The following is a 57671-nucleotide window of genomic DNA, read 5'->3' on the forward strand; positions in this document are numbered from 1 at the left end:
CGCCGAACTTGGCTGCCAACACGGTGGTGATCGCAGCTGTCAATGTTGTTTTGCCGTGGTCGACGTGACCAATGGTGCCAACGTTCACGTGCGGTTTTGTCCGCTCAAATTTCTCTTTTGCCATTTCAATTCTCCAAAGAACAAAGCCCGTGTTGTGGTTTTATGTTTGCATCCAATTGCTTGTTCACACCGCACGGGCACAGCGTGGCACTGGATCGCAGACAGGTTAAAAAATCAGTTGGGGACAGAGCAAAACGCTTTGCATTTTGATCAGTCCCGCAAACATTTATACGGTTGAGGACAGAGCAAACTGCTTCGCAGCTTGATCAGTCCAGCAAACCAATTACTTGGCCCTTGAAGCCACAATAGCTTCAGCAACGTTACGTGGTGCTTCAGCGTAGTGCTTGAATTCCATCGTGTACGTAGCGCGGCCTTGTGACATCGATCGCAATGTGGTGGAGTAGCCGAACATTTCAGACAGTGGTACTTCAGCTTTAATGGCTTTGCCACCGCCGACCATGTCGTCCATGCCTTGAACCATGCCGCGGCGTGAGGACAAGTCGCCCATCACGTTACCAGCGTAGTCTTCAGGTGTTTCTACTTCAACCGCCATCATGGGTTCCAAGATGACGGGATTGGCTTTACGGCAACCTTCTTTGAAACCAAAGATCGCGGCCATCTTGAACGCCAACTCATTGGAGTCAACGTCGTGGTATGAACCGAAGTGCAACGTCACCTTCACGTCCACAACGGGGTAGCCCGCCAACACGCCTTGGCCCAAAGCTTCTTGAATACCTTTTTCAACGGCAGGGATGTATTCGCGAGGAACCACACCGCCCTTGATGGCGTCCACAAACTCAAAGCCCTTACCAGCTTCTTGCGGTTCAATTTTCAGAACCACGTGACCGTATTGACCTTTACCGCCTGATTGACGAACGAATTTACCTTCGGCTTCTTCAACAGACTTGCGAATGGTTTCACGGTAAGCCACCTGGGGCTTGCCGACGTTGGCTTCCACGCCAAATTCGCGCTTCATGCGGTCAACAATAATTTCGAGGTGCAACTCGCCCTGACCACCAATGATGGTCTGGCCAGATTCTTCGTCGGTTTGCACGCGGAAAGATGGATCTTCTGCGGCCAAACGTGACAAAGCCATGCCCATCTTTTCTTGGTCAGCTTTGGACTTGGGTTCGACAGCCTGACGAATCACGGAGTCGGGGAACACCATGCGCTCCAAAGTGATGATGGAGTTGGGATCGCACAAAGTTTCGCCAGTGGTGACGTCTTTCAAACCCACGCAAGCAGCGATGTCGCCGGCGCGAATTTCGTCAACCTCTTCACGGTTGTTGGCGTGCATTTGCACGATACGACCGATACGCTCTTTCTTGCCGCGCACAGAGTTGTACACGGTGTCGCCCTTTTTCAGAACGCCAGAGTAAACGCGCACGAAAGTGAGCTGGCCCACGAAGGGATCGGTCATCAATTTGAATGCCAACGCAGAGAATTTCTCTTCGTCGTCGGCTTTGCGTGTGACTTCTTTTTCGTCTTCGTCAAAACCTTTGATGGCTTTCACGTCGAGAGGAGAAGGCATCAATTCCAACACAGCGTCCAACATGCGCTGCACGCCTTTGTTTTTGAAGGCGGTGCCGCACAACATGGGTTGAATTTCGCCATTGATGGTGCGAATGCGCAAACCAGCTGTGATTTCTTCTTCAGTCAAGTCACCTTCTTCGAGGTACTTGTTCATGAACTCTTCAGAGGCCTCAGCAGCAGCTTCGACCATCTTCTCGCGCCACTCTTTGGCCAATTCGACCAAGTTCGCAGGAATTTCTTCAAAGGTGAACTTCATGCCTTGAGAGGCTTCGTCCCAAATGATGGCCTTCATTTTGCGAAGATCGACCACACCGGTGAAGTTTTCTTCAGCGCCGATGGGGATGACGATTGGCACGGGGTTGGCCTTCAAGCGCGTCTTCATTTGGTCGACCACTTTGAAGAAGTTGGCACCGGTACGGTCCATCTTGTTCACGAAGGCCAAACGAGGCACTTTGTACTTGTTAGCTTGACGCCACACAGTTTCAGACTGGGGCTGCACGCCGCCCACAGCACAGTAAACCATGCAAGCACCGTCGAGCACGCGCATGGAACGCTCAACTTCAATGGTGAAGTCAACGTGGCCAGGGGTGTCAATGATGTTGATGCGGTGGTCGGGGAATGAACCGTCCATACCGCGCCAGAAGCAGGTGGTGGCAGCAGAAGTGATCGTGATACCACGCTCTTGCTCTTGTTCCATCCAGTCCATGGTGGCGGCGCCATCATGCACTTCACCAATTTTGTGGTTCACACCGGTGTAATAAAGAATGCGCTCGGTGGTAGTGGTTTTACCCGCGTCAATGTGAGCGGAAATACCGATGTTGCGATAGCGCTCGATGGGAGTATTGCGAGCCATGATCAACCTCTTGGAATTCAGTTAAAACAAAAAATGCAAATGCCCTGCAGGGTCTCTACAGGGCTTTGCGGTCGGTTGGCAGCGCAGCACGAGGCTGCGCGACAACCTCCGGGATTTAGAAGCGGAAGTGTGAGAAGGCCTTGTTGGCTTCAGCCATGCGGTGCACTTCATCACGCTTTTTCATCGCGCCGCCGCGACCTTCATTGGCCTCGAGCAACTCGTTGGCCAAGCGCAAAGCCATGGATTTTTCACCACGCTTACGGGCCGCTTCTTTGATCCAACGCATGGACAAAGCCAAGCGACGGACAGGGCGAACTTCGACGGGCACCTGGTAGTTGGCACCACCCACGCGGCGGGATTTAACTTCCACCATGGGCTTGACGTTGTTGATGGCGATTGAGAAAAGTTCAACAGGGTCTTTGCCTGTTTTCTTTTCCATGTTTTCCAGGGCACCATAAATGATGCGCTCGGCAACCGCTTTTTTGCCGCCTTCCATGATCACATTCATGAATTTGGAAAGTTCGACATTACCGAACTTGGGATCCGGCAAGATTTCACGTTTAGGGACTTCACGACGACGTGGCATATTTCACCTCTTTGCTTCAGTTGATGGCTGGACGTCCGATCCAGACACCCTGCAAATTCATCTTGAATTTGCACTTACTCGACTCCAACATGGAGTCACTTCGTTGAACCGGCTCGTCTAAAAACCAGAACAACACCTTTTTTTGAAAGCTAACTTAAGCTTTCTTCGGGCGCTTAGCGCCATATTTGGAACGCGATTGCTTGCGGTCTTTCACGCCTTGCAAGTCGAGTGAACCGCGCACGATGTGATAACGCACACCAGGCAAGTCTTTCACACGACCGCCACGTACCAAAACCACGGAGTGTTCCTGCAAATTGTGGCCTTCACCACCGATGTAGGAGATCACCTCGAAGCCGTTGGTCAAGCGCACTTTGGCAACTTTACGCAGAGCGGAGTTAGGTTTTTTAGGCGTCGTGGTGTACACACGGGTGCACACACCGCGGCGCTGCGGAGAGTTTTGCATCGCAGGGCTTTTTGACTTGGTCTTTTCGACCTCGCGCCCCTGACGCACCAATTGATTGATGGTTGGCATTTAAAAAACGTCCCTAAACGTTTGGAATGAACAAAAAAATCTTCTCCGCCCCAAATGCGGAAAAGCCTTCTAGTATAACGTTGGAAAAGGGCTTGCGCAAAAATTTCTATCAGGCAAGCATTAGCAGTTAAGTTTGCAAGTACCAACTTTTCTTATTTGATCCACAAACGCAAAGCATCCCAAGCACGGCCCAGCACGCCAGCCTGTTCAACGGTGTCTAAAGCTTGCAAAGGCATATCGACCCAAAGCTGTTCACCACGGTAAATTTGGAGACTTCCGATGGCTTGCCCCCTGATGACGGGTGCCACCAAAGGCTCAGGTCGGACCAATTGGGTTTTGATTTGGGATGCCGTGCCCGTGGGGACCGCCACCACCAGCGCATCAGAGCGCCCCAATTTGACCGTGGCAGCCTTGCCCTTCCAAATGGCCGGTGTGGCAACGGCTTGTCCCGGTTCAAACAACTTGACCGCATCAAAAGCGGTGTAACCCCAGTTCAACAGTTTTTGAGCTTCGTTGGCGCGCGCAATTTCGCTGTTGGCGCCCAGCACAATGGCCATCAAACGACGTGGCCCCAGATTGGGAAACTCTCGCTTGGCTGTGGCCACCAAGCAATAACCTGCCGCATCGGTGTGACCCGTTTTCAGGCCATCGACTGTCGGATCTTTGAAAAGCAACAAGTTGCGATTGCTGTCATTGGCTGCCGGGGTGCCGGGATAGCGGTATTTTTTGATGGCATAAATGGCCATGTACTCAGGAAAGTCACGCATCAGACGCGTGGCCAAGGTACCAAGGTCGCGTGCTGAGGTGATTTGACCCGCTTCCATCTGACCCTCTGGATTTTTGAAGCTGGTGTTTTTCATGCCGAGTACTTTGGCTTGATCGTTCATCATCTGCACAAAGCGCTCTACCGTACCGCCCACCCCTTCAGCCAACGCCACAGTGGCATCGTTGCCCGACTGAACCACCATGCCTTTGATCAAATCTTCAACAGGCACCTTCATTTTGGGATCAATGAACATGCGTGAGCCAGGCATCTTCGATGCGCGCTCACTGACGGGCAGGCTTTGCTTCAGGTCGATCTTTTTCGACTTCAGCGCATCAAACACCAAATAAGCACTCATGAGTTTGGTCAAGGACGCCGGCTCAACGGGCATGTCCAACTCACGCGAAGCCAAAATTTGATTGGCCGTGACGTCGAGCAACAGGTAGGCCCGCGCGGCAACCTCTGGCGGTTCTGGCGCAGATTGGGCTTGGACATGGAGCGAAGGTAACGCCCACAGCAAAACTGTTGCAGCCCAACATACAACGCCGCGACAGACATCGCGACGAGAGGCTTTGAAGAGAGAGCGCATGCTGCCCGTTGTCATTTCAAGCACGCAAGTGGCGACTGACCAAGGATCGAAGCAAAGGCAATTGCCCGTGGAAAAAGTGTTCAACACCAGGAATCACGGTCACAGGCAATGACTGGGGCCGGGCCCAATCCATCACGCTGGCCAAAGGCACGGTGTCGTCGACTTCACCATGAACCACCAAGGTTTTGTCGTGCAGTTCAGGTAGAACTGGGGCCACCTGAAAACGAGAGGCCGCTGTGCCGACCAGCACCAGTTTTTCAAGTTGCCCTGTAGGTGCCAATTGCGCAGCCACATGGCTGGTGACATAGGCCCCAAATGAAAAGCCCGCCAGTGCCAAGCCACTCGACTCAGCGCCTGGATTTTGACTTTGAGTTTGCGCAATGACCGACAACATGTCATCGAGCTCGCCACGGCCTTCGTCATACACGCCCGCACTGGCACCAACACCCCGAAAATTAAAGCGAATGGCGCGCCAGCCATTTTGAACAAACGCTTTGGCCAAGGTTTGGACCACCTTGTTTTGCATCGTGCCGCCAAACAAAGGGTGAGGATGGGCAATGACCGCAACGCCTTTGAATGCGCCCTCCACAGGCTCGTCCTGAAGACCTTCCAACAGGCCGACTGGCCCTTGAAACTGCACGGATTGCGTGGCTGTGTTCATCAGCGTCCCACGTCGGGCGGTGTCACCAAGCGCTGCACAACTTGGCCGTTCTTCAAATGGCTGTCGACAATTTCATCAATGTCCGAATTGTCCACAAAGCTGTACCACGTGCCTTCGGGATAAACCACGGCCACGGGTCCGCCTGCACATCGATCTAAACAGCCCGCCTTGTTGACGCGTACTTTGCCCGCGCCAGCCAAGCCCAAATCCTTGACACGGGATTTGCAATGGTCAAAAGCGGCTTGGGCACCTTGCAAAGCACAACAGGCTTCGCCATTCTTTCTTTCGTTCAAACAGAAAAAAATATGGCGCTCGTAGTAGGGGGGGGTGTTTTCACTCATTCGCTCATTTTAGAGGGGAGAGATGAGGACAGGCGGCGCATCAAATAGACCAATAAAACGAAAGGCCAAAGCCAACCCATCCACTGGATCAAGCCGTGAAAACGGATAAATTGACCTTGCTCCCAGTTTTGCAAAGTCAATGCAAAGTAAGCACTGGCTGACGCATTGTTCAGCATGGTCAGTTGCAATACCAAACCCACCAACGCCAGCACTTGCAATGGTTTTTCACGGACCCACATCAAAGGCAAGGCCAAGAGGGCCGCCAGCGCCAAGCCCAATTGAACCGGTGGATTGACCCACCCCCATGCATGCGCAGGCCCATAAGTCAGGGCAGCAGACAAAGCAGTGAAAGCCAAACCCGCAGCGACCAAGAGGGCCCATGCGATGGCTTTTTGATGCACATATCGAATCAAACTGAATGCCAACATGCAGGGCAACAACTGACCCAAGCTGACACACAAGACTTCATAAACAGGCAGCAGTGGTTGCAACTCCACTTCGCGAACTGGCAACCAATCAAGCCAAGGGGTGTCTTGCAACCACAGGGCCAGCGCATCTTCTGTGCGCTCCAAAATTTGACCCAAGCCTAAAGGGACAGGCGCCGGAAATAACAAGGCCACTGGCCACAAAGCCAGCAGCACCAAGGCGCCTCTGGCGTCTGAATGAAACCAATTGGCGCGAAAACGACTCCATCGGTCCAAAAAGCCAAATCGCTCCAAGGTCCAAGCCAAAGATGCGCCCATCAAGGTGCCCAAAGTGTTGAGCTCCCAATCGACATTGGAGGGCACGCGCGCTGGCAAGAAAAGTTGCAAGGACTCAAGGGCAAGCGACAGCAAGGAACCCGCCATGACGGTGATCGTGACGGCAGGTAAATGTCGGGCACTGCGCCTGAGTGCCAACACACCGATGAACCCCAAAGGTGCATAGCCAAGCACATTGGCCAACACATCAAAGCCGGTCCAGTAGCGAGGCCAAGGGGCCAACAAAAAGGCGGTCCAATCGACCCCTTGCGAGCGCCAGTTTTCGAAAGGGTAAAGACTGGCGTAGACGATCAGTGCGGCGTAAATACCGGCCAAGGGCCAAGCCGCGGTCTTTTGCATAGCCCTTAAAACGGCTTCACAACCACAAAGATCACAACCGCCACCAACATCAAAACGGGCGCTTCATTGAACCAGCGGAACCAAACATGGCTGTGGGTATTTTGGTTCGCCTCAAACTTTTTCAACAGTCCGCCACACATGTGGTGATAGCCCACCACCAAAAGAACCACCGCCAATTTGGCGTGCATCCATGCATTGCCGGGGCCCCATCCAATGCCAATGCCCCACCAAAGCCAAACACCCAGCGCAATGGCGGGCACAGACAACAAGGTGGTGAATCGGAGCAGCTTGCGGGCCATGAGCAAAAGTCGCTCACGCTCAGCCACGGAATCTTCTGGCACCATGGCCAAATTGACAAAGATGCGCGGCAAGTAAAACAAGCCAGCAAACCAGCTGGCCACGAAGACGATGTGAAAGGCTTTTATCCAGAGCATGGGGCAAGTGTAGCGCTGAGGCTTGTTTTTGAACAAGCGCGACGGCTTGATGTGCCTCAAGATTTCTCAGCCGGCGATCTCTCTCAATGCCCTCAAAACAAGAAACTTCAGGCACAATTTTCAAATGACACCGATTCACACGCCTTACCCCTTGAGCCGGCCTCGCCGACTGCGTCGCACAGACTTTTCACGGCGCTTGGTGCGCGAACATCAACTGAGCGTTAATGATTTGATTTACCCCGTGTTTGTGCTCGACGGCCAAAATCAACGCCAGGCCGTCAGCTCCATGCCCGGCGTAGATCGCTTGAGTTTGGACTTGTTGTTGCCTGTCGCCGAAGATTGCGTGAAGTTGGGCATCCCCGTGATGGCCCTTTTCCCCGTCATTGACAGCGCACTCAAAGACCCTCAAGGCAACGAAGCCCTCAACCCCGACGGCTTGGTCCCTACGGTGGTCCGAGCTTTGAAAAAGAACTTCCCCGAATTGGGCGTGATGACCGATGTGGCCCTAGACCCCTTTACCAGCCACGGTCAAGACGGTTGGCTGGACGAAGAGGGCTACATCTTGAACGATCCTACCGTGGGCCAGCTGGTCAAACAAGCCTTGGTGCAAGCCGATGCAGGCGTCGACATGGTGGCGCCGAGTGACATGATGGATGGCCGCATTGGTGCCATTCGACAGGCCCTCGAAGCCAAGGGGCATGTGCACACGCAGATCATGGCCTACAGCGCCAAGTACGCCAGTTCGTTTTACGGCCCTTTCCGCGATGCGGTGGGCTCTGCCGCCAATTTGGGCAAAGGCAACAAAAAAACCTACCAAATGGACCCAGGCAATACCAACGAAGCATTGCGCGAAGTGGCCATCGACATTGCAGAAGGTGCTGACATGGTGATGGTCAAACCCGGCATGCCCTATTTGGATGTGGTGCGCCGTGTCAAAGATGAGTTTGGTGTGCCCACATTTGCGTATCAGGTGTCGGGAGAGTACGCCATGTTGAAAGCAGCGGCACAAAATGGCTGGCTTGACCATGATGGTGTGATGATGGAAAGTTTGTTGGCATTCAAACGTGCTGGCGCCGACGGCATCTTGACTTACTTTGCACGCGATGCTGCGCGTCTACTGAACAAAGCCTAAGCCCTTCACATCTCTCACTCACAAATTTTTATTGCATGCGCGTCTTTACCGTTTCAGGCACCCACGTTCAAGATGCGGTGTCCTTGCCTCGTGCATTGCCTGAAAACAGCTATGTCTGGATTGCTTGCGCCAGAAGCTATTTCTTATCTGAGCAACAACAAGTACAAGAAACTTTGCAGAGCCTCACAGGCCATCATCTGCTTGATTTGCATGTGTCAGATTTGCTCAATGGACAACTGCCATCGCGCTTTGATTTGACCTCTTATTACGATGTGTTGGTGTTCCGACGCTTGGCTGCCAGCAACACCAGTGAGAGAGAAACAATTCAATCACCCACTGGCCTGAAATCCAAAACCAAACTGTCGGGTCCGCCCGCCCTCAGAAGGGTCGACACCAGCCCCATTGGCTTTGCGATTTTTGACAATGTGCTGCTCACCGTCCATCCCGATGATTGCGCCATTCGCGAAGCTTATGCAGCGCGTCTGTTGGCCGCCAGCACCCATGAACAAAACACGGTTGCTGAGCAATTGCCAAGCTCGCTGACATCGGAAACATTGGACGACCGCTCAACAGGCGCTCGCGGCATCCCTGTCAGCCCAGCTGACATGATGCTGCGCATGGTCAGCCAAGTGGTCGATGTGTATTTGGATTTGCGCAGAGACCTGACGCGACAGCTAGACCATTGGCAAGCTGAGCTGATCAACCCAGACACCCGCTTCAACAACTGGTCCGCCCTGTTAGAAGCGCGTCTGTCCTTGCATCACCTTGACGAAATCTGCGAAGACCAACGCAGCGCCATGCAAGATTGGCTCGAGTCATTGAACACGTGGACGCCGCCCACTTCAAATGCTTTGATCAAAGAGCATGAAATACTGAAAGTGCGCAGCCGCGATGTTTTAGAGCACATCGACCGTGTGGTGCATCACGTGCGGCGCTTAGAGCAAAGCATTGAAACAGCGGTACAAATTCATTTCAATGCACAAAGCAATCGCACCAATGAAACCATGCGAACGCTGACCTCCATCACGGCCATTTTCTTGCCCTTGAATTTGATTGCCGCCATCTTCGGAATGAACTTTGAAGTTATTCCCTTGTTGCACGACAGCGCCGGGTTTTGGTGGACGATTGGCAGCATGCTCCTGATCGCGGCCACATTGGCTTGGCTGTTTTGGCGCAAGCGTTATTTGGCGCGATCAGGTCGCTAAGTACCGATTAGATTCGATCAGCCTAAGTGCTGTTTGAAAAAAGCCAAGGTTCTTTCTTGGGCCAATGCCGCTGATTCGGCATGCCATGCGCCGCGGTGATTGCAATTAAAACCATGGTGCGCGGCATAGGTAAAGACTTGCGCCTGTGGATGCGCCGTTTTGAAAGCCGCCACCGACGCCATTGAAATCCACTTGTCTTCTTCTGCAAAGTGCGCCATCACCGGCACTTTGGATTGACGTGCAGATTCAGCTTCTGTGGTCATGCCACCCCCGTAATAAGGGGCAGCAGCCGACAAGCCGTTGAGCAAGCACGCAGCGCGCCAAGTCAACAAGCCGCCCCAGCAATAACCCACCACGCCGACTTTGCCACCACACATTTTGTGCGCGTGGTCAATGCTGGCTTGAATGTCTTGCAATGCGCCAGGTGCAGGCAAGGCTTCAATGGCGGTTTTGAGGGCCATGCCTGCGCCCATGTCGGCCTCTGCATAGCCCAACTCGACATTGGCTTGTGCACGGTGGAACATGGCAGGTGCGATGGCCAAGTAAGCTTCTTTGGCATAGGCATCGGCCACTTCACGAATGTGGGTGTTCACACCAAAAATTTCTTGAAGCACAACGACAGCCGCCTTGGCCGGTGTGGCGGGCTCGGCCACATACGCTGGAAATTGTGTGCCGTCTGCGGCCCTTAATTGAATGAAAGTTCCCATCAAGTTCTCCTTTAAGTGTGGCTGCTTGCAAGTGCGCGCTCAACAAAGTCAAGTCGATCTTGTCCCCAGAAAATTTCACCGTCAAGCACATACGAAGGTGCACCAAACACACCGGCATCAATGGCCATTTGCGTGTAAGACTCGTATCGCATTTGCGCAGCTTGACTGTAGGACTGCTCTAAACAACTGGCTGGTAAGTTTTGTTCTTTCAGCAACTCAGCCAAGGTCTTCTCATCGGCAATGTTGCGCTGCTGCGCCCACACCGCAGACAAAATAGCACCACTGATGGCCATGGCAGCCTTCGGACCTGCAGCCATGTCGACCGCAATGATGAGCTTGGCCGCGTCGTCGCCGCCGACTGGAAAATAAGTTGGCTTGACATGCAAGGGGGCGCCCAGCCATTTGCTAAAGCGTGCCAATTCAGTCAAGCGGTAGGCCTGCCTTTGGGGCGCGCGTTGACCCAAGGGCAAACCCCCTGAGATGGGAAACACTTTGCCACCCAAATCAATGGGCATGACGCGCACACTGGCGCCTGCACCATCCAAAATTTGCTGAAAGCGCTGATGCCCCAAGTAAGCCCAAGGGCTTTGGGGAGCGAAATAATAGTCGACTGTGTGACTCACAAAAGGCTCCTGGTTAAGGTAATCTGCACGTTGAGTGCCGAAGCACCAGACAGTGTTTTACCCGTTTACCCATTATTCTGCAGGAGACATGCAATGCGCAAAGTAGTTTTGGTCACAGGCGGGAGCCGCGGCATTGGTGCTGCAACCTGCGTTTTGGCAGCTCAAAAGGGCTGGGATGTTGCCGTCAATTACACCTCCAACGCCAAAGCCGCAGACGATGTGGTGCGGCAAGTCAAGGCAGCAGGCGGGCGGGCGATCGCCGTCCAAGCCGATGTGGCCGACGAAGGCCAAGTCTTGGCCATGTTCCAAAAAGTGCGCGCAGAGTTGGGGCCACTTCAAGGCTTGGTCAACAACGCCGGAGTGGTCGATGTGTCTGCAAGGCTTGATGAAATGAGCATGGCGCGCTGGCGACGCATGTTTGACATCAACGTCTTGGGCTCCATGCTGTGCGCACGCGAAGCCATTTTGCAAATGAGCACCAAGCACGGTGGTCAGGGCGGCAGCATCGTGAACTTGTCCAGTGCGGCAGCCAGACTTGGCTCGCCGGGTCAGTATTTGGATTACGCAGCAGCCAAAGGTGCCATCGACAGTTTCACTTTGGGCTTGGCCAAAGAAATTGCGGGCGAAGGCATTCGGGTGAATGCCATTCGACCTGGCCTGATTGACACCGAAATTCACGCTTCTGGCGGATTGCCCAATCGCGTTAAAGACCTGGAACATTTGGTACCTGCCAAGCGCGGCGGCTCTGCCATGGAAGTGGCGCAGGCCATCGTATGGCTGCTGTCTGATGAGGCCAGCTACACCACCATGAGCTTGATCGATGTGTCTGGTGGTCGATGATGGCTGGTGCACCTGCCGACAAAATTCAATATTACTGGGAAGACATGCAACCCGGAAGTGTGCGCGATCTGGGCACCATCACACCCACGCGCGAAGAGATCATTGCCTTTGCAACGCAATTTGACCCCCAGCCATTTCACTTGGACGATGACGCTGCCAAGGCCTCCGTGTTTGGCGGTTTGTGTGCCAGCGGATGGCACACCTGCTCTATGGCCATGCGTTTGATGGTGACGCAGTTTTTACAAAAGTCTGCCAGCTTGGGCTCCCCTGGCCTTGAAAACGTCCAGTGGAAGAAGCCGGTTTTTCCCAACGATACCTTGCACCTCCAACACACCATCCTAGAAACTCGCCCCATGCGCTCCAAACCAGATGTGGGATTGGTCCGCACCGCGTGGGACATGCACAACCAGCACGGCGAGAGTGTGTTGCACATGGAAGGCTGGGGCATGTTCAGGCGCAGACATCCAGCACAAGACGCCGCCACAAACGATTAACATTCACTTTCTTTTCAACCCAAGAATTCAGCCATGTCCGTCACATCTATTGCCCATTACATTTCTGGCCAAAAAACGGCTGGCACTTCCTCTCGCGCACAAGACGTTTTCAATCCGGCCACTGGCGATGTGACAGGCCGAGTCAGTTTGGCCAATGTGAAAGACGTTGATCAGGCGGTGGCTTCTGCACAAGCAGCCTTTCCCGCATGGGCCGACACGCCTCCACTGCGCCGTGCACGTGTGATGTTCAAATTCTTAGAGTTGTTGAACCAACACCGCGACACGCTGGCGCACATGATCACGGCCGAGCACGGCAAGGTGTTCACCGATGCACAAGGCGAAGTGACGCGCGGCATCGACATTGTGGAGTTTGCTTGTGGCATTCCGCAATTGCTCAAGGGCGACTTCACCGACCAAGTTTCAACCGGCATCGACAACTGGACGATGCGCCAGCCTTTGGGCGTGGTGGCGGGCGTCACGCCCTTTAACTTTCCCGTCATGGTACCCATGTGGATGTTCCCCGTGGCCATTGCCTGCGGCAACACCTTTGTTTTGAAGCCCAGCCCACTTGACCCCAGCCCCAGTTTGTTCATGGCTGAATTGCTCAAACAAGCTGGCTTGCCCGATGGTGTGTTCAATGTGGTGCAAGGCGACAAAGAAGCGGTTGACGCGCTGGTCGAACACCCCGATGTCAAAGCTGTGAGCTTTGTGGGCTCAACGCCCATCGCCAACAGCTTGTATGAAAACGGCGCGCGCCACGGCAAACGCGTGCAAGCTTTGGGTGGCGCTAAAAACCACATGGTGGTGATGCCGGATGCCGACATTGAACAAGCCGTAGACGCATTGATTGGTGCTGCTTACGGTTCTGCTGGCGAGCGCTGCATGGCCATCAGCGTGGCTGTGTTGGTGGGCGATGTGGCTGAAAAACTGATGCCCTTGTTACTCGAGAAAACACGCGCACTCAAGGTTTTGAACGGCACCAATTTGGCAGCCGAGATGGGCCCCATCGTGACCGCTGCCGCCAAGCAACGCATCACGGCTTACATCGATGCGGGCGTGGCCGAAGGCGCCAAGCTCTTGGTCGACGGCCGCCAATTTGATGGCGCCAAAGCAGGTGCAGGTTGCGACAATGGCTTCTGGTTGGGCGGCACCTTGTTTGACAACGTCACCACCGACATGAAAATTTACAAAGAAGAAATTTTTGGTCCTGTGTTGTCTTGCGTGCGCGTCAAAGATTTTGGTGAAGCGGTGCAAATCATCAATGACCATGAGTTTGGCAACGGGGTGAGTTGTTTCACGCGCGATGGCAATGTGGCGCGAGAGTTTTCTCGTCGCATTCAAGTGGGCATGGTGGGCATCAACGTGCCGATTCCTGTGCCCATGGCTTGGCACGGTTTTGGTGGTTGGAAGCGCAGTTTGTTTGGCGACATGCACGCGTATGGCGAAGAAGGCGTGCGTTTTTACACCAAGCAAAAATCGATCATGCAGCGCTGGCCCGAGAGCATTGGCAAAGGCGCCGAATTTGTCATGCCCACTGCCAAGTAATTTATGAACGACAGCACCTTTGACTACATCATCGTTGGCGCAGGAACGGCCGGTTGCCTGTTGGCTAATCGCTTGTCCGCAGACGCCAGCAAACGGGTGCTGTTGATTGAAGCCGGCAAGCGTGACGATTACCACTGGATCCACATTCCTGTGGGCTATCTGTATTGCATTGGCAACCCTCGCACGGATTGGCTGTATCAAACCGAAGCGGCCGATGGCTTGAATGGTCGCAGCTTGCGTTACCCTCGCGGCAAAGTGTTGGGGGGCTGTAGCAGCATCAACGGCATGATCTACATGCGCGGCCAATCACGCGACTACGATCAGTGGGCGCAACTCACCGGCAGCGATGATTGGCGTTGGGATCGGTGCTTGCCTTATTTCAAAGCGCACGAAGACCATTACAAAGGCGCAAGCCCACTGCATGGCGCCAAAGGCGTCAAGCCAGAATTATTTGACAGTGCTGGCGCATCTGACGCCAAGTCTCAAGACTATTTCAAAGTGCTCAAAGCCCGACAAGCCGGTGGCGAATGGCGCATTGAAAAACAACGTCTCAGTTGGGGCGTGCTTGATGCCTTTTCACAAGCCGCACAACAAGCGGGCATTCCGGCCACAGAAGATTTCAACCAAGGCAACAACGAAGGCATTGGTTATTTTGAAGTGAACCAACGAAGTGGCTGGCGTTGGAACACAGCCCAAGCTTTTTTGCGTCCTACCTGTTTTGCACGTCCCAACTTTGAGTTGTGGACGCAAGCGCAAGTGGCGGGCCTTGTTCTCGAAACCGATGCCGATGGTGCCAAGCGCTGCACCGGTGTCAAGGTTTGGGATGGCCATCAACTGGTCACCGCCACCGCCACACGCGAAGTGGCCTTGAGTGCTGGCAGCATTGGTTCTGCGCAAATTTTGCAGTTGTCCGGCATTGGCAATCCCGATCTTCTCAAGCCTGTAGGCGTTGAAGTACAGCACGATTTGCCAGGTGTTGGCGCCAACCTGCAAGACCATTTGCAAATACGCTCGGTCTACAAAGTGAAGCATGCCAAGACACTCAACACCTTGGCCAACAACTGGTGGGGCAAAGCCAAAATTGGTTTGGAATATGCCATGTCACGCAGTGGTCCGATGAGCATGGCGCCCAGTCAATTGGGGGCTTTCACCAAAAGCGATCCCTCACAAGCCTGGGCCAACATTCAATACCATGTGCAGCCCCTCAGCTTGGATGCATTTGGTGAGCCGCTGCACAACTTTCCGGCCATCACGGCCAGTGTGTGCAACTTGAATCCCACCAGCCGCGGCAGCGTCACTTTGAAGAGCCCTGACTTCAAAGACGCACCGGCCATTGCACCCAATTACCTGAGCACCGATGCAGACCGCAAAGTAGCGGCCGACAGTCTGCGCGTCACGCGCCGCATCATGTCGCAAGCGGCCATGGCACGGTACGAGCCCGAAGAGTTCAAGCCTGGGGTGCAATACCAAACAGATGAAGAGCTGGCCAAACTGGCAGGCGACATTGCCAGCACCATTTTTCATCCGGTCGGTACAACGCGCATGGGCCGCGATGATGACGCGATGGCAGTGGTCAACAGTCAACTTCAAGTCCGCGGCATCCGCGGTTTGCGTGTGGTCGATGCGGGCGTCATGCCCACCATCACCAGCGGCAACACCAACAGCCCCACCTTGATGATTGCGGAAAAGGCGGCGCATTGGATGGCTTTGGACGCCACGGGAAATCCCTGATGGGAATGGCCTGTGAAGCAAGCTACATTTCATGCACTCGATGAACTGCAGTTTGGGTTCGTTTTGAGGGCAGAGGAGACACCCAAACTACTCGAACATGAACATCCAAAACGAGATGTAACTTTTGATAGGCGCCGCGAAAGCGGCGCTTTTTTTTCATGGAATTGCTGATCGTCTCTCTCGCGTCCTTGTTTGCCGGCATGGTCGATTCGATCGTTGGCGGGGGTGGCCTGATTTTGGTCCCCGCACTCTTCGCCACATTTCCATCTGCTCCCCCAGCCACCTTGGTCGGCACCAACAAAAGCGCCGCCATTTGGGGCACTGCATTTGCCACGTACCAGTTCAGCAAAAAAGTAGACATGCGATGGGGCGCCCTGATGCCTGCTGCCAGTGCAGGCTTGCTCGGCTCATTGTTAGGCGCATGGACGGTCACAGAAGTTGACCCCAGTTTTTTGCGCAAAGCCTTGCCCTTTATTTTGTTGGCCTTGCTGGCCTACACGCTGGCCAAGAAAGACATGGGGCAACGACACGAGCCTCGCTTCAAAGGTCGGCAAGAAGCCATTGCGGCCATGGTCATGGGGCTGTTGATTGGCTTTTACGATGGCTTTTTTGGCCCTGGCACTGGCAGTTTCTTTGTCTTCGCGTACGTGCGCTTGTTGGGATACGACTTTCTCAACGCTTCAGCTTCTGCCAAGTTGATGAACACCGCCACCAATTTTGCAGCGCTGGTGTTGTTCACATTGCAAGGCCATGTGTGGTGGCATCTGGCACTCCCCATGGCTTTGGCGAATGTGGTCGGCAGTTTGCTGGGCACGCGCTTGGCCTTGAAACACGGTGCGGGCTTTGTGCGCTTTGTATTTTTGGCCGTGGTGGCGGCCCTGATTGTGAAAACGACTTACGACGGATTTTTCCGCTGAGGTGCAAACTGGGTGTAGGCCACCCCCATCAAGGCAATGGCAGCCCCGACCAACTTGATCACGGTGTATTGCTCTCCCGTGAGGGCCCAAGCAAACAAACCCGCAACAGGCGGCATGAGGTACATCAAGGGGGCGGTTTTGGCAACGCCTCTCACTTGGTTCACCCAGCCCCACACCAACCAACCGCCAAACGCTGAAATCAAAATGGACCACGCCATGGCCGCCCAGCCTTGCAGGCCCAAACTGTCCCAAGGCGCTTCAAGGCCAGCAGGAATAGACAAGAGCATGACGGGCAAACCACCCCACAAGGTGGCGTAACCCATCGTGAGCACGCTGCCATGTTGCTCGAGCAGGGGCTTGGCTTGAACTGTGTAATAAGAGAACAGTACCGCGGCCACAAACAACATCACATCGCCGCCACTTGCGCGCCAGTCACCTTTGAGCAATTTGTCAGACAAGAAAAGAAGCACGCCTGCGAATGCAACCATCACACCGATCGCTTGGGTGCGCTGCAACTTTTCATGGCCTTTCCAGCGCAAGATCAACAGGGTAAAGATGGGACCACATGCCAAGATCACAGAGCTTGAAAATGGCGTCGACAAATGAATGCCGTAACACACGATGCCCACATGCAAGCTGTGTCCCACAAAACCCAAACGGGCCAAGGCCATCACATCTTCGCGCGGCAACGGCGGCAGAAATTGACCCAGCGTGACACGCATCAAGATGAGCGCACACACAGGCATGATGAGATAGCGCGCCAGCAAAAACCCACTGGGCGTGAGCGTGTTCAAGAGATACTTTTGCACACTGAAGTTGGCACCCCAGATCAAAATCAAAACAAGAGCGGCGCTCAGCGCCAATCGCTGTGGTGCCGAATGTTTCAATCCTTGACCACCACTGGCACGCGTGCTGCCAAAGCACACATCAATTCGTATCCTACGGTGCCAGCTGCTTGCGCAACTTCGTCAATGGCAACGCCGGTTGTGGGACTTACTTGAGATGTGCTTTTTTGAGGCAGACCCCACAAGGTGACTTCGCTGCCCACATCGGCATGCGGCAAATCAGTGAGGTCCACCGTGAGCATGTCCATGCTGACACGGCCCAGCGTACGCGTACGATGACCGTCCACGCAAACGGGGGTACCCGTTGGGGCAATGCGCGGATAGCCGTCGGCATAACCACACGCCACCACGCCCATTCGCATGGGACGATCGGCCATGAATGCCGAGCCGTAACCCACCGTGTCGCCCGCTTGCAAATGTTGCACAGCAATGATGTTGGCATTCAAACTCATGACGGGTTTCAAACCCCAGTCTTGGGCTGAGTGCAAAGGGAAATCGGGCGAACTGCCATACAGAGCAATACCAGGTCGGATCCAGTCTGCGCGCACAGCCAAATCTTTGGCGTGGCGCAAGCTTGCTGCGCTATTGCACAAGCTTCGTTCGCCAGACAAATCATGGGTGTATTGGTGAAAGATGGACATGGCCGCAGCAATGCCTTTTTCACCGTCGGCGTCACTGAAGTGTGTCATCAGTGAAATTTCATCCACTTGCGGCAATGCATTCAATCGCGTCCAAGCAGCCCGGAAGGCCTGAGGGGCAAATCCCAAACGGTTCATGCCACTGTTCATTTTGAGAAAGACCCGATGCGGCTGATGGGTTTTGTGCACCGCCAGCATGTCGATTTGCGCTTCGCAGTGCACAACGTGCCACAGGTTCAATCGAGAACACAACTCCAAATCACGCGTCTCAAACACCCCTTCTAGCAACAGAACAGGTCCACGCCAACCCAGTTGGCGAACGCGTTCGGCCTCAGCCAAATCCAGCAAGGCAATGCCGTCAGCCGCCCGCAAACCCTCGAAAACACGCTCGATGCCATGGCCATAGGCGTTGGCCTTGACCACGCCCCAGACCAGCGCATCGGGGGCCGCGGCTTTGATTTGCGACAGGTTGTGGCGCAAAGCTTGAATGTCGATGGTGGCCTGAATCGGTCTTGGCATGGCGGATCGTTACAAAAACGGCGATCAATCTCGCGGGTTGAAGCCTAGATTGTGGCACTACAGAGCGTGATATAACTGAAACTTACGCCAACACACGCTAGCGAGTGTTGCTTTGATACTTTTTCTCATTTTCGAATTCGGCCTTTTGCCTGATCGATTCACTGCATGATTTCATGAAGCGCGGTTTTTACACCATCATGGCGGCCCAGTTTTTCAGTTCGTTGGCCGACAACGCGCTTTTCGTCGCGGCGGTAGAACTGATTCGCACCAGCGGTGGCGCGGAGTGGCAGCGTGCGGCCTTGGTGCCCATGTTTGCTTTGTTTTATGTGGTGCTTGCGCCCTTTGTCGGCGCCTTTGCAGACTCACGGCCCAAAGGCGAGGTGATGTTCATCAGCAATGCCATCAAAGTGGTGGGCTGTTTGTTGATGTTGTTTGGCACGCACCCCTTGTTGTCTTACGCCATTGTGGGATTGGGCGCCGCAGCCTATTCACCCGCCAAATATGGCATCTTGACCGAATTGTTGCCCGCCTCTCAATTGGTCAAGGCCAATGGTTGGATTGAAGGTCTCACCATCGCCTCCATCATTTTGGGCGTGTTGGTCGGCGGCCAATTGGTGGGCACGCATGTCTCTGAGTATTTGTTGAGCTTTGATTTGCCGCTCGTCGATACAGGCATTGACACAGCGCCAGAGGCTGCCATTTTGCTGTTGATCACGTTCTATGCTTTGGCCGCTTGGTTCAACACCCGCATTCCCGATACAGGCGTCGCCATGCGCGCCATGCCCAAAAACTTATTGGCCTTGCTGCCCGACTTCTGGGATTGCAACACTCGCCTGTGGAAAGACCGCTTAGGCCAAATCTCCTTGGCAACAACCACATTGTTTTGGGGCGTCTCTGGCAACTTGCGCTACATCGTCTTGGCATGGAGCGCAGCGGCCTTGGGCTACAGCACCACACAGGCTTCTAGCTTGGTCGGCGTGGTGGCCATTGGCACTGCGGTTGGCGCCGTGGTGGCCTCTGTGCGAATGAAGCTGCATCAGGCCACGCGCGTCATGCCACTTGGCATTGCCATGGGCGTGTTGGTGATGGGCATGAATTTCATCGACAACGTGTGGGTGGCTGCGCCCTTTCTCATTTTGTTAGGCGCCTTGGGCGGTTTCTTGGTGGTGCCCATGAACGCATTGCTGCAACACCGAGGTCACAACTTGATGGGTGCAGGTCGTTCGATTGCGGTCCAAAATTTCAACGAGCAAGCATGCATCTTGTTGTTGGGTGGCTTCTACAGTTTCTCGACGGGCATGGGCTTGTCAGCCTTTGGCGCCATCACCGCCTTTGGCTTTGTGGTGGCCAGCATCATGTGGGTCATCAAGCGCTGGCATGAGCACAACCTGCGCGAGCACAGTGCGGTGTTGAATCACTTGATCGACGTTGCCAAAAACGACAACCTTCACGGCTAACAAGCCATTCTGAATTTTTTGAAGCAGGTGCAACCCATGAAATCAATCTATGACTTCGACGCCATTCAAATGAATGGTCAACCCTTGGCGCTGGCTTCACTGCGCGGCCAAGTGATGTTGATCGTGAACACCGCCAGTGCCTGTGGCTTCACACCCCAGTTTGGGGGTTTAGAAAAAATTCACCAAGCCTACAAAGACCAAGGCTTGGCCGTGTTGGGATTTCCCTGCAATCAGTTTGGCAGCCAAGATCCTGGCAGCAACGAGTCGATTGCCAGCTTCTGCCAACTGAACTACGGCGTGAGTTTTCCCATGATGGAAAAGATCAAGGTGAATGGTCCCGAAGCGCACCCCCTTTACCAATGGTTGTGCGCAGAAGCACCCGGTTTGTTGGGCAGCAAGGCCATCAAGTGGAATTTCACCAAGTTCTTGATTGGCCGCGATGGCCGCGTGCTCAAACGCTATGCGCCGATGGACAAGCCAGAGAACATTCGAAAAGACATTGAAGTGGCTCTGAGCGCTGCTTAAGCACTCAGCGTCAAGGCCTCGTCCACCAACTCCACCCAGTGCCGAACGGGCACGTCTGCGCCACTTTGTAAATGGGTGATGCAACCAATGTTGGCGCTCAAAATGGCCTTGGGTTGCAACTTGTTCAGATGACCCAATTTGCGATCACGCAAGGCATACGCGGTATCGGCTTGCAAGACAGAGTAAGTACCGGCTGAGCCGCAGCACAAGTTGGACTCTAGCTCGGTGACTCGCAACTGAAAACCCAATTGACCTAACTGCGCTTCAACGCCGCCCTTCAATTGCTGCCCGTGCTGCAATGTGCACGGTGGGTGATAGGCCAGGGGTCCTGCTGCGGCCACCACCTCGGGTTTCAAACGCTTTTGAAGTTCAGGCAAACACAAAGGCAACAACTCACTCAGATCCCGTGTGAGTTCTGAAATGCGTTTGGCTTTGTCTGCATACTGCGCATCGTGTTGCAACAAGTGGCCATATTCTTTGACCGTGACACCGCAACCCGAAGCATTCATGACAATGGCTTCTACGCCTTGAGTGACCCATGGCCACCATGCGTCAATGTTGCGCCGCATGTGGTCCAAGCCACCCACCTGATCGTTCAAGTGAAATTTAACGGCACCACAACAACCCGCCTCAGGCGGCACCACCACTTCAATGCCACATGCATTGAGCACACGTGCTGTGGCGGTGTTGATGTTGGGCTTCATGGCAGGCTGGACGCAGCCCGCCAACATCAGTACTTTTCGTGCATGGGTTTGGGTGGGCCAAGCACCAGCGTCCTGAGGCGCGGGCACCTTGGCTTGAAGCGTTGCGGGCAACAAAGCCCTCACGCTTTGTCCCAGCTTCATGGCGGGCGCAAACAGAGCGGACGTCAGGCCTTCTTTCAAAAGCCAACGGACTGCGCGTTCTTGAACGGGCCGCTGAACTTTGGCATCGACCACCTTGCGACCCAGGTCCACCAAATGGCCGTACTGCACGCCACTGGGGCACGTGCTTTCGCAATTGCGGCAGGTGAGGCACCGGTCTAAATGCATTTGCGTTTTGCGCGTGGGCTCGGCACCTTCAAAGACTTGCTTCATCAGATAGATACGGCCACGCGGTCCATCCAGTTCATCGCCCATCAACTGATAAGTGGGGCACGTGGCCGTGCAAAAACCACAGTGCACACACGAGCGAAGAATGGCCTCGGCTTCTTGACCGAGCAGGGTGTTTTGAAACTCAGGTGCGAGTTGGGTTTGCATGTTGAGCCTCAGAAATGCGCGTTCAATCTGCGAGGGCCAAACAGGCCGGCAGGGTCAAATTCTTGTTTCAGTGCGTGCTGAATGCGTTGATGTACCGCATCCAGCGGCGTGAAGACGGGCACCGACACTGGCAGGGCCGCACTGGCTTGCTGCGGTCTTCTGAACAAGGTGGCCTGACCCCCCACCGCTGCGGCGGCTTTGCGAAGGGCTTCAGCTTCTGACAGCGGCGCCCAGACCCAGCGCTGAGCGCCATGCCATTCAATGAAGGGCGCGCTTGTACTTGCTGGCAAATTCAAAACGGGCGCCGTTTGAGGCACCGACAAACGCCACAAGGCCGCATCGGGCGATGCTGCGGCTTGCGTAAAAAAGGGCAAGCGTTGGTCTGCACAGGCGATCCAATCTTGGGTTGCACTCTCGGATGCTTGCACCAACAATTCACTGTTCAAGGCCGCAAGGTCCTGCGACATGCGAACTTTGGCGGCCTCAACGGCTGCGTGTGCGCCGCGAAGACGCACGAACAACATCTCGGGCTGGCCTGGCATGCTGTTGTCTTGGACCCAACAACTGGCATTCAAAGGCAAAGGTTGACCACCCCAGCGATGCAACAATGCCAGCGCTTGAGCTTGTGGCAACCGGCACATGAGGTGAGCCTCTGCGGGTGCGACGGGCAATACTTTCAAAGAGACTTCGGTGATCAAACCCAAGGTGCCCCAGCTACCCGCCAGCAATCGGCTAACGTCATAACCCGCCACATTCTTCATGACCTGGCCACCAAAAGTCAGGTGCTCGCCGCGGCCGTTGATGAATTTCAAACCGAGCACAAAGTCGCGAACTGCGCCCACACTGGCGCGCGCTGGACCACTCAAACCCGATGCCACCATGCCACCCACGGTGGCTTGGCTGTGGGTGCGGTCGGCTGCAAACACCGGAGGTTCAAACGCCAAGCACTGGCCTTGCGCTGCCAGTGTTTTTTCCAAATCACACAATAGCGTGCCAGCGCCGACAGTGATGACTAACTCACTGGGCTCATATTGCACAATGCCCGACAGACCGCGTGTTTCCAGCAACTCGCCTTCCAAGGCCTCGCCATAAAAATCGTGGCTCCCCGAACCGTGGATCCGAAAGCTTTTGCGTAGTGCAGACCCCGTCGATGCAGCGGCGCGCACGGTGTCCAACAAGGCAGCCAGATCTGGGTAAGCGCTTGGACTTGAGCGAATGGTTGGACTGTCGTTCATGTCGCCATGTTAAACGGACACGCTCTGTTTCTGGCCACTTTTGCAGAACGCAAGCGTCAAAAATAGGTCAATTCAGTTGTTGAAAAAACTCACAAGCAAACCAGGTGTGTCGACCCGCATGGCAAAAACACAACCCGATTGGGGCAAGGCTTGAAGCTCTGCCGTACTTCGGCCATGGGCCGATGTGGTGATGAACAGGGTGCGCAAATCTTCTCCGCCAAAACATGGCATGGTGGGGCACTGAACAGGCGTTTCAATGTAAGCGACACACCGACCATCGGGCGCAATTTTGGCCAAGCGATGACCCTCGTACATGGCGGCATAGTAAAACCCCTCCGCATCCACAGCGGCGCCATCGGGTCGGCCTGCGTAAGACTGCGCCACATCCGATCCATAAATCCAGTCTTTGGGCTTGGCTGGAAATTGTGCAAAGACACGTTCATGGGTCATTTGCTGTGATGTCACATCAAAGTCCCAAGCGCGAATGCAATGTGCGCCCGTGTCGGACCAGTACATGGTTTTGCCGTTGGGTGACCATGCCAAGCCGTTGGCCACTGTGGCCTGATCGGCTTTGGACTGCAGTGCGTGGTTGGCTTGTAAGGCATACAAAACACCGGCGGCTTGATCGCGCGGCTCGTACATCGTGCCACTCCAAAAATTGCCGGCAGGATCGCACTTGCCATCGTTGAATCGCAGTTTGCTTGTGTCGTAGGGTGCAGCGGCCAACAATTCCAACGCACCTCCCCATTCACGTGCGCGGTAAATACCGCTTCGCAACGCCATGACCCAGCCGCCTTTGCTTGCAGGCGCAAAACAACCTGGCTCTTCTTGCAAAGGCCAATCTTCAACTGCATGGCTTTGCGACAAATCAGATGAAACCTTCATGCGCCGCAATCGGCGTCCCGGAATATCGACCCAATACAAACATTTTTCTTGAGGATGCCAAAAGGGCGACTCGCCCAAGACATCGGCTTGGGTTGTCATGCAGTGCCATGCGGGTCGCACAAAAGGAATTTCAGCAGTCATCGATACGCTCAGTTTGAAACATTGCTGGCATTGTCAATTAATTTGGGTATGTAACCCTTGGTAACAAAAACAACAGGCGAAAAAAAGCCCGCCGAAGCGGGCTGTGAGGATGGAGACTAACTTCTCGGAAAGTCTTTGGGAAATCTTGACAGATTAACCGTGATAAGCAGTTTCGCCGTGTGAGCTGATGTCCAAACCTTCGCGCTCTGCTTCTTCAGAAACACGCAGTCCAACAGTCAGGTCAACCAACTTGAAAGCCACAAAGGAAACCACACCAGACCAGACAACTGTCACGAGCACGGCTTTGGCTTGTGTCCAAACTTGTGCAGCGATGGAGTAATCAGCAGCTGTGATGCCAGTGGCTGTGACCCAGTCGGCCACGAAGCCAGGGCCGCCCAAGGCTGGTGAATTGAACACACCGGTGAGCAACGCGCCGACGATACCGCCCACGCCGTGAACACCGAAGACGTCCAAGGAGTCATCTGCGCCCAACATTTTCTTCAGGCCATTGACGCCCCATAAACATGCGAAGCCAGCAATGATGCCAATCACCAAGGCGCCGCCGATACCGACGTTGCCAGCCGCTGGCGTGATGGCCACCAAACCAGCCACTGCACCGGATGCAGCACCCAACATAGAGGCTTTGCCACGCATCAGCGCTTCACCGACACACCATGCCAACACGGCAGCGGCTGTGGCCAACAAAGTGTTCACGAAAGCAAGGGCTGCAAAACCGTTGGCTTCGAGGGCAGAGCCCGCGTTGAAACCGAACCAGCCCACCCACAACAAGGAGGCACCAACCATGGTCAATGTCAAAGAGTGAGGTGCCATGGCTTCGCGGCCATAACCAATGCGCTTGCCAACCATGAAGGCACCAACCAAACCAGCCACCGCAGCATTGATGTGAACCACGGTACCGCCAGCGAAGTCGAGGGCACCCCATTGCCAGATCATGCCGGCTTTGCTGTTCATTTCGTCCACAACTTCTTTCGCTGTGTAAGCGTCAGGACCCATCCAGAACCAGACCATGTGTGCGACGGGCAAGTAGCTGAAAGTGAACCACAAAGTCATGAAGAGCAAGACTGCGGAGAACTTCATGCGCTCTGCAAATGCACCCACGATCAAGGCACAAGTGATGCCAGCGAAAGTGGCTTGGAAACCCGCGAAGGTAATTTCAGGAATGGCGACGCCTTTGCTGAAAGTCGCAGCGTTGGCAAAGGTACCCGTTGCGTTGTCCCAGATGCCGTTCATGAACAAGCGATCCAGACCACCAATGTAAGCATTGCCTTCAGTGAACGCCAAGCTGTAGCCGTAGATGAACCACAACACAGTGATCAAGGAGAAAGTGACCATGACTTGCATCAGCACTGACAACATGTTCTTGCTGCGGACCAAGCCGCCATAGAACAAAGCCAAGCCTGGCACGACCATCAAGATCACTAAGATGGTGGAAACCATCATCCAAGCTGTATCGCCTTTGTTAGGAACAATGGCAGGTGCTGCTTCAGCGGCTGCGGGTGCTGCGGCAGGCGCAGTGGCAGGAGCTGTTGCTTCAGCTTTGGCTTCAGGCTTGGCTTCCGCTTTGGCTTCTACTTTTGCTTCCGCTGCTGGGGCAGTTTGTGCAAATGCCGCACCGCCAAAACACAGCGTCAATCCCAATGCGAGGGAGGCTAGTAATTTTTTCATTCTGTTCTCTCTTTCTGGGCCATCAAAGGGCTTCAGCCCCAGTTTCACCGGTGCGAATGCGAATGACTTGTTCCAAGTCGTACACAAACACTTTGCCGTCACCAATCTTGCCGGTGCGAGCACCCGATTCAATGGCTTCGATCACGCGCTCGACCAACTCGTTAGAGACGGCGGCTTCAATCTTGACCTTGGGCAAGAAATCAACCACGTACTCAGCACCGCGGTACAGCTCGGTGTGGCCCTTTTGGCGACCAAAGCCTTTGACTTCGGTCACAGTAATGCCTTGTACACCAATACCAGACAGGGCTTCACGCACCTCGTCCAGCTTGAAGGGTTTAATGATGGCGGTCACCAGTTTCATGATGGCTCCTTGTAATTCAGAAAATTAGAACGTGTACTTGAGGCCAACAACCAAGCCGGCTTTGCCCAATTGCTTGCCAGCGGGGCTGACGTAAGAACCGGTTTTGGCGTTGGTGCCAATGACAGCAGCAGAAGCGGCCAAACCATTGCCCAAGTCTTTGCCCAATGTCAGGGCTGCGTCTGTGTACGAGTAAATGCTGTTACCAGCGCCTTTGACACTTTGGTAGCCGAGGTGAGGTGTGAATGTGTAGCCATCACCCAAATCAAAATTGGCGGTCAGGTCCACATAAGAGCTGCCTTTGCTGTTGGCAAAGCCAAACAAATTGCCTGTGCTTTGTGAATACTTCAATGTGGTGGGGCCCATGGTGACGGCGCCATACAACTCATTGGTGTTGGCGCTCACAGCCAAGCCATTGCCAGAATATTCATAGTGCAAGAAGCCCACGTCGTAAGCAACTTCGCCCACGGAGAACTTGTAACCACCGTAGTAGTCAACTTCTGCATTGGATTTACCACCAGAGTCTTTGATCCACTTGATGCTAGAAGCCCAAACGCCTACATAAACGCCGCTCTTGTCTGCGTAGTCTGCACCGCCTTGCAATGCGGGGTCCATACGGCTTTGTGAAATGCCGCGGTAACGGTATTCGTTCACGCCGCCTACATTGAATGACAAAGAAGACTCGGGTTCTGCGGGGGCGGCTTGGGCAAATGCACTGCCAGCAGCGGCCAAAGACATGGCCAACATCAAGGGGGTAACGATCTTTTTCATTGGGAGCTCCTGTTAAATAAGAATGAGAATGGTGGGTTCAAGCATTTAGCATGCCAAAGCGTAAAAGGCCTGCCTGCTGAACCCGCTCGCCCCTCTGACGGGGGTGCATTTTGTAGAGACCGGTGTTCCAATGGGCTTTGCACCGCCCTAGGTCCGGCTGATTCCAGCCTTACACACCTCGCACCGGTTTGGTGCAAGGAGTGTTTATGCGTCTTTCTTTGGTGCAAAGTAGGGCCTTGGTGGGCCTTCTATCCCCTGCCGTCACCGTCGAGGTGCATTTGGCCAATGGATTGCCCAGCTTCACATTGGTGGGTTTGGCCGATGTCGAAGTCAAAGAGGCCAGGGAACGGGTACGGTCCGCCTTGTTGAATTCAGGCTTTGAATTCCCCAACAACCAGCGAATCACGGTCAATTTAGCGCCCGCCGACTTGCCCAAAGATTCAGGTCGCTTTGATTTGCCCATCGCACTGGGGATCTTGGCGGCCAGTGGGCAAATTGACGGTAGCCGACTGCATCGCTATGAGTTTGCTGGCGAGTTGTCCTTGTCCGGCGCGCTGAGGCCCGTGCGTGGGGCATTGGTCATGGGTTTGGCACTCTACAAGCTGGCAAATGCGCCCCACTTGGTGTTGCCCCCTGGCAGTGCCGAGGAGGCTGCTTTGGTGCCTGGCGCCACGGTTTACCGGGCCAAACATTTGCGAGAAGTGGCTCAGCCGTTTTTGCCAGTAGGTCAAACATCCGATGACGCCACCAGCACTTGGGAGCGCCTGCCAGAGCCCGTGCACCCGCCTCAGGCAGTCTTCACGCCGGCCTTGGACTTGGCCGATGTCAAAGGCCAAACAGGTGCCAAGCGCGCATTGGAAATTGCAACAGCGGGTGGACACAGTTTGCTCATGGTGGGTCCTCCAGGTTCAGGCAAGTCGATGTTGGCGCATCGCTTCGCCGGCTTGTTGCCCGATTTGAGCGTGGATGAGGCTTTGGAAACAGCATCGGTGGCCAGTTTGGCTGGGCGCTTTCAAATTGCAAATTGGCTGAAACGCCCCACACGCCATCCCCATCACTCGGCCAGTGCCGTGGCATTGGTCGGTGGTGGCTCACCGCCCCGCCCCGGCGAAATTTCCTTGGCGCACCATGGCGTTTTGTTTTTGGATGAGCTGCCTGAATTTCCAAGGTCCGCATTGGAGGCTTTGCGCGAACCCTTAGAGTCGGGCAGCGTCACCATTTCACGCGCAGCACATTCGGCTGAGTTTCCTGCACGTTTTCAGTTGATTGCCGCCATGAACCCTTGCCCCTGCGGCTATGCAGGCCAGGTTCGAACGCCAGGTCAGGAAGGCCCCATTTGCCGATGTACCCCCGATCAAGTGCACCGCTACAGCAACAAAATCAGCGGACCCTTGCTTGACCGAATTGATCTGCACATCGAGGTTCCCAGCCAAAGTGCTGCACAGTTGATCCATGCAACGGTGGGAGAAAGCACCGCCACCATCAAGACGCGTTGTGATCGGGTGAGGCGCAGATCACTTCAGCGGCAAGGCTGTACCAATCAAGCGCTCAGCGGGGCGGCGCTCGACCTTCATGGCAAATTAGGCCCAGAGGCTGCGGCCTACCTGACCCAAGTGGCCACACATTTTTCGTGGAGTGGCCGAAGCACCCACCGCGTTCTGAAAATTGCCAGAACGATTGCCGACTTGGCAGAGCGTCAAGACATTTTGTCTGTGCACATCGCTGAGGCTGTTCAATATCGCAGGCCGTTCGCAGCGCACCGATAATGCAGTCATGCGCAGAATCAGGCCGTACTGGGATCTCACAAGAATCTCTCATCACGCTCCCGAATTAGCGCCCTTTGCAGTTTGGCTGTCTTGGGCTCAATTGATCACTTGGGGCAGCGTGTTTTACACCTTCTCATTGATCATGGGACCGGTGGAGCGCGAGCTGGGCCTCAGCCGCGCAGATGCTTCACTGGGTTTCAGTTTGGCCTTGTTGGCAGATGGTCTGATGGCTTATGCCATAGGGCGCTGGATCGACCGCGGTCACGAACGCCGGGTGATGACTTGGGGGTCTGCTTGGGTGGGATTGTGTTTGTTGGCACACAGCTTCATTGACAGCCTTGTGGGCTTTTATGCGGTGTGGTTAGGCCTGGGCTTGGGCATGTCCGCCACCTTGTACGCGCCCGTGTTTGCCGTGGTCACGCGACGGTTTCCAAATGACTTTCGGCGCGCCATCATCATCATGACTTTCTTGGGCGGATTGGCCAGCACGGTGTTCATACCGCTGTCGTCTTGGTTGATTCAAAGCTTGGGCTGGCGGCATGCCTTGTGGGTCTTGGCATTGATGCAGTGGCTGATCTGCATGCCCTTGCATGCATGGTTGCTGAAAGGTGCAGCGCCTCAAAAGGCGCTTGTACATGCAATCACAAGTCCAGACGCCAATGCAGATTCAAATGCGCGCCTCGCCACACCAACAGTTTCCATCAAAGTGCATTTAAAGCGCGCGCCCTTTTGGTTGCTGGCGGGCTTCATGCTGATGACCGCCATTGTCAGCTCTGCATTGCCTGCACACATGGTGAGTTTGTTGGAAGAAGCGCACCTGTCACCAGCGTGGGTCATTGCCATTCCAGCTTCCATTGGCGCCATTCAAGTGCTGGGGCGTTTCTTGTTGTTTTTGTTTGAAAAACATTTGGATGTTCATGCTGCCAACCGATGGATTCCATGCCTGGTACCTCTGGGCTTGGTGTTTTTGGTTATGGGTGGATTGGCTCCCTGGGCGGCTTTGCTGTTCGTCACGTTTTATGGCCTCGGCAATGGTCTGAACACCATCGTCAAAGGCACTGCCATGGCGCAATATGTCAGTCGCGACCATGTGGGACAACTCAATGGCGTGTTGGGTGTGCCATTGGCCATGGGGCGCGCTGTAGCCCCTTGGGCTTTGGGTTTGATGTGGACACCCGAGGTGGGCTATGCGCACGGCCTGCGTTGGATGTTGCTGGCCGGCGTTTTGGGCGTAGCGTGTTTGTGGTGGGCGCAAAAGTGCGCGCACCAAGCACACATGAAGGCGCTCACAGATTAGGCGCCAACAATCTCTGAATGTCTGCCACTTTCAAGTTCTGACGTTTGGCCAAATCTTGGACCTGGTCTTCACTCACTTTGCCCACGTTGAAGTATTGACTGTCGGGGTGGCTGAGGTAAAAACCGGACACGCTGGCGGCAGGCGTCATGGCCAAGCTCTCTGTGAGGCCCATGCCAATCTCTTCGCATTGCAAGAGTTCAAACATTTGCTTTTTGACGGAGTGGTCTGGGCACGCAGGATAGCCTGGTGCAGGTCGGATGCCTTGGTATTTTTCAGCAATCAAATCGTCAAGCGATGCGTCTTCTGTGGCGGCGTAGCCCCACAAATCTTTGCGCACGCGCTCGTGCAGGCACTCTGCAAAGGCTTCGGCAAAACGATCGGCCAAAGCCTTGAGCATGATGGCGCTGTAGTCGTCATGTGCCGCTTCAAAAGCTTGTTCGCGTTTTTCAACACCAATGCCCGCAGTGACTGCAAAAACGCCAACGTAGTCTTGTAGTTTGGTAGGTTGACCTTTTGCGTCAAGCAAAGGCGCCACAAAATCTGCCAAACAACGGCTGGGCTTGCCCGTTTGCTTTTCTGTTTGTTGACGCAGGCCATGCCAGGTGAGCACAGGCGTTTGACGCGACTCATCGGCATACAAAGCAATGTCGTCGTGGTTCACGCTGTTGGCAGGATACAAGCCCATCACACCGTGCGCGGTGAGCCAACGGCCTTCAATGATTTTGTGCAGCATCTTCTGCGCATCATTGAACACCTTTTGTGCTTCCACGCCCACCACTTCGTCTTTCAAAATGGCGGGGTACGGGCCGGCCAAATCCCAAGTTTGGAAGAAGGGGCCCCAGTCGATGTAACGCGCCAACTCAGCCAGGTCAAAATTCTTGAACACACGGCGACCAATGAACTTGGGCGTAGGTGACTTGAACGCGTTCCAGTCGATGTTGGTTTTGTTGCTACGCGCTTTGGCCAATGGCCACATCGGCGTTTGCTTTTTGTTGGCGTGCAGCTCACGCACTTTGGCGTAGTCGGCATTGAGTTCGTCAATGTACGCAGCCGCTTGGTCAGACAACAAACCTTGCGCCACGCTCACGCTGCGCGAGGCATCGGGCACATAGACCACCGGGCCTTCATAATGCGGTGCAATTTTGACGGCCGTGTGCACGCGGCTGGTGGTGGCGCCACCAATCAGCAAAGGCATTTTGCGCAAACGGAAATGCGCGTCCTTTTGCATCTCGCTGGCCACGTACTGCATCTCTTCCAAGCTGGGGGTGATGAGACCGGACAAGCCAATGATGTCAGCATTTTCTTCTTTGGCCTTGGCCAAAATTTCATGACAAGGCACCATCACGCCCATGTTGACCACGTCAAAGTTGTTGCACTGAAGCACCACGGTCACGATGTTCTTGCCAATGTCGTGCACGTCGCCTTTGACGGTGGCAATCACAATCTTGCCTTTGGACTTCACGTCTTGACCGGCAGCTTCTTGCTGGCGTTTTTCTTCTTCGATGTAGGGCACTAGGTGCGCAACGGCTTGCTTCATGACCCGCGCAGACTTGACCACTTGCGGCAAGAACATCTTGCCTTGACCAAACAAATCGCCCACCACGTTCATGCCATCCATGAGCGGGCCTTCAATCACATGCAGCGGTCGGCCGTTCTTGGCCAAAATTTCTTGATAGGCTTCTTCGGTGTCTTCGGTGATGAAGTCGGTAATGCCGTGCACCAAGGCATGTGACAGGCGTGCCGATACAGACACGGGCGCATCGGGTGTGCCGCGCCAAGCTAGCTTTTGTGAATCATCTTTGGCGGCACCTTTGGCATTTTCTGCCACTTCCACCAAACGCTCACCCGCGTCGGGACGGCGATTCAACACCACGTCTTCCACACGCTCACGCAAGTCAGGTTCTAGCTCGTCGTACACGCCCACCATGCCGGCATTGACAATGCCCATGTCCATGCCCGCTTGAATGGCGTGGTACAAAAACACCGTGTGAATGGCTTCGCGCACAGGGTCGTTGCCGCGGAAGCTGAACGACACATTGGACACACCGCCCGACACTTTGGCGCCTGGCAAATTTTGTTTGATCCAGCGCGTGGCTTCAATAAAGTCAACGGCGTAGTTGTTGTGCTCTTCAATGCCGGTGGCAATGGCAAAAATGTTCGGATCAAAAATAATGTCTTCGGGTGGAAAGTCCACCTCATCGACCAGCACGCGGTAGGCGCGTTCGCAAATTTCTATTTTGCGTTGGTAGGTGTCAGCCTGGCCTTTTTCATCAAACGCCATCACCACCGCTGCAGCGCCATAGCGCTTGATCAACTGTGCTTGCTGCTTGAAGGCATCTAGGCCTTCTTTCATGCTGATGGAGTTGACGATGCCTTTGCCTTGAATGCAGCGCAGACCCGCTTCAATCACACTCCATTTGGAGGAGTCGATCATGATGGGCACGCGGGCAATGTCGGGCTCGGAGGCAATGAGGTTCAAGAAACGAACCATGGCCGCTTGGCTGTCCAACATGGCTTCGTCCATGTTGATGTCAATGATTTGTGCGCCGTTTTCCACCTGCTGACGGGCCACGGCCAAGGCTTGCTCGTACTCGCCATTCAAAATCATGCGGGCGAAGGCTTTGGAGCCTGTGACATTGGTGCGCTCACCAATGTTCACGAAAAGAGTACCCGTGCCGATTTGAACCGGCTCTAAGCCAGACAGTTTTAACGGGGGAACAGCAACTGAAGACACAACTCACCTCTTGGATCGCAGGTGAGCGTGGTTTGCAATAAGAATGGGGTATGCCCCAGATTGAACTCCAAGCCTGACTCGCAACCTTGATGGGCGGCGAGCTGCAACGCTCCTTGGAGATGGCTTATTTTAACTGGCTAAACGGGACGATCAGGCCGCCTCTTTGTAAAACGCCGCCGTGTGCAAGCCTCTGGGTGCCAATGGACCCACGGCCTTTTGAATGGCATCGATGTGATCTGGCGTGGTGCCGCAACAGCCGCCCACAATGTTGACCAAACCTTCCGCGGCAAACTCATGCAGCAAACGGCTGGTGACTTCTGGCGTTTCATCAAAGCCGGTCTCACTCATGGGGTTGGGCAAGCCCGCGTTGGGGTAGCAACTGATGAAGGTGTCCTCTGCCACTTTGGCCAACTCTTGGACATACGGGCGCATCAAGGTCGCGCCCAATGCGCAATTCAAACCAATGGCCAAGGGGCGCGCATGGCGCACACTGTGCCAAAAGGCGGTGACGGTTTGACCACTCAAAATGCGACCCGAGGCGTCGGTCACGGTGCCGCTGATGATGAGGGGCAAGCGTTCGCCACTGGCTTCAAAATATTCCTCAATGGCAAACAAGGCAGCTTTGGCATTCAAGGTGTCAAAGATGGTTTCCACCAACAACACATCCACGCCGCCTTCTACCAAGGCCTGGGTTTGCTCGTAATAGGCTTTGCGCAAAGTTTCAAAGTCCACGTTGCGTGCGCCAGGATCGTTCACATCAGGACTGATGCTGGCTGTTTTGGGAGTGGGGCCCAAAGCGCCAACGGCAAAGCGTGGTTTCTCTGGTGTTGAAAACTTGTCGCATGCTGCACGGGCCAAGGCCGCAGAGGCCCGGTTCATTTCGATGGCCAAGTCGGCCATGTTGTAGTCTTCTTGCGCAATGGTGGTTGCACCAAACGTATTGGTTTCGATCATGTCTGCGCCAGCGGTCAGATAGCCTTCGTGAATGTCACGGATCACATCTGGGCGCGTGAGGCTCAGCAGCTCGTTGTTGCCCTTTACGTCTTTGGCAAAGTCTTTGAAGCGCTCACCGCGGTAATCGGCCTCGCTCAATTTGAAGCGCTGAATCATGGTGCCCATGGCGCCGTCCAAAATGGCAATGCGTTTTTCCAGAATTTCTGGCAGGGCTTTCGCGCGGGTGTAATTCAAGGCTTTCATCCCCCTATTGTAGAAAAACAAACTGACTCATGAGAATTCGTCACAGTCAGGCCCACCCCCAATTGAAGCTTGTTGCCAATCTCTCTATATTGAGTACATGAAAAAACGTCAATTTTTGGCCTTGAGTGGCAGCGCCCTGCTCTCTGGTTTAACACCCTCCGCCGCCTTCTCCCAAGCCAAATTTCCCGAACGCCCTATTAAGGTCATTGTGCCTTTCGCCCCGGGTGGCGATGGCGACATCATTGGCCGCTTGTGGGTCAAATTTGCCATTGCGCATACCGGTGCCAATTTCATTGTCGACAACAAAGCGGGCGCTGGCGGGGCCATTGGCGCAGCAGAAGCCTCCCGAGCCAAGGCCGATGGTTACACCCTCTTGCTGGGCACTTCTTCCACTCAAATCATCAATCCTCTGGCTTCTGGCACGGCCACCTACGACGCGATCAAAGACTTCAATTTGGTTGGCATGGTCAGCATCAATCCCACCTGCATCGTGGTCAACCCCAGCGTGCCGGCCAACAATCTCAAAGAGTTGGTGAATTTGATCAAGGCCAGCCCCGGCAAGTACGCCTATGGCTCAGCCGGCCCAGGCACCATCACCAACCTCACAGGTGAACTGTTCAAACTGCAAGGCGGCAAGCTCAATGTGCAGCATGTCCCCTACAAAGGCGGCGGTCCCGCCATGCAAGATTTGGTGGCAGGCCATGTCCCCATGATCACGCCCATCATGTCGTCTGCAGTACTGGCGCAGCACCGTGCAGGTCGCGCACGCATTTTGAGCGTCAACAGCGATGCACGCCTTAAAGCGGCACCTGAAATTCCAACATCGGTTGAGGCGGGTATTCCAGACATGCGCGTGCAAGTTTTCAATGCGGTGTTCACACCCGCCGGCGTGCCGCGCGAGGTGATGGACTTTTTGCGCGCCACGCACAACAAGGTGCGCAACGACCCCGCTTTTTTGCTGGACCTTGAAAAAGCCGGCGCTGACCCCTTCACTTTGGCAGACCCCGAAAAATTCATTGCCGACGAAGTGGTCCGTTGGACCAATGTGATCAAAGCCACGCAGTTCAAGACCACCTGAACCGCAATTCTTAACGCCGCGAATCTTGCATTGACTTAAGAATGCAAGGCGGCGTCAACCGTCTACAAAATCCAGGCAATCACATGGTGGACAATACCCGCTGTGACAAGCTCTGTTTTATCCACGCCCTCTAGCAACATCCTGCGCATTCTCAGTGAGGTGTTTGGCTACGAGTCGTTCAGAGGCCCCCAGCAAGACATCATCTCGCATGTCACCGGCGGACACGATGCCTTGGTTCTCATGCCAACTGGCGGCGGCAAAAGTTTGTGTTACCAAATTCCCGCCATTGCCAGGCAGCAAGCTGGCTTGGGCATCGCCATTGTGGTGTCGCCGCTCATTGCGCTCATGCACGATCAAGTGGGCGCATTGCATGAGGCGGGTGTCAGTGCCGCATTTTTAAACTCCACGCTCAGCCCAGACGAAACCAGTGCCATCGAACAACGCTTGCGCAAAGGCGACATCACGCTTTTGTATGCTGCCCCAGAGCGCATCAACACACCCCGCTTTTTGGCACAACTCGATTCGCTGTATGCCCAAGGCCTTCTCAGCTTGTTTGCCATTGACGAAGCGCATTGCGTCAGCCAATGGGGCCATGATTTCCGCCCCGAGTACCGCAGCCTCACTGTTTTGCATGAACGTTTTCCAGGCGTACCGCGTGTTGCCTTAACGGCCACTGCCGACGCCCTTACACGTGCCGACATCATTGAACGACTGCAACTTGAAGAAGCCCAACTCTTCATCAGCAGCTTCGATCGCCCCAACATTCGCTACACCATCGTCGAGAAAAAAGATGCGTCTACCCAACTGCTGCGATTCATCGAGCGCGAGCACGAAGGTGAGGCTGGCATTGTGTATTGCCAGTCACGCAAACGGGTTGAAGAAGTGGCCGAGATGTTGGCCCAAACCGGCATCGATGCCCTGCCGTATCACGCCGGCCTAGACGCGGCCCTGAGGCAAAAACACCAAGACCGTTTTTTGCGCGACGAAGGTGTTGTCATGGTGGCCACCATTGCATTTGGCATGGGCATCGACAAACCGGATGTTCGATTTGTGGCGCATCTGGACATGCCCAAAAACATCGAAGGCTATTATCAAGAAACAGGCCGTGCAGGGCGCGACGGTTTGCGTGCAGATGCCTGGATGGCTTATGGTTTGCAAGATGTGGTGAACCAACGCCGCATGATCGATGAAAGTCCCGCCGAAGAAAACTTCAAGCAAGTCATGCGCGGCAAATTGGATGCCTTGTTGGCATTGGCCGAAGCCACCGATTGCAGACGTGTTCGCTTGCTGTCTTATTTTGATGAAGTCAGCCAGCCCTGTGGCAATTGCGACAACTGTTTGAACCCACCCGCCGTTTGGGATGGCACCGATGCAGCCCGCAAATTGCTCTCCACCGTTTTCCGCGCTCAACAACACAGTGGTTTTTCTTTTGGTGCCGGCCACATCATGGACATCTTGCGGGGCAAGGCCACCGAAAAGGTCACGCAATACGGGCATACACAACTCAGCACCTTCGGTATCGGCGCTAACTTTAGCGAAATTCAATTGCGCGGCGTTTTACGCCAACTGATTGCCATGGGTGCTTTGAATGTGCAAGGACAGGTCTTCAACACCCTGCAACTCACCGAAGGCTCACGTGCGGTTCTGAAAGGGGAGGTCAGTGTGCAGTTGCGTGAGTCTTTAAGCCAAAAACCCGAAAAGCGCAGCCGTAAACCGCAGGCCCCTGGCCCCGCTGCCGCCAACCTCAGTCAAGACGCCTTGGTACGCTACATCAACCTCAAAGCATGGCGGGCCGAAGTGGCCAAAGAACACAACTTGCCTGCCTATGTCATTTTTCACGATGCCACTTTGGCCGCCATTGCTGCAGCTTCACCCCAAAACCCCGAAGACCTGCATGGCATCAGCGGCCTGGGCGCTAAAAAGCTGGAAGCCTACGGGCAAGACGTCTTGAGAATCTGCAAAGGCTGAGGCTGACATAGCGCCGGCCAACTTTATGCAAGTTTTGCATATATTTTGAGCTGATTCGGCAATTAGTCATTCCCAATTCAGGTCAGCCTCCCTAAAATTCAAGTCTGGTTACAAGAAGGGTACATTGCCGTTGGAAATTGACCAGCCAAGCGTGCCTTTTGGCGCGCTTTGGTCGTTTTTTGCAAGTGTCGTTTGCCATCGCCCAGGAAACTGTGCAGAAGAGGACATTTGCAAAAAACGATTTTTAAACTTTGGAGCTTTTCCCATGAACTCACCCGTGATGCAGGGCTTGAACCTGAATACACCCACGTACGTTAAAAACCCCAAGCTGATTGCTTGGGTGGCTGAAATGGCTGCCTTGTGCAAGCCCGCCAATGTTTACTGGTGTGACGGCTCCGAAGAAGAATACGACCGCCTGTGCCAACAGTTGGTTGACAGTGGCACCTTCAAAAAGCTCAATCCTGCCAAGCGTCCTGGCAGCTTCTTGGCTTGCTCAGACCCCTCGGATGTGGCCCGTGTTGAAGACCGCACTTACATCTGCTCTGAAAAGAAAGAGAACGCCGGCCCCACCAACAACTGGATGGCCCCCGCCGAGATGCGCAAAACCTTGAACCCTTTGTTCGATGGTTGCATGCAAGGCCGAACCATGTACGTTGTGCCATTCTCTATGGGCCCCTTGGGTTCTCACATTGCACACGTTGGCATTGAGTTGACCGACAGCGCCTATGTGGCCGTGAATCAAAAGCTCATGACGCGCATGGGCAAAGCGGTGTTCGACGTCATTGGCACCGATGGTGAGTTCGTGCCTTGCTTGCACACCGTGGGCGCACCTTTGGTCAATGGCGCCAAAGACACCACGTCTTGGCCTTGCAACCCCACCGTCAAGTACATCGTTCACTACCCTGAAACACGCGAGATTTGGTCTTACGGTTCCGGCTACGGCGGCAATGCTTTGTTGGGCAAAAAATGCTTGGCTTTGCGCATCGCGTCCAGCATGGGCCGCGAACAAGGTTGGTTGGCCGAGCACATGCTCATTTTGGGCGTGACCAATCCTCAAGGCAAAAAGTACCACGTGGCTGCGGCTTTCCCCAGTGCGTGTGGCAAAACCAATTTCTCGATGTTGGTGCCGCCCGAAGGTTTCAATGGCTGGAAAGTCACCACCATTGGCGACGACATCGCTTGGATCAAACCTCAAGCCAACGGCAAGATGATGGCCATTAACCCCGAAGCAGGTTACTTTGGCGTGGCACCAGGCACCAACCACCACACCAACCCCAACTGCATGGCCAGCTTGGACAAGAACGTGATCTTCACCAATGTGGCTTTGACCGATGACGGCGACGTCTGGTGGGAAGGCATGGACAAAGACACCGGCAAATTGCCAGACCATTTGATCGACTGGCAAGGCAAAGACTGGACCCCCCAGATTGCCAAAGACACGGGCGCCAAAGCGGCGCACCCCAATGCGCGTTTCACAGTGGCTGCCACCAACAACCCCGCACTCGACCCCGCATGGGACGATGCGGCTGGCGTGTCGATCGACGCCTTCATCTTTGGCGGTCGCCGCTCCACCACCGTGCCTTTGGTCACAGAAGCACGCAATTGGACCGAAGGCGTTTACATGGCCGCTACCATGGGCTCTGAAACCACTGCCGCTGCATTTGGTGCACAAGGCGTGGTTCGCCGCGATCCTTTTGCCATGTTGCCCTTCTGCGGTTACAACATGAGCGACTATTTCCAACACTGGTTGGACGTGGGCGCCAAGATTGAAGCGGGCGGTCACAAGTTGCCCAGCATTTACTGCGTCAACTGGTTCCGCAAAGACGAAGCCGGCAAGTTTGTGTGGCCCGGTTACGGCGACAACATGCGCGTTTTGAAGTGGATGATCGACCGCTTAGAAGGTCAGGCCCAAGGTCAAGAAACCATGTTTGGCATCACGCCAACTTATGGCGAACTGAACTGGACCGGCTTGAATTTCACAGCCGACCAATTCAAAACCGTCACCAGCATTGACAAAGCCGCGTGGCAACAAGAGTTGCAATTGCACACGACCCACTTTGAGCAGTTGGCTTACAACATGCCCAAGGCTTTGCTCGACACCAAAGCAGCGTTGGAACAGCGCTTAGCGGCGGTCTGACAAACGCTGCCTCGCGCCTCAAACTGGCGCAAGCTTTGTTGTGGTTCACACCGGCCATGTGGTCGGTGAACTACGTGGTCGCCAGAACTGCGCCAGGCATCATCAGCCCCCACGTGCTCGCACTGGGCCGATGGTTCTTGGCGGGGCTCATCTTGGCCGCCATCTCGCGCAGCGAGCTTTGGCGGGAGCGCCATCACGCCACCAAAGTTTGGCCTCAATATTTGGCACTGGGTACATTGGGCATGCTCATTTGTGGTGCTTGGGTTTATTGGGCGGCTGAAACCACCACGGCCATCAACATTGCCTTGATCTATGCCGCATCTCCTGTCTTGATCACCCTTGGCGCTGTGGTGGGCCTCAAAGAAAGCTTCTCTTGGCGTCAAGGTTTCGGTGTGGTGCTGGCCTTGTTGGGCGTCTTGCATGTGGTCGTCAAAGGCCAGTGGACGGCCCTGTCGCAAGTGGTCTGGGTACTGGGCGATGGCCTGATTGTGATGGCCATGGTGTCGTGGGCTGCTTATGCTTTGCTGCTGAAAAAATGGGCAAGCCCCTTGAGCTCCACAGCACGATTGGCTGCCACTTGCATGGGGGGCAGCTTGGTTCTGTTGCCCTTTGCTTTGACGGAATGGGTGACCACAGCTCATGCCGATTGGAGTTGGACGGCCAGCCTACTTGTCATCACCGCAGCGCTTTTTCCAGGAGTGGGTGCTTACTGGGCTTATGGTTTTTGTCAAAAAACATTGGGCGCCAGTCGCGTCGCGGCCAGCCTGTACATGGGCCCTTTGTATGGCAGTTTGGTCGCTTGGCTGTTCTTGGGTGAGACCTTGGGTTGGCACCATGCCATGGGGGCTGCCATGATCTTGCCTGGCATCTACTTGGCTTCGCAAAAATCGGTGACGCAGTGATGCGTCCTGAGCAGGCGAAAAAAACCTCCCGAAGGAGGCATGGATCATTGACGTCCAGCCAGGCTGAACGCCAACACAGGATCAGATGTAGTACTGGCGTTGGTTCAACAAACGGGCCACTCGGCGTTGTGTGCTGTTCTCGCCCAACAGAGTTTCCTCATCGCTGCGCGACGTGGCAATTTGCAACTCCGACATCAAGCGAGCATCCGTTTGTGCAATGGCCCACAGACGCTCATCAGAGCGACGTTGTGCAGCGCTGGCCGCCCAACGGTCCAAGCCAGTTTTCAACTGAATGGCCACTGACTTGGAAACGCCAGCGAACAAACCCACTGCCGCAAACACCACAGCCCACAGTGCAACCCATGCGGCCAACAAGTGACCTTCGGCCCATGTGTCAATCATCTGATCGGCCACCACAACGAATGCCGCCAGAACAGCAGCCAACAGCATGATGGCCAAAGTGCGTGTGGGGCTGAAGGTGTCGCTCAAGCGCTTGAAGTTGTTGACAACTTTTTCAGCACGGTCAACACCGGGGTGGGTCAGGGGGTACTCTAAGTGAACAAAATTGTGGTTCATGACGTTTCCTCTTTGCGAGATTGAATGCTTTGCAGATCTGGGGTTGATGCAAAAACGCATCATTTGCCCGGTCAATGCTTGAATCATAGGGTTTACTCTGATATTGTTCAACTTTATATTCATGATGCTTATCATTCACAACGGAAATGATTGAAGCCATACAAACCAACTTCCGCACCCTGGATCTGAACCTGCTTCGGGTTTTTGACGAGGTGATGGCGGAGCGCAGCTTGACCAAAGCGGCGCGCAACCTGTCCATCACGCAACCCGCGGTCAGCAATGCCTTGCGCCGCTTGCGTGAAACCCTGGGCGATGATTTGGTTCGCCGTGATGGCCAAGGCATTACGCCAACGCCTTTTGCCTTGACTTTGTGGCCTAGCGTGCGAGAGGCACTGGACCAACTCCAATCTGCCTTGGTGCCACAACAGTTTGTGCCTAGCCAAGCGCGCAACTCGTTTGTGTTGGCCATGGCCGATGCCACCGCGGCTGAATTGATGGGCGGCCTTGCACAAGAGCTTGAACATCACGCGCCCAACATTTCGGTGCGCGTTTTGCCGCTCACCACGCGCGACCCCAGGGGCTTGTTAGAAAACGGTGTAGTGGACTTGGCCTTGGGTTATTTTCCAGCTGTCTTGGCCGACTTGACGGCCCGTGCACAAATCGGTGAAGCCACCGCCTTTGAACATCACCGCTTGTACGACGGCGAATATGTGTGTGTGATGCGCAAAGACCATCCACTGGCGAAGAAAGAAATCACGCTGGAAGATTTTTGCAATGCGCGCCATTTGCTGGTGAGCTTTTCGGGTCGGCCGTATGGCTTCATTGACGAAGCTTTGGCATCGATTGGCAAACAACGGCGTGTGGTGATGACCGTGAATCAGTTTTTCACCGCTGGACGCGTGGTGGTGAACTCCGATTCGCTAACCGTGTTGCCGCGTCACTTTGTGCCCACCACAGGCATTTCAAAAGAGTTTTATTTGTGCAATTTGCCATTCAAGGTTCCGACTTTGCACGTGGACGCTTTGTGGCATCGCCGCAAACATGCACAGAGTGAACATATGTGGTTGCGCGATGTGCTGATCAACATTGCGCACGATGTCTTCAAAGATCAGGGCAGATGATGAACATTCAATTGCTGTCAGACCTTCATCTGGAAACTCACCCACATTTTGTGCCCGAATTTGCACCGGGTGCCGACGTCTTGATTTTGGCCGGTGACATTGGTTCCTATCAAGAAGGCTCCATGCTGGTCACTCAAGGTGACCAAGATTTTGGTCTGGCTCGGTTTTCACCTCGCGCAGATTTGGCCGCATGGCCAGTACCCGTTTTCTTTGTGCCTGGCAATCACGAATACGATGGCATGCCCTTTGAAGAAGCTCACGCACGATTGCAAGAAACCTGTGAGCGTTTGCAAATCACTTGGCTGCATCGGCGTGTGAAGGTGATGAACGGTGTGCGATTGATCGGCTGCACTTTGTGGAGTGATTTTGAAGCCTTGGTGCCCCTGCAAGGGCTCCTCACGCAACAACTCAAAGCCCGCGAAAAAGCAGAGCGTGCCGCCGATTTCTATTTGCGCAAAACGGGCACCACACTCGACGGGAAACCTTTTTTATCGGATGCAGTCAGAGCACAAGCGCAGGCCGATCAAGCGTGGCTAACCCAAGCATTGTCAGAACCCTTTGAAGGCGTGACAGTGGTCGTGACACACTTCGCACCCAGCTTGAAAAGTGCCGACCCTCGTTACGGTTTAACGCCCGGTACCGCAGGCTTTTGCAACGCGCTGGACCACTTGTTGCCCAAAGCCAATCTGTGGTTGCATGGTCATTTGCATTGCGCACATGACTATGTGCACGCGGGTTGCCGAGTGGTGGCCAACCCTTTGGGCTATGCACGCAAGAATGAACAACTGGCATTTGAAGCGCGCAAAATTTGGCGCGTTGATGCTTGATACTGTGGGTGATTTTGGATGACTTGGGCTTAATTGGCCCGTGCACTCAAGCCAGCAAAACAAGTGGTCATGATGATGTCAATGATTTCCTCGTCGGTGTGAAGCTCACTCATCTTCAAAAACTCCACCACCGGATCACAGGCCCTGGCATACAGTGTGTAAAGCACGGCCAAAGGTGGTAATGCCTGATTGATGAAGCCTTCTTTTTGCGCTTGCAAAATCCATGCACCCAACAAATCGCTGACCTTCATCAAGCCATCCATGTAAGGCTTGCTGCCCATCAAACTGGCGCGCAACGTGGAGTTTTGGCTAGGCAAGCTTGGCATTTCACCGGCCAATTTCAACTGCAAAACCCAACGCGCCGTCGCCATGAGTTTGTTCATGGACACACAGCTTGTAGGTCCCTGTTCTTCGGTTTGGTTCAAGTCCAACAAAAATGCCTCGGCCTTCTGCATCGCTTGAACCATGGCCGCGCAAGCCAATTCTTCTTTGCTATTGAAGTGTTTGTAAAGGCTGGCCTTGGCAATGCCCACTTCGGCAGCGACCTCGTCCACAGTCATGGCATCAAAGCCTTTTTCCGACAACAAGCGGTTGACGGAGGCCGTGATGGCTTGCTCACGTGCTTCGAGCATCTGGGCTTTGAATGACTTTTTAAGTGGCGCGTCTGCGGTGTTCATGCGGGCATTTTAGCGAGGGAAACTCAAAATTGAACTGAACAGTCATAAAATATCCAGAGCGTATACATTTTCAATACTGCCAAGGAACAAGACCCTCATGGACCGTCGTCAACTGCTCCAGACCACCCTCTACAGCACGCTGCTGTCTGGCCTTGGCGCATGCGCCAGCAACAACAAAGCTTTGGTGGAGACATCTGGAACGACACCTGCTTGGCCAACGCACATCCAAAAAATTGCATTTGGTTCGTGCATCAACCAAAACAAAGAGCAGCCCATTTGGCAAGCTGTTCTGGCCAATCGTCCCGATCTGTTCATTTTTGGAGGCGACACCGTCTATGCAGACAGCCAGCCATGGCAGTTGGCCAATCTCGAGCAGGCTTATGCCACCCAAGCGGCGCAGCCTGGTTTTGCGCAACTCCGCAAAACCATTCCACATATGGCCATCTGGGATGACAACGACATGGGTCTGAACGATGGCGGCGCAGAGTTTCAACACAAAGAAGCATCCAAAAAAGCCTTCCTTGACTTTTGGCGCTTGCCCGCCAACGACCCACGCCGTTCACGAGAAGGTCTCTACCATGCCATGAGCTTTGGTAACGCAGGACAGCGCGTTCAGGTCATCTTGCTGGACACGCGCTCATTTCGATCTGCACTTCGCAGAACAGACCAACGCGATGCGCCTGGCAAAGAACGCTATGTGCCCGATGCGGACCCTGCCAAAACCATGCTGGGAGAGGTCCAGTGGCAATGGTTGGCGGCGCAACTGCAAACGCCTGCAGACATTCGCCTCATTGTCTCTGGCGTACAGGTGGTGGTGGAAGGTCATGGCTGGGAAGGTTGGCACAATTTGCCCTTAGAGCAAGAAAAACTGCGCCAAGTGATTCGGCGCACAGGTGCCAAAGGCGTGGTTTTGTTGTCAGGCGATCGCCACATTGGCGCTGTCTATAAAAGCCCGTCGGCCAACTTGTACCCCCTTTACGAGTTCACTTCCAGCGGCATGACGCATGCATGGCAGACCGCAAAGGAGGCCGGCCCCAATCGCTTGGGCGAATTGGTGACACAAAACCATTTTGCAATGATCGAATTGGACTGGCAACAAAGGCAAATTCAATGGGGCTTTAAAAACACCCAAGATCAATGGCTTCAACAAGGCCGCATTGCCTTGGCTGAGCTTGAATAAAAACAAACCCGTCCACAAAGCCCGATAATCTCGGTTTTGATTTTTCACAACGCACGACAGGATCGTGACATTTCGCGGAGTACACCCATGCAAACCCCACCCATGATTCAAAGCGGCGCCGTTGCATACGGCTTGGCCACCATCGCCAAAGACGGCACTGTTTTAGACACTTGGTATCCAGCACCTCAGTTGGCTGAAGGCGTCAAAGAAAACGGCAGCCACGTGTTGAGTGAGGCTGATGTGCGCACGCAGTTGGGCGAGTCCTTCATCAAAGCACTGGGCACTTGCGAGTTGCGCGGCGTGAACGTGGTCGCTGTTAAAACCAGCATTGCCACATTGGCCGAGCCACCCAAAGACACACACGATGTGTTTTTGCGTTTGCATTTGCTCAGCCACCGCTTGGTCAAGCCACACCAAGCCAATGTCACCGGCATCTTTGGTCTGTTGGCCAATGTGGCCTGGACCTCCATGGGCCCTTGCCCACTGGACCAGTTGCAAGACGCACGTTTGCGCGCTCGCGCAGCCCGCGTGGTGTTTGACGTCAAGGCTGTGGACAAGTTCCCCTACATGACCGACTACGTGGTGCCCTCCGGTGTTCGCATCGCCAACGTGGACCGCGTGCGCTTGGGTGCGCATTTGGCCTCTGGCACGACCGTCATGCACGAAGGTTTCTGCAACTTCAACGCAGGCACATTGGGCGCTTCCATGGTGGAAGGTCGCATCAGTGCAGGCGTGTTGGTGGACGATCAAAGTGACGTGGGCGGCGGCGCCTCCATCATGGGCACCTTGTCGGGTGGCGGCAAAGAAGTGATCTCTGTTGGCAAGCGTTGCTTGCTGGGCGCCAACTCTGGCATTGGCATTTCATTGGGCGACGATTGCGTGGTGGAAGCGGGTTGCTATGTGACCGGCGGCACACGTGTGAAGATGCCCGATGGCAGCGTGGTCAAAGCGCGTGAGTTGTCGGGTCGCAACGGCATCTTGTTCCGCCGCGATTCACAAACAGGTGCGGTGCAAGTAATTCCCCGCACTGAGAGCTGGGGCAGCTTGAACGCCGACTTGCACAAAAACTGAATTTGCCCTTCATGCGCAGTTCAATGTCGCTCAAAGCCAGTGTGTTCTCACACTGGCTTTTTTCATGCCGTCTTTGCCAAATGTTGTTTGGCCAATGTCACATACCAATCTAAGCATGCGGGATTGGCCATGGCATCTTTGTTCACCACTTTTTCCAAGGGCTGACCCAACATCAGCTTCTTGATGGGCAGCTCTTGTTTTTTACCCGAGAGGGTGCGCGGAATTTCTGCCACTTGAAAAATTTCATTGGGCACAAAGCGCGGACTCAAAGCCGTTTTGATCGCGTTGTTCAAACTGTTTTTCATGTCTTGCGTCAATTGCAAACCGGGACGCAACACCACAAACAAAGGCATGTAGCTTTCGCGGCCTAAATATTCCAAATCAACCACCATGCTGTCGATCACTTCAGGCAATGCTTCGACGGCACTGTAGAGTTCGCTGGTGCCCATGCGCAAACCATGGCGATTGATGGTGGCATCGCTGCGACCAAAAATCACACAGCCTTCGCCGCCGTTCTGACCTTGATCGGCTGCGCCAATGCGCAACCAATCGCCGTGGCGCCAGACACCACCATACTCAACCGGCGCATCACCACCGCCAGGTTTGCGCCCATGGCCTGCAGGATACATTTCGAAATAACTGGCCAGGTAGCGCGCGTTGTTGGGATCGTTCCACAAATACAAAGGCATGGAAGGAATGGGTTGCGCGCACACCAACTCGCCCACCTCACCGTGCACGGGATCGCCCGCTTCGTTCCACGCTTCAACTGCGCAACCGAGCAAACGGCATTGCATCACGCCCGCCTCTTGCGGCAGTTCGCGGTTGCCACCAATGAACGCACCGCAAAAATCGGTGCCGCCCGAAATGTTGCACCACCAGATATCGCCATCTGTTTCGCGATGCAAATGAGGCGCTTGGGCATGCTGCGCTTGGATGCGTTTGAATTGTTGTGTGCCCCAGTTTTGCGTATCAGCAGACAAAGGGGAACCGGTGGTACCCAAAGCTCTGATGCGGGACAGGTCACCGCATTGCGTCAGATCTAAATTTGCCTTTTGGCAATTGGCAAAAAATGCTGCGCCTGCGCCAAAGTAGGTCACTTTGTTCTCTGCAGCAAATCGCCACAAGGTACTCCAATCGGGATTGTCTTTGCTCCCACCAGGATTGCCATCGTAAATGACACAGGTGGTGCCATTCAACAAGCCACCCACCTGCGCATTCCACATCACCCAACCCGTTGAGCTGTACCAATGAAAGCGCTCACCCCAGCTGTTGGGGTGATAGCTACAACCGACATCGTTGTGCAAAATTTTGAGTGCCAAGGCCACGATCACGGTGCCGCCATGACCATGCACAATGGGCTTGGGCAATCCGGTGGTGCCACTGGAATAAACAATCCACAAGGGATGGTCAAACGGCAAGGCCATCGGTTCAAAGGCATCGACATCGGCGCCGTGCTTGGTCGTTGTTTGAAAAAAGCGCGTGGCTGCAGCCACTTCATTGCTCGCTAAATCGGCCACGCCTAAATTGTCGTGCACGATCACATGTTGCACGGAGGGCAATGCATCTTTGAGCTCTTGCACCACGGCCATGCGGTCGTAGTCTTTGGCGCCATACGTGACGCCATCGCAAGCAATCAGCACTTTGGGTTCGATCTGTTTGAACCGGTCCAAGACCGCCAATGTACCCATGTCTGGCGCGCAAATGCTCCACACAGCACCCACACTGACGGTGGCCAAAAATGCAACGATGGCTTCTGGAATATTGGGCAAGTACGCTGCCACGCGATCGCCAGGCTGCACCCCATGCGCCTTCAAATGAAGGGCCATCGAGGCCACTTGACGCCGGAGTTCAGGCCAAGAAATTTCTTGATGTTGTCCCTTTTCGTTTTGCGCAATCAAGGCCGGAAAACCTGCCGCATGCGCAGCGTCCACGTGCCTCAATACTTGACTGGCGTAATTGACGTGAGCGCCAGGAAACCACACTGCACCGGGCATGGCATTCTTGGCCAAGACAGCGGTATGCGGTGTGGGGGATTGCATGGCAAAGTAATCCCAAATGCTTTGCCAAAATGCATCGAGGTCGGTGATGGACCAGCGCCACAAATCTGGGTACTGATCAAAAACGATGCCGCGGTTTTGTTGGAGCCAGTTTTGGTACAGGCGAATTTGCGGGACCAACGGAAACGGTGCTTGGGGCGCCACTTTGGGCAAGTCGGCGGCCGAAGCCAAATAAGGCGTGGACTGGATGCTAGCGTTCATGTTGCAAGCCTATCTTGCGTCTGGCTTGCTGTCACCCTGAAAAGCCCGAATGTTTGCGCGTAGGTGACAGCAACTTTTGTGACTGCGCTTATTTTTTCATGCGCTCGCTTTGCCAATACACGTCGCTGCCACCATCCATTCGGTTCAAGACCCGCGACAGAACAAACATCAAATCCGACAGCCTGTTGAGGTATTGGCGCGGCGCGTCGTTCAAAGCCTCTTCATTGCCCAAGGCCACGGTGGCGCGCTCTGCACGTCTGGCGACCGTTCTGCAAATGTGTGCCTGAGAAGCGGCTCGGTTCCCCGCCGGCAAAATAAATTCTTCAAGCTTGGGCAACTGGGCGTTGTATTTTTCAAGTGCCTCGTCCAAGACCACCACCGCTTCTGCTTTCAGTAACTCAAATCCAGGGATGGACAACTCGCCACCCAAATTGAACAACTGATGCTGCACCTCGACCAACAGGGTACGGACATCATCGGGCATGGTCTCGCACAAGAGCAGTCCAATGTGGGAGTTCAATTCATCGACATCGCCCATGGCATGCACGCGCAAGCTGTTTTTGGACACACGCTGGTTATTGCCCAAGCCTGTGGTGCCTTCATCGCCGGTTCGTGTGGCGATTTGTGTCAGTCGATTACCCATGGTGTTTCCCCTGTGCTCTGCGCACTGCAAAAAAGCTTGTCTCAGCGTAAACTCTGATTTTGACCGAGTTTGCCAACATTGGGCTGACCAAGGTCAACGGGCTTTTCCCGCCCCCTCACAAGCGATGACTGCCCCCTTCTTTTTGGAGCCTCACTATGAATGCACCCACTCCTGCCGCCCACTTGGCACCCGACGTGCAAGCCCGCCCAGTGCCTCAAGCATTTATCGACGCACTCAAGGCGCGGTTCGGCGACAACTGCTCCACGGCACTCGTCATTCGTGAGCAACATGGTCGCGACGAATCGGCTTTTGCCCCCGTGCCACCGCCTTCTGCCGTGATCTTTGCCGAATGCACCCAAGATGTGGCCGATGCCGTGAAGTTGGCCAGTCAATACCAAGTGCCCGTCATTCCGTTTGGTGTCGGTTCGTCTTTGGAGGGTCATTTATTGGCCGTTCAAGGCGGGATCAGCATTGACCTGACGCGCATGAACAAAGTGCTGAGCATCAATGCCGAAGATTTAACCGTCACAGTTCAGCCTGGCGTTACGCGCAAGCAATTGAACGAAGAAATCAAATCGACCGGTTTGTTTTTCCCCATCGATCCAGGAGCAGATGCCACCATCGGCGGCATGAGCGCAACCCGCGCCAGTGGCACCAATGCCGTTCGCTATGGCACCATGCGTGAGAATGTTTTGGCATTGGAAGTCGTTACCGCTTCGGGTGAAATCATCCGAACCGGCACCCGTGCCAAAAAATCCAGTGCAGGCTACGACTTGACGCGCTTGTTTGTCGGCAGCGAAGGCACCCTGGGCGTGATGACCGAGGTCACGGTCCGCTTGTATCCCTTACCTGAAGCAATCTCCGCGGCCATTTGCTCTTTCCCCAGCATTGAGTCGGCTGTGAAAACCGTGATTCAAACCATTCAATTGGGCGTGCCCATCGCACGGGTGGAGTTGATCGACCACAACACTGTGCGCATGGTCAATGCCTACGCCAAGTTGGGCTTGCGCGAAGAGGCTTTGCTGTTGATGGAGTTTCATGGCTCACCAGCCGGTGTTAAAGAACAAGCCGAAACTGTGCAAGAAATTGCCAGCGAGCATGGCGGCAATGCATTTGAATGGGCCACAACCCCAGAAGAGCGAACGCGTCTTTGGACGGCTCGACACAACGCTTACTTTGCAGCGCTGCAAAGCAAGCCGGGTTGCCGGGCCATTAGTACGGACACTTGTGTGCCCATCAGCCGATTGGCCGACTGCTTGCTGGACTCGGTGGCCGAAACCGATGCCAGCGGCATTCCATACTTCTTGGTCGGTCACGTTGGCGATGGCAATTTCCACTTTGGCTATTTGATCGATCCTGAAAATCCTCAAGAACGTGAAATCGCCGAAACCTTGAATCACAAGTTGGTCAACCGCGCACTCAGCCTGGGTGGCACCTGCACGGGTGAGCATGGCATTGGCTTGCACAAAATGGACTTCTTGGTGACCGAAGCCGGTGAAGGCGCGGTCAACATGATGCGCACTTTGAAGCAAGCACTGGACCCGCACAACATCATGAACCCCGGAAAAATCTTCCGATGAAAAAAGGGCCTCTGTTGTGAAACGAGGCCCTTCTTTTTGGATGCGACTGTTTAATCGCGCAGCCGCTCAATCAGTCCATTGAGTTCGTCCAATGAACCAAACTGGATGGACAACTCGCCCATCTCTTCAAAACGCCCGTGGCGTTTCACACGCTTCTTGATGCGCACTTCGACCTCGGCCATGAGCAAGTCTGACAACTCTTCTTCCACACGTTTGATGTCGCGGGATTTTTCTTTTTTCGGTTTTTGTTGAACCAGAGAAAACTCGGCGCTGAGTTTTTTGACCAGGCTTTCGGCTTCGCGCACCGACATTTTTTTAGCACTGATTTGATTGGCCGCTGTGATTTGAGCCGCCTTGTCCAAGCCCAACAATGCGCGCGCGTGGCCCATGTCAATGTCACCAGCCATCAGCATGGTTTGGACAGGGTCGGCCAAATTCAACAAACGCAACAAGTTACTGGCAGCACTGCGCGAGCGGCCGACAGCTTGCGCTGCCGTTTCGTGAGTGAGTCCAAACTCTTTGATCAAGCGTTGCAAACCCATGGCCTCCTCCAAGGGGTTGAGGTCTTCACGCTGAATGTTTTCAATCAAGGCCATCGCCGCTGCAGCCTCATTGGGCACATCGCGCACCAGCACCGGCACCTCGTTCAGACCTGCCAAACGTGAGGCGCGAAAGCGACGCTCGCCCGCAATGATTTCAAACTTGCCAGCGTTGGGACCTTCGCTTAACTTGCGGACCAAGATGGGCTGCATGATGCCCTGCGCCTTGATGGACTCGGCCAGTTCGTAAAGTGCGCCTTCGTCCATGCGCGTTCGCGGCTGGTAAATACCGGGCACCATCTCACTCAAAGGCAAGGTCGATGGGAGTCGATTGGCCGCCGCTTCGACGGCTTGAGGTGAACTGGGTTCGTCTTGAACTTTGGGACCCAAGAGGGCTTCAAGACCGCGTCCGAGGCCTTTCGGTTTTTTAGTGACCATGTTCTTTTTCTTTCATCAAACTGTTCAGCATTGCGCGGCCTTCTGGCCAGTCGCCTAAATTGGAATCGGCATTGACATGCCCTTTGTTCCCAAGGTTCAGGAAGTCAGAACCCCAGGCCTTGGCAAAAGCTTGCGCACGTTCAAGCGTGCAAAAAGGATCGTTTTGACTGCCCACCAACAAACTCTTGAAAGGCAATCGATTCATGACGATGGGCTGCCAAGTGGAAAAGACGTCTTTGAAATTCGAGGCCTCGACATCACCTGGCGCCACCAACAGCGCCGCTTTGACCTTGTGTGTCTGTGCAGAAACGGCGGCCCACGCAGCGACTTGAATGCAGCCCAAACTGTGGGCCGCCAAAAAAACGGGCCCCTCTAAATCTGACAAGACATCGTCCAATCTTGACAACCAGTCGCCTCGCAAGGGCCTCATCCAATCGTGCTGCTCAACCACCACATCGCCGTACTGGGCGACCCACCTCATTTGCCAATGTAAGGGCCCACTTCCTTGCCATCCAGGCAAAATAAGGACTGTAGACTGTGACATTTATAGTATTGCTTGCTTCAAAGCGTTGGAATGCGGATCACCAGTTCTTTGGCAAACTCTACAAATGCTTGGCTTCCCTTGGCCGATGGGTCAAACACTACGCCAGGCAAGCCATAACTGGGCGCTTCGGCCAAGCGCACATTGCGCGGAATCACGGTGTTGAAAACCTTGTCGCCAAAGTGTGACTTGAGTTGCTCGCTGACCTGTTGTTGCAAGGTAATGCGAGGGTCAAACATCACGCGAAGCAAGCCGATGATTTTCAGGTCGGGATTCAAATTGGCGTGAACTTGTTTGATGGTGTTGACCAAATCGGTCAAACCTTCGAGGGCAAAGTATTCACATTGCATGGGCACGATCACGCCATGGGCTGCACACAAACCATTCAAGGTGAGCATCGAGAGAGAGGGCGGGCAGTCGATCAAGACAAAGTCAAAGTCTGCATCGGCCGCATCCAGCGCCAACTTCAAACGCTGATCACGTCGCTCCAGATCGACCAACTCCACTTCGGCGCCGGCCAATTCACGGTTGGCACCCAAGACATGGTAGCCACATTTTTCAGAAAAAATAGCCGCCTCTTTGATGCTGGCAGACTCCAGCAAAACATCGTAAACGCTGAGTTCAAGTTGGCGTTTGTCGACACCCGAACCCATGGTGGCATTGCCTTGTGGATCGAGATCTACCAACAAAACCCGCTGGCCCACCTTGGCCAAACCTGCCGCCAAATTGACTGCGGACGTTGTTTTGCCCACGCCACCTTTTTGGTTTGCAACACAGAAAATTTTTGCCATGACTTACTCTTTTAATTTTCGGTTGATGCGTTCATTTACCAAGGGCTAACTTGAGGCCGAAGCCAATCAAAAACAGGCCCGCTACTTTTTGCAAAAGCCCCGACATTTTGGGGTTGGCGCGAATTCGTTCTGCCATGGTGTGTGTAATGTAAACAACACCCAAACAATACAGTGCACCCAAGACAGCAATGGTTGCCGCCATGAATGAAAAAGTAATCATTCCTTGATGCTTCTCTGGGTCGATGAACTGAGGAAAAAAGGCGAAATAGAACATGATCGCCTTGGGATTGAGCAAGGTGATGAACATGGTTTCTTTGAAGTATTTGCCGGGCGTGATTTTGATGGAGGGACCTTCCCCCGCTTTGGCGAAAACCATGCGCGCACCCAACCATGACAAGTAGGCAGCCCCCACCCATTGCATGGCCATGAACAAATGCGGGTAGGTTTGCAACAAAGCGGCCACGCCTGCGACCGTCATCCACAACAAAATCTGATCGCCCAGAATCAAGCCCAACACAGAGGCCACGCCACCCCGCACACCACCTTGGCTGGTTGAGGTGATCAAAGCCAAATTGCCAGGTCCTGGCAAAAACAAAAGAAGGACAAAGGCGGCCACAAAGGCGCCGTAATCTGAGATTCCAAACATGCAAGGCTTTCTTATTTGGCCCAAGTGTAATGGGCGATCACCAGATCTGTCCGCTCAAGCCAAGGAACTTGGTGCTTTTTTCATCCAAATCATGCAGCGCTCGGCATCCAAACCGGGCACTTGAAGCTGTTCCACGTGAAACACCTTGGCAAAAATCGGCAAAGCGTCCATTTCCTCTGTGGGCAATCTGCCTTTCATGGCCATCCAAACACCTGCGTCCTTCAAAGCAGCGGCGGACCAAGTCACGAAGTCAGGCAAGGAAGCGAAGGCTCTTGAACACACGACGTCAAAATGCTCGGTCAATGTTTCGACGCGCGCATGGACGCCTTTGAGGTTTGGCAACTTCAAACTGGCCGCAACCTGCTGAACAAAAGCAGCTTTCTTGGAAACCGCATCAACACAGGTCACGCGCACATTTGAGCAGCAAATGGCAATGACCACACCTGGCAAGCCACCACCCGAACCGACGTCGAGCAAAGTGCTGTCTGCACCCCGAGTGGACGGGTCATTTTGAAGGTGACGATGCAAGGGGCCAATGGCCGACAAGCTGTCCAGCAAGTGGTGCGTTAGCATTTCATTGGGGTCGCGCAAGGCCGTCAAGTTATAGACCTTGTTCCACTTTTGAATCAAGGCCATGTAATTCATCAACTGTTGCAGCTGCGACTCACTCAAGGACAAGCCCAGGGTCTCAACCCCAGACGCCAACTTTGACGCCAAGTCATTCTGCAAAGCGTCACCCATCACGAAACAGCGCCCTCAGCATCCTCAACACCCTCCACCGCCTCAGGCTTCACGGCCATGAACTCTTTAAAGCCGCCCTTTTTCAGGTGAATCAACAACAACGAAATGGTCGCGGGCGTGATGCCGGAGATGCGAGAGGCCATGCCCAATGTTTCGGGGCGATGCTTTGCCAATTTTTGGCGCGCCTCAATGGACAAAGAAGAAACCTGCAAATAGTCCAGCTTGGCTGGCAGCTTCAAGTTTTCGAAATAGGCCGAACGCTCTACTTCCACCTTTTGCCGATCAATGTAGCCCGAGTATTTGGCCGTGATCTCGACTTGCTCAATCACCGCCGCCGCCAAGTCACCCAATGTTTCACGTGAAACCTCTTGAGCCTCAAAGCGCCCACCGTCCAAGCTCATCAGCTGCGAATACGAAACGTTGGGGCGGCGCAGCAAGTCCAACAAGTTGTGCTCATGCTCGATGGCCTTGCCCAACACCCGCTCTGACTCAGAGGTTGGCAGGTTTCTGGGATTGACCCAAGTAGACTTCAGTCGCTCTGTTTCACGTGAAACAGCTTCACGCTTGGCGCAGTAGGAAGCCCAGCGCGCGTCATCCACCAAGCCCATTTGGCGACCCACTTCGGTCAGCCGCATGTCGGCATTGTCTTCTCGCAATTGCAAGCGGAACTCTGCCCTGCTGGTGAACATGCGGTAAGGCTCGGTCACGCCCTTGGTAATGAGGTCGTCGACCAATACACCCAAATACGCTTGATCTCGTGTGGGCAACCAAGCGCCCCCCATGTCATTGGCCTGTCCAGACATGCTGCGGCACTGAAGTGCGGCATTGATGCCTGCAAACAAACCTTGCGCTGCTGCCTCTTCATAACCGGTGGTGCCGTTGATTTGACCTGCAAAAAACAAGCCGCCAATCTGGCGAGTTTCAAAGCTGCTCTTCAAAGAGCGTGGGTCAAAGTAGTCGTACTCAATGGCATAACCGGGGCGAAGAATGTGAGCGTTTTCTAAACCCTTCATTGATCGCACCAATGCATACTGGATGTCAAAGGGCAAACTGGTGGAAATGCCGTTGGGATAAAACTCGTGCGTGGTCAAGCCTTCAGGCTCTAAAAAGATCTGGTGACTGTCTTTGTCGGCAAAGCGATTGATCTTGTCTTCCACGCTGGGGCAATAACGTGGACCCACACCTTCAATTTTTCCGGTGAACATGGGGCTGCGGTCAAAGCCCGAGCGAATGATGTCGTGGGTGCGTTCGTTGGTGTGCGTGACCCAGCAAGGCATTTGTGCGGGGTGCATGTCTGCCCTGCCCATGAAGCTGAAAACAGGAACGCCTGCTTCAGGATTCAATCCGCCCGGCATGCCGTCCCCTGGTTGCTCTTGGCATTGACTGAAGTCGATGGTGCGGCCATCCAAGCGAGGCGGCGTACCCGTTTTCAAGCGCCCTTGTGGCAACTTGAGTTCTTTCAAACGCGCAGACAGGCTGACCGCTGGCGGATCACCCGCACGGCCGGCCGCATAGTTTTCTAAGCCGACATGAATCTTGCCATCCAAGAATGTACCGGCAGTTAAAACCACAGTTTTTGAACGAAAGCGAACGCCCACTTGCGTTACAGCCCCCACCACACGGTCTTCCGTGCCATTGGACTCCACCATCAAGTCATCGACGGCTTGCTGAAACAACCACAAGTTTTCTTGGTTTTCCAGCCGATGGCGTATGGCTGCCTTGTACAAAATGCGATCGGCTTGAGCGCGCGTGGCGCGAACTGCTGGGCCTTTAGAGCTGTTCAAAATACGAAACTGAATGCCACCTTCATCGGTGGCCAAGGCCATGGCGCCACCCAAGGCGTCAACTTCTTTGACCAAGTGGCCTTTGCCAATACCGCCAATGGACGGGTTGCAGCTCATCTGACCCAAGGTCTCGATGTTGTGCGACAGCAGGAGTGTTTTGCAACCCATGCGCGCAGACGCCAAGGCAGCCTCGGTTCCCGCGTGGCCACCGCCAACGACGATCACATCAAATTCTTGTGGATAAAGCATCAAATCACCCGTTCATGGCCATGTTGGCCGGCGCTGCCCGCGCCGTGGGAGGCCAGTGGCCAAGGGGGTTGATTTTATCTGTAACGGGTGTTCCATGCGCGACTGCTGTGCAATCACGGCTCAGGCTAAGCTTGGCCCCAATATGGAGACCTTATGACACAGCACAACAACAACCGCTTCCACCCCGATGAATGGCAACTGCGTGTGGACTTGGCCGCCTGCTACCGATTGGTGGCCTTGTATGGATGGAGTGATTTGGTGTTCACACACATCAGCGCCAAATTACCCGCCTCTGTGTCGGGCGAAGAACACCAGTTTTTGATCAACCCCTATGGCTTGATGTTCGATGAAATCACCGCCTCTAGCTTGGTCAAGATCGACATGCATTGCAACAAACTGGACGAAGACAATCCGCACCCAGTGAACCCAGCCGGGTTTGTCATTCACAGCGCCGTGCACGAAGCGCGTCCTGATGCGGCTTGTGTCTTGCACACCCACACACGGGCAGGCGTGGCCGTCAGCGCACAAAAACACGGTGTGTTGCCCATCAGCCAACAAAGCACTTTTGTCTTGGCGTCACTGGCTTATCACGACTATGAAGGCGTGGCCATTCGTGACGATGAAAAAACCAGGTTGCAAGCCGATCTAGGCGAGGCCAATTATTTGATGTTGCGCAACCATGGACTCTTAACGGTCGGCAAATCCATCCAAGATGCTTTCTTGCAGATGTACACATTTGAGAACACGTGCCGCATCCAAGTGGACGCATTGTCGGGACAAACATCACCGACAGATCTAACGTCCGTCAATCCCCAAATATTGAGCGGGGTGTCGCATGCGATGAAGGTTCAGACAGGCGGCCTGGGGGGCTCGTTTGTGTGGCCCTCTTTGCTGCGCAAATTGAACCGAGAAAATCCGGGCTACGACGTTTGAGACTGAAGCGGTTTTTGTTGCCACGCCACCAAAGCGCCTAGCAACAACGCCGCGGCCGAGAAAACCAAACCCCGCTGTAAACCACCAGGACCATCGGCAATCCAACCCACAACAGTAGGTCCCACAATTTGCCCCACCGCAAACACCACGGTGAATGCGCTGATACCCGAGGCCCATTGCGAGGCTGGCAAGTTGTGTTTTACCATGGCGGTGGTCGAGGCCACCACGGACAAAAACACACCGCCAAACAAAATGCCCGACAACAACATGGCCGGCCATGCAGAGGTCAACGCAGGAATGAGCGTGGCCACACTCAACAAAGCATTCAAGATAGCCAAAGCTTGGCCACCTTTGAAATGATTCAAAAGCCCCGCCCAAATTCTGGAAGACGCCACCACCGCCAAACCCAAGGCTGCATAAAAGAACGTGATGTTGGCCGAGGGCGCCCCCTGCTCACGCAAGACCGCCACCACAAAGGTCATGTAACCGATGTATCCCACACCAAAGAGGCCGTAGCCCAACAAGCCAGGTGTCCAAACACGCCATGCGGGCTGAGAGGGTGCACTCAACGTTGTCGTCGGCAATGAGGCTTGATGTTCGTTTGACGGCGCAGGCGCAGCCGTCGACAACTCTGGCATCCAATGATTCAAGTGTGATCGAATCAAATAAAGCGCGACACTGATGATGGCGCAAACAAACGCCAAACACCACCAAGCCCATGACCAGGTGTGTTGCGCATGATGGGCAGCAGACAGTCCGATGGCCGCGGGCACACACAACGCTGAAATGACAATGCCCCAACCCGTGCCGCCATAGTAAATGCCCAGCAGCAAGCCAGACTGAGAAGGCAAGTGCGCGCCCAGTCTTGCCGCCAACAATCCACCGGATACAAACACAGCCGCACTTGCCACACCCGCCAAAAAACGTTGTAACAACAAATACAAAGCCTGCGTGAAAAATCCCGTCATGGCCATCAACAAAGAAGCCAAGACAGAACCCACAATCAAGACACGCACCGCGCCCCAGCGTTTAAGCGCCCAAGGTGTCAGCAGC

General features: G+C 54.4%; 53 protein-coding genes and 1 riboswitch (1 of these 54 running past the window's edge). Of the genes, 21 read left to right on the plus strand and 32 right to left on the minus strand.

All coding sequences use genetic code 11. The annotated features are described in order from the left end of the window. From B9Z46_RS11010 to B9Z46_RS11050, 9 genes are all read right to left on the minus strand, one after another. The coding region (locus tag B9Z46_RS11010) for a GTP-binding protein (protein ID WP_233246005.1) at nt 1-124 on the minus strand (124 nt) is incomplete at its 3' end. A 219-nt stretch (nt 125-343) separates the two neighbouring features. Continuing rightward, nucleotides 344-2446, minus strand: coding sequence for an elongation factor G (gene fusA, locus B9Z46_RS11015; protein ID WP_055359480.1), 2103 nt, complete (start codon nt 2444-2446; stop codon nt 344-346). Nucleotides 2447-2561: 115 nt separating this feature from the next. Further along, nucleotides 2562-3032: a 30S ribosomal protein S7 gene (gene rpsG, locus B9Z46_RS11020; RefSeq protein ID WP_019426275.1), complete on the minus strand. Its 471-nt coding sequence runs from the start codon at nt 3030-3032 to the stop codon at nt 2562-2564. Between the two features lie 154 nt (nt 3033-3186). Next, the gene (rpsL, locus tag B9Z46_RS11025) at nt 3187-3564 is read right to left on the minus strand and encodes a 30S ribosomal protein S12 (protein WP_017759704.1); all 378 of its coding nucleotides are present in this window, start codon (nt 3562-3564) and stop codon (nt 3187-3189) included. Nucleotides 3565-3716: 152 nt separating this feature from the next. Then, a complete protein-coding gene (locus tag B9Z46_RS11030) occupies nt 3717-4916 on the minus strand; it encodes a D-alanyl-D-alanine carboxypeptidase family protein (protein WP_108256847.1) in 1200 nt (399 codons plus the stop codon). A gap of 16 nt (nt 4917-4932) precedes the next feature. Then, nucleotides 4933-5577 (minus strand): alpha/beta hydrolase, encoded by a 645-nt coding sequence (locus B9Z46_RS11035; RefSeq protein WP_108256500.1) that lies wholly within the window; start codon nt 5575-5577, stop codon nt 4933-4935. After that, a complete protein-coding gene (locus B9Z46_RS11040) occupies nt 5577-5918 on the minus strand; it encodes a ferredoxin (RefSeq protein WP_055359478.1) in 342 nt (113 codons plus the stop codon). The genes B9Z46_RS11035 and B9Z46_RS11040 overlap by 1 nt, the downstream gene beginning before the upstream one ends. After that, nucleotides 5915-7018: a VanZ family protein gene (locus tag B9Z46_RS11045; RefSeq protein ID WP_108256502.1), complete on the minus strand. Its 1104-nt coding sequence runs from the start codon at nt 7016-7018 to the stop codon at nt 5915-5917. Before B9Z46_RS11045 ends, B9Z46_RS11040 begins: the two co-directional genes overlap by 4 nt. A 5-nt stretch (nt 7019-7023) precedes the next feature. Continuing rightward, entirely contained in the window at nt 7024-7452 is a 429-nt protein-coding gene (locus B9Z46_RS11050; protein WP_055361784.1) for a CopD family protein, read from the minus strand. A gap of 124 nt (nt 7453-7576) precedes the next feature. On the opposite strand from B9Z46_RS11050, the gene hemB reads away from it, so the two are divergent. Then, nucleotides 7577-8584 (plus strand): porphobilinogen synthase, encoded by a 1008-nt coding sequence (hemB, locus tag B9Z46_RS11055; RefSeq protein ID WP_108256849.1) that lies wholly within the window; start codon nt 7577-7579, stop codon nt 8582-8584. Nucleotides 8585-8619: 35 nt separating this feature from the next. Continuing rightward, nucleotides 8620-9789, plus strand: a complete 1170-nt coding sequence (locus tag B9Z46_RS11060; protein ID WP_108256504.1) for a magnesium transporter CorA family protein — start codon at nt 8620-8622, stop codon at nt 9787-9789. A 17-nt stretch (nt 9790-9806) separates the two neighbouring features. Here B9Z46_RS11060 and B9Z46_RS11065 read toward each other — a convergent pair whose 3' ends face one another. Together B9Z46_RS11065 and B9Z46_RS11070 are read right to left on the minus strand one after the other, a co-directional pair. Then, a complete protein-coding gene (locus B9Z46_RS11065; protein WP_108256506.1) occupies nt 9807-10496 on the minus strand; it encodes a dienelactone hydrolase family protein in 690 nt (229 codons plus the stop codon). Between the two features lie 11 nt (nt 10497-10507). Continuing rightward, nucleotides 10508-11119 carry a 2-hydroxychromene-2-carboxylate isomerase gene (locus tag B9Z46_RS11070; RefSeq protein ID WP_108256508.1) on the minus strand — a complete coding sequence of 204 codons (612 nt, stop codon included), beginning with the start codon at nt 11117-11119 and terminating at the stop codon, nt 10508-10510. Between the two features lie 93 nt (nt 11120-11212). Between B9Z46_RS11070 and B9Z46_RS11075 the strand changes: the two genes are divergently transcribed. The 5 genes from B9Z46_RS11075 (at nt 11213) to B9Z46_RS11095 (ending at nt 16646) form a co-directional block, all read left to right on the plus strand. Then, on the plus strand, nt 11213-11959 hold the full coding sequence (locus tag B9Z46_RS11075; RefSeq protein ID WP_108256510.1) for an SDR family oxidoreductase: 747 nt from the start codon (nt 11213-11215) through the stop codon (nt 11957-11959). Further along, nucleotides 11959-12453, plus strand: a complete 495-nt coding sequence (locus tag B9Z46_RS11080; RefSeq protein ID WP_108256851.1) for a MaoC family dehydratase — start codon at nt 11959-11961, stop codon at nt 12451-12453. The genes B9Z46_RS11075 and B9Z46_RS11080 overlap by 1 nt, the downstream gene beginning before the upstream one ends. A gap of 33 nt (nt 12454-12486) precedes the next feature. Next, a complete protein-coding gene (locus tag B9Z46_RS11085) occupies nt 12487-13998 on the plus strand; it encodes a CoA-acylating methylmalonate-semialdehyde dehydrogenase (RefSeq protein WP_108256512.1) in 1512 nt (503 codons plus the stop codon). Nucleotides 13999-14001: 3 nt separating this feature from the next. Beyond that, on the plus strand, nt 14002-15729 hold the full coding sequence (locus B9Z46_RS11090; RefSeq protein WP_108256514.1) for a GMC family oxidoreductase: 1728 nt from the start codon (nt 14002-14004) through the stop codon (nt 15727-15729). A gap of 158 nt (nt 15730-15887) precedes the next feature. Then, on the plus strand, nt 15888-16646 hold the full coding sequence (locus B9Z46_RS11095) for a TSUP family transporter (protein WP_108256516.1): 759 nt from the start codon (nt 15888-15890) through the stop codon (nt 16644-16646). On the opposite strand, the gene B9Z46_RS11100 is transcribed toward B9Z46_RS11095, so the two are convergent. After that, on the minus strand, nt 16625-17533 hold the full coding sequence (locus tag B9Z46_RS11100; protein WP_108256853.1) for a DMT family transporter: 909 nt from the start codon (nt 17531-17533) through the stop codon (nt 16625-16627). The two genes, B9Z46_RS11095 and B9Z46_RS11100, sit on opposite strands and share 22 nt — an antisense overlap. After that, a complete protein-coding gene (gene alr / locus B9Z46_RS11105; RefSeq protein WP_108256518.1) occupies nt 17530-18648 on the minus strand; it encodes an alanine racemase in 1119 nt (372 codons plus the stop codon). Before alr ends, B9Z46_RS11100 begins: the two co-directional genes overlap by 4 nt. 173 nt (nt 18649-18821) lie before the next feature. Here alr and lplT point away from each other — a divergent pair, with 173 nt between their 5' ends. Both lplT and B9Z46_RS11115 read left to right on the plus strand, forming a co-directional pair. Beyond that, nucleotides 18822-20105: a lysophospholipid transporter LplT gene (gene lplT, locus B9Z46_RS11110; protein ID WP_055359467.1), complete on the plus strand. Its 1284-nt coding sequence runs from the start codon at nt 18822-18824 to the stop codon at nt 20103-20105. A 36-nt stretch (nt 20106-20141) separates the two neighbouring features. Further along, nucleotides 20142-20630 (plus strand): glutathione peroxidase, encoded by a 489-nt coding sequence (locus B9Z46_RS11115; protein ID WP_108256520.1) that lies wholly within the window; start codon nt 20142-20144, stop codon nt 20628-20630. On the opposite strand, the gene glcF is transcribed toward B9Z46_RS11115, so the two are convergent. The 6 genes from glcF to B9Z46_RS11145 form a co-directional block, all read right to left on the minus strand. Then, nucleotides 20627-21868, minus strand: a complete 1242-nt coding sequence (gene glcF, locus B9Z46_RS11120; RefSeq protein WP_108256522.1) for a glycolate oxidase subunit GlcF — start codon at nt 21866-21868, stop codon at nt 20627-20629. The two genes, B9Z46_RS11115 and glcF, sit on opposite strands and share 4 nt — an antisense overlap. An 8-nt stretch (nt 21869-21876) precedes the next feature. After that, nucleotides 21877-23085: a glycolate oxidase subunit GlcE gene (glcE, locus tag B9Z46_RS11125; protein WP_369907449.1), complete on the minus strand. Its 1209-nt coding sequence runs from the start codon at nt 23083-23085 to the stop codon at nt 21877-21879. Nucleotides 23086-23175: 90 nt separating this feature from the next. Further along, entirely contained in the window at nt 23176-24129 is a 954-nt protein-coding gene (locus tag B9Z46_RS11130; RefSeq protein WP_369907439.1) for an SMP-30/gluconolactonase/LRE family protein, read from the minus strand. Nucleotides 24130-24282: 153 nt separating this feature from the next. Further along, nucleotides 24283-25815, minus strand: coding sequence for an ammonium transporter (locus B9Z46_RS11135; protein WP_108256526.1), 1533 nt, complete (start codon nt 25813-25815; stop codon nt 24283-24285). Nucleotides 25816-25837: 22 nt separating this feature from the next. Continuing rightward, nucleotides 25838-26176: a P-II family nitrogen regulator gene (locus tag B9Z46_RS11140; protein ID WP_055359463.1), complete on the minus strand. Its 339-nt coding sequence runs from the start codon at nt 26174-26176 to the stop codon at nt 25838-25840. 24 nt (nt 26177-26200) lie between these two features. Further along, on the minus strand, nt 26201-26944 hold the full coding sequence (locus tag B9Z46_RS11145; RefSeq protein WP_108256528.1) for a TorF family putative porin: 744 nt from the start codon (nt 26942-26944) through the stop codon (nt 26201-26203). 206 nt (nt 26945-27150) lie between these two features. Between B9Z46_RS11145 and B9Z46_RS11150 the strand changes: the two genes are divergently transcribed. Continuing rightward, nucleotides 27151-28710 carry a YifB family Mg chelatase-like AAA ATPase gene (locus B9Z46_RS11150; protein WP_108256530.1) on the plus strand — a complete coding sequence of 520 codons (1560 nt, stop codon included), beginning with the start codon at nt 27151-27153 and terminating at the stop codon, nt 28708-28710. A 7-nt stretch (nt 28711-28717) separates the two neighbouring features. Continuing rightward, a complete protein-coding gene (locus B9Z46_RS11155; protein ID WP_108256532.1) occupies nt 28718-30007 on the plus strand; it encodes an MFS transporter in 1290 nt (429 codons plus the stop codon). Here B9Z46_RS11155 and metH read toward each other — a convergent pair. Both metH and B9Z46_RS11165 read right to left on the minus strand, forming a co-directional pair. After that, nucleotides 29997-32741: a methionine synthase gene (gene metH, locus B9Z46_RS11160; RefSeq protein WP_108256534.1), complete on the minus strand. Its 2745-nt coding sequence runs from the start codon at nt 32739-32741 to the stop codon at nt 29997-29999. The genes B9Z46_RS11155 and metH overlap by 11 nt on opposite strands. Before the next feature lie 16 nt (nt 32742-32757). Next, a riboswitch (S-adenosyl-L-homocysteine riboswitch) is annotated at nt 32758-32862 on the minus strand. A gap of 29 nt (nt 32863-32891) precedes the next feature. Continuing rightward, nucleotides 32892-33938 (minus strand): homocysteine S-methyltransferase family protein, encoded by a 1047-nt coding sequence (locus B9Z46_RS11165; RefSeq protein ID WP_108256536.1) that lies wholly within the window; start codon nt 33936-33938, stop codon nt 32892-32894. Nucleotides 33939-34035: 97 nt separating this feature from the next. Between B9Z46_RS11165 and B9Z46_RS11170 the strand changes: the two genes are divergently transcribed. The 4 genes from B9Z46_RS11170 (at nt 34036) to B9Z46_RS11185 (ending at nt 40023) form a co-directional block, all read left to right on the plus strand. Beyond that, entirely contained in the window at nt 34036-35016 is a 981-nt protein-coding gene (locus tag B9Z46_RS11170) for a tripartite tricarboxylate transporter substrate binding protein (RefSeq protein ID WP_108256538.1), read from the plus strand. A 102-nt stretch (nt 35017-35118) separates the two neighbouring features. Then, the gene (gene recQ / locus B9Z46_RS11175) at nt 35119-36984 is read left to right on the plus strand and encodes a DNA helicase RecQ (RefSeq protein WP_233245992.1); all 1866 of its coding nucleotides are present in this window, start codon (nt 35119-35121) and stop codon (nt 36982-36984) included. A gap of 265 nt (nt 36985-37249) precedes the next feature. Next, a complete protein-coding gene (locus B9Z46_RS11180; protein WP_055359456.1) occupies nt 37250-39121 on the plus strand; it encodes a phosphoenolpyruvate carboxykinase (GTP) in 1872 nt (623 codons plus the stop codon). A 35-nt stretch (nt 39122-39156) separates the two neighbouring features. Next, on the plus strand, nt 39157-40023 hold the full coding sequence (locus B9Z46_RS11185; RefSeq protein WP_233245993.1) for a DMT family transporter: 867 nt from the start codon (nt 39157-39159) through the stop codon (nt 40021-40023). A gap of 81 nt (nt 40024-40104) precedes the next feature. On the opposite strand, the gene B9Z46_RS11190 is transcribed toward B9Z46_RS11185, so the two are convergent. Next, the gene (locus B9Z46_RS11190) at nt 40105-40599 is read right to left on the minus strand and encodes a hypothetical protein (RefSeq protein WP_055359454.1); all 495 of its coding nucleotides are present in this window, start codon (nt 40597-40599) and stop codon (nt 40105-40107) included. A gap of 146 nt (nt 40600-40745) precedes the next feature. Between B9Z46_RS11190 and B9Z46_RS11195 the strand changes: the two genes are divergently transcribed. Together B9Z46_RS11195 and B9Z46_RS11200 are read left to right on the plus strand one after the other, a co-directional pair. Continuing rightward, entirely contained in the window at nt 40746-41720 is a 975-nt protein-coding gene (locus B9Z46_RS11195; RefSeq protein WP_199220596.1) for a LysR family transcriptional regulator, read from the plus strand. After that, nucleotides 41720-42547, plus strand: coding sequence for a metallophosphoesterase (locus B9Z46_RS11200; protein WP_108256860.1), 828 nt, complete (start codon nt 41720-41722; stop codon nt 42545-42547). Before B9Z46_RS11195 ends, B9Z46_RS11200 begins: the two co-directional genes overlap by 1 nt. A gap of 29 nt (nt 42548-42576) precedes the next feature. Here the strand turns inward: B9Z46_RS11200 and B9Z46_RS11205 are convergent, their stop codons facing one another. Beyond that, nucleotides 42577-43224 carry a TetR/AcrR family transcriptional regulator gene (locus B9Z46_RS11205; RefSeq protein ID WP_108256546.1) on the minus strand — a complete coding sequence of 216 codons (648 nt, stop codon included), beginning with the start codon at nt 43222-43224 and terminating at the stop codon, nt 42577-42579. 97 nt (nt 43225-43321) lie between these two features. Here B9Z46_RS11205 and B9Z46_RS11210 point away from each other — a divergent pair, with 97 nt between their 5' ends. Continuing rightward, nucleotides 43322-44404 (plus strand): alkaline phosphatase D family protein, encoded by a 1083-nt coding sequence (locus tag B9Z46_RS11210; protein ID WP_108256548.1) that lies wholly within the window; start codon nt 43322-43324, stop codon nt 44402-44404. A gap of 87 nt (nt 44405-44491) precedes the next feature. Then, nucleotides 44492-45475, plus strand: coding sequence for a 2,3,4,5-tetrahydropyridine-2,6-dicarboxylate N-succinyltransferase (gene dapD, locus B9Z46_RS11215; protein ID WP_108256550.1), 984 nt, complete (start codon nt 44492-44494; stop codon nt 45473-45475). 62 nt (nt 45476-45537) lie between these two features. On the opposite strand, the gene B9Z46_RS11220 is transcribed toward dapD, so the two are convergent. Next, the gene (locus B9Z46_RS11220) at nt 45538-47733 is read right to left on the minus strand and encodes an acetoacetate--CoA ligase (RefSeq protein ID WP_108256552.1); all 2196 of its coding nucleotides are present in this window, start codon (nt 47731-47733) and stop codon (nt 45538-45540) included. A gap of 88 nt (nt 47734-47821) precedes the next feature. After that, nucleotides 47822-48376 carry a cob(I)yrinic acid a,c-diamide adenosyltransferase gene (locus B9Z46_RS11225; RefSeq protein WP_055359449.1) on the minus strand — a complete coding sequence of 185 codons (555 nt, stop codon included), beginning with the start codon at nt 48374-48376 and terminating at the stop codon, nt 47822-47824. Nucleotides 48377-48531: 155 nt separating this feature from the next. Here B9Z46_RS11225 and B9Z46_RS11230 point away from each other — a divergent pair, with 155 nt between their 5' ends. Next, on the plus strand, nt 48532-49956 hold the full coding sequence (locus B9Z46_RS11230) for an FAD-binding oxidoreductase (protein WP_108256554.1): 1425 nt from the start codon (nt 48532-48534) through the stop codon (nt 49954-49956). 50 nt (nt 49957-50006) lie between these two features. On the opposite strand, the gene B9Z46_RS11235 is transcribed toward B9Z46_RS11230, so the two are convergent. Genes B9Z46_RS11235 through mnmG form a run of 6 tightly spaced genes read right to left on the minus strand, consistent with a single transcriptional unit; the run spans nt 50007 to nt 55685 of the window. Continuing rightward, nucleotides 50007-50933 (minus strand): ParB/RepB/Spo0J family partition protein, encoded by a 927-nt coding sequence (locus B9Z46_RS11235; RefSeq protein ID WP_055359447.1) that lies wholly within the window; start codon nt 50931-50933, stop codon nt 50007-50009. Further along, nucleotides 50923-51477, minus strand: coding sequence for an alpha/beta hydrolase (locus B9Z46_RS11240; RefSeq protein ID WP_108256556.1), 555 nt, complete (start codon nt 51475-51477; stop codon nt 50923-50925). The genes B9Z46_RS11235 and B9Z46_RS11240 overlap by 11 nt, the downstream gene beginning before the upstream one ends. Nucleotides 51478-51494: 17 nt before the next feature. Further along, the gene (locus tag B9Z46_RS11245) at nt 51495-52265 is read right to left on the minus strand and encodes a ParA family protein (RefSeq protein WP_055359445.1); all 771 of its coding nucleotides are present in this window, start codon (nt 52263-52265) and stop codon (nt 51495-51497) included. Between the two features lie 31 nt (nt 52266-52296). Continuing rightward, complete coding sequence (locus B9Z46_RS11250) at nt 52297-52911, minus strand: LysE family transporter (protein ID WP_055359444.1); 615 nt, start codon at nt 52909-52911, stop codon at nt 52297-52299. 54 nt (nt 52912-52965) lie between these two features. After that, nucleotides 52966-53652 carry a 16S rRNA (guanine(527)-N(7))-methyltransferase RsmG gene (rsmG, locus tag B9Z46_RS11255; RefSeq protein WP_055359443.1) on the minus strand — a complete coding sequence of 229 codons (687 nt, stop codon included), beginning with the start codon at nt 53650-53652 and terminating at the stop codon, nt 52966-52968. Next, nucleotides 53652-55685, minus strand: coding sequence for a tRNA uridine-5-carboxymethylaminomethyl(34) synthesis enzyme MnmG (gene mnmG, locus B9Z46_RS11260; protein ID WP_055359442.1), 2034 nt, complete (start codon nt 55683-55685; stop codon nt 53652-53654). The genes rsmG and mnmG overlap by 1 nt, the downstream gene beginning before the upstream one ends. A 153-nt stretch (nt 55686-55838) precedes the next feature. Here mnmG and B9Z46_RS11265 point away from each other — a divergent pair, with 153 nt between their 5' ends. After that, nucleotides 55839-56618 carry a class II aldolase/adducin family protein gene (locus tag B9Z46_RS11265; RefSeq protein WP_108256558.1) on the plus strand — a complete coding sequence of 260 codons (780 nt, stop codon included), beginning with the start codon at nt 55839-55841 and terminating at the stop codon, nt 56616-56618. Here the strand turns inward: B9Z46_RS11265 and B9Z46_RS11270 are convergent. Then, on the minus strand, nt 56606-57671 hold the 3' portion of the coding sequence (locus tag B9Z46_RS11270) for a YbfB/YjiJ family MFS transporter (RefSeq protein ID WP_108256560.1). It continues 194 nt past the right edge of the window; 1066 of the gene's 1260 nt are visible here — the last part of the coding sequence; its start codon lies beyond the right edge, outside the window — the gene reads right to left on this strand; it ends in the stop codon at nt 56606-56608. The two genes, B9Z46_RS11265 and B9Z46_RS11270, sit on opposite strands and share 13 nt — an antisense overlap.

It is taken from the genome of Limnohabitans sp. Hippo4 (genome assembly GCF_003063605.1).
Classification (GTDB): Bacteria; Pseudomonadota; Gammaproteobacteria; order Burkholderiales; family Burkholderiaceae_C; genus Limnohabitans_A.

Excerpts from the sequence above, each read along its gene's own strand:
- fusA (WP_055359480.1), bottom strand. The coding sequence starts at position 2,446 with ATGGCTCGCAATACTCCCATCGAGCGCTATCGCAACATCGGTATTTCC.
- rpsG (WP_019426275.1), bottom strand. The coding sequence starts at position 3,032 with ATGCCACGTCGTCGTGAAGTCCCTAAACGTGAAATCTTGCCGGATCCC.
- rpsL (WP_017759704.1), bottom strand. The coding sequence starts at position 3,564 with ATGCCAACCATCAATCAATTGGTGCGTCAGGGGCGCGAGGTCGAAAAG.
- B9Z46_RS11030 (WP_108256847.1), bottom strand. The coding sequence starts at position 4,916 with ATGCGCTCTCTCTTCAAAGCCTCTCGTCGCGATGTCTGTCGCGGCGTT.
- B9Z46_RS11035 (WP_108256500.1), bottom strand. The coding sequence starts at position 5,577 with ATGAACACAGCCACGCAATCCGTGCAGTTTCAAGGGCCAGTCGGCCTG.
- B9Z46_RS11040 (WP_055359478.1), bottom strand. The coding sequence starts at position 5,918 with ATGAGTGAAAACACCCCCCCCTACTACGAGCGCCATATTTTTTTCTGT.
- B9Z46_RS11045 (WP_108256502.1), bottom strand. The coding sequence starts at position 7,018 with ATGCAAAAGACCGCGGCTTGGCCCTTGGCCGGTATTTACGCCGCACTG.
- B9Z46_RS11050 (WP_055361784.1), bottom strand. The coding sequence starts at position 7,452 with ATGCTCTGGATAAAAGCCTTTCACATCGTCTTCGTGGCCAGCTGGTTT.
- hemB (WP_108256849.1), top strand. The coding sequence starts at position 7,577 with ATGACACCGATTCACACGCCTTACCCCTTGAGCCGGCCTCGCCGACTG.
- B9Z46_RS11060 (WP_108256504.1), top strand. The coding sequence starts at position 8,620 with ATGCGCGTCTTTACCGTTTCAGGCACCCACGTTCAAGATGCGGTGTCC.
- B9Z46_RS11065 (WP_108256506.1), bottom strand. The coding sequence starts at position 10,496 with ATGGGAACTTTCATTCAATTAAGGGCCGCAGACGGCACACAATTTCCA.
- B9Z46_RS11075 (WP_108256510.1), top strand. The coding sequence starts at position 11,213 with ATGCGCAAAGTAGTTTTGGTCACAGGCGGGAGCCGCGGCATTGGTGCT.
- B9Z46_RS11080 (WP_108256851.1), top strand. The coding sequence starts at position 11,959 with ATGGCTGGTGCACCTGCCGACAAAATTCAATATTACTGGGAAGACATG.
- B9Z46_RS11085 (WP_108256512.1), top strand. The coding sequence starts at position 12,487 with ATGTCCGTCACATCTATTGCCCATTACATTTCTGGCCAAAAAACGGCT.
- B9Z46_RS11090 (WP_108256514.1), top strand. The coding sequence starts at position 14,002 with ATGAACGACAGCACCTTTGACTACATCATCGTTGGCGCAGGAACGGCC.
- B9Z46_RS11095 (WP_108256516.1), top strand. The coding sequence starts at position 15,888 with ATGGAATTGCTGATCGTCTCTCTCGCGTCCTTGTTTGCCGGCATGGTC.
- alr (WP_108256518.1), bottom strand. The coding sequence starts at position 18,648 with ATGCCAAGACCGATTCAGGCCACCATCGACATTCAAGCTTTGCGCCAC.
- lplT (WP_055359467.1), top strand. The coding sequence starts at position 18,822 with ATGAAGCGCGGTTTTTACACCATCATGGCGGCCCAGTTTTTCAGTTCG.
- B9Z46_RS11115 (WP_108256520.1), top strand. The coding sequence starts at position 20,142 with ATGAAATCAATCTATGACTTCGACGCCATTCAAATGAATGGTCAACCC.
- glcF (WP_108256522.1), bottom strand. The coding sequence starts at position 21,868 with ATGCAAACCCAACTCGCACCTGAGTTTCAAAACACCCTGCTCGGTCAA.
- B9Z46_RS11130 (WP_369907439.1), bottom strand. The coding sequence starts at position 24,129 with ATGACTGCTGAAATTCCTTTTGTGCGACCCGCATGGCACTGCATGACA.
- B9Z46_RS11135 (WP_108256526.1), bottom strand. The coding sequence starts at position 25,815 with ATGAAAAAATTACTAGCCTCCCTCGCATTGGGATTGACGCTGTGTTTT.
- B9Z46_RS11140 (WP_055359463.1), bottom strand. The coding sequence starts at position 26,176 with ATGAAACTGGTGACCGCCATCATTAAACCCTTCAAGCTGGACGAGGTG.
- B9Z46_RS11145 (WP_108256528.1), bottom strand. The coding sequence starts at position 26,944 with ATGAAAAAGATCGTTACCCCCTTGATGTTGGCCATGTCTTTGGCCGCT.
- B9Z46_RS11150 (WP_108256530.1), top strand. The coding sequence starts at position 27,151 with ATGCGTCTTTCTTTGGTGCAAAGTAGGGCCTTGGTGGGCCTTCTATCC.
- B9Z46_RS11155 (WP_108256532.1), top strand. The coding sequence starts at position 28,718 with ATGCGCAGAATCAGGCCGTACTGGGATCTCACAAGAATCTCTCATCAC.
- B9Z46_RS11165 (WP_108256536.1), bottom strand. The coding sequence starts at position 33,938 with ATGAAAGCCTTGAATTACACCCGCGCGAAAGCCCTGCCAGAAATTCTG.
- B9Z46_RS11170 (WP_108256538.1), top strand. The coding sequence starts at position 34,036 with ATGAAAAAACGTCAATTTTTGGCCTTGAGTGGCAGCGCCCTGCTCTCT.
- B9Z46_RS11180 (WP_055359456.1), top strand. The coding sequence starts at position 37,250 with ATGAACTCACCCGTGATGCAGGGCTTGAACCTGAATACACCCACGTAC.
- B9Z46_RS11190 (WP_055359454.1), bottom strand. The coding sequence starts at position 40,599 with ATGAACCACAATTTTGTTCACTTAGAGTACCCCCTGACCCACCCCGGT.
- B9Z46_RS11195 (WP_199220596.1), top strand. The coding sequence starts at position 40,746 with ATGATTGAAGCCATACAAACCAACTTCCGCACCCTGGATCTGAACCTG.
- B9Z46_RS11200 (WP_108256860.1), top strand. The coding sequence starts at position 41,720 with ATGAACATTCAATTGCTGTCAGACCTTCATCTGGAAACTCACCCACAT.
- B9Z46_RS11205 (WP_108256546.1), bottom strand. The coding sequence starts at position 43,224 with ATGAACACCGCAGACGCGCCACTTAAAAAGTCATTCAAAGCCCAGATG.
- B9Z46_RS11210 (WP_108256548.1), top strand. The coding sequence starts at position 43,322 with ATGGACCGTCGTCAACTGCTCCAGACCACCCTCTACAGCACGCTGCTG.
- dapD (WP_108256550.1), top strand. The coding sequence starts at position 44,492 with ATGCAAACCCCACCCATGATTCAAAGCGGCGCCGTTGCATACGGCTTG.
- B9Z46_RS11220 (WP_108256552.1), bottom strand. The coding sequence starts at position 47,733 with ATGAACGCTAGCATCCAGTCCACGCCTTATTTGGCTTCGGCCGCCGAC.
- B9Z46_RS11225 (WP_055359449.1), bottom strand. The coding sequence starts at position 48,376 with ATGGGTAATCGACTGACACAAATCGCCACACGAACCGGCGATGAAGGC.
- B9Z46_RS11230 (WP_108256554.1), top strand. The coding sequence starts at position 48,532 with ATGAATGCACCCACTCCTGCCGCCCACTTGGCACCCGACGTGCAAGCC.
- B9Z46_RS11235 (WP_055359447.1), bottom strand. The coding sequence starts at position 50,933 with ATGGTCACTAAAAAACCGAAAGGCCTCGGACGCGGTCTTGAAGCCCTC.
- B9Z46_RS11240 (WP_108256556.1), bottom strand. The coding sequence starts at position 51,477 with ATGTCACAGTCTACAGTCCTTATTTTGCCTGGATGGCAAGGAAGTGGG.
- B9Z46_RS11245 (WP_055359445.1), bottom strand. The coding sequence starts at position 52,265 with ATGGCAAAAATTTTCTGTGTTGCAAACCAAAAAGGTGGCGTGGGCAAA.
- B9Z46_RS11250 (WP_055359444.1), bottom strand. The coding sequence starts at position 52,911 with ATGTTTGGAATCTCAGATTACGGCGCCTTTGTGGCCGCCTTTGTCCTT.
- rsmG (WP_055359443.1), bottom strand. The coding sequence starts at position 53,652 with ATGGGTGACGCTTTGCAGAATGACTTGGCGTCAAAGTTGGCGTCTGGG.
- mnmG (WP_055359442.1), bottom strand. The coding sequence starts at position 55,685 with ATGCTTTATCCACAAGAATTTGATGTGATCGTCGTTGGCGGTGGCCAC.
- B9Z46_RS11265 (WP_108256558.1), top strand. The coding sequence starts at position 55,839 with ATGACACAGCACAACAACAACCGCTTCCACCCCGATGAATGGCAACTG.